Genomic DNA, 55,451 nt, shown 5'->3' with positions numbered 1-55,451 from the left:
CCCGAAGCGCTTCGCCGTCGCCGGCCTGTCGATGGGTGGCTATGTCGCGCTGGAAATCCTGCGGCGTGCGCCGGAACGGGTGGAACGTCTGGCCCTGCTCGACACCAACGCCCGTCCCGATACGCCGGAGGCGAGCGCGACGCGACGCGAGGCGGTGGCGCTCGCCCGCGCCGGCAAATACGCTCAAGTCATCCGCGCCGCCCTGCCCCGCCTGATCCACCCCGACCGCATGGCCGACGAGGGATTCGTCCGCGCGGTGCTGGCGCAGATGGAGCGGGTCGGCGTTGACGGTTATGCCCGCGAGCAGGACGCGATCATCGGTCGTCCCGACAGCCGTCCTGGCCTGCCTGCAATCTCCTGCCCGACCCTGGTCGTCTGCGGCCGGCAGGACGCCCTGACCCCGCCCGACCTCCACGAGGAGATGGCCGCGGCCATCCCAGGCGCCCGCCTGGTGTTGATCGAGGATTGCGGCCATCTGTCGTCGATGGAGCAGCCTCAGGCGGTGACCGCTCTGATGCGCGACTGGCTGCTGCGGGGCTGACCCTCGCGCTGGCGACCGGGCGTCAGCAATCTATGGCGCCGCAGAACAGGCCGGCGCGGTGGGATGGGAACAGCGAAAAGGTCATGTCGCTGATCAGATAGTGGAAATCGGGATCGTCCGGCCCCAACGGCCGGTCGAGCCAGCCGGTGGCGGAGGTCAGCGCACCGCCTGACCGGCAGAACGCCCCCTGCACGATGATGGGCCCTCCCGGCGGCCGCGTCGGGATCGGGCCATCGGTGCAAAGGGAGGAGTTCAACATCGTCTCGGCCACATTGAAGGCCAGCACCACCTTGTAGTCACGTCGTGCCGTATCGTTCGGTGTGGTGGTCAAGGTCGTGACCACCCCGGCGCGGTTCTGCATGTAGGGCAATATCTTTTCCGCAAAGCGATCCGCCGACATGCCGAACGGATCGCCGTGCACGACCACCCGCAGGTCACGGTTTCCGGCGGCATAGGCGACCTCGCTCCGCGTATAGGCCGGTGCCGGCTCGCTCGCCACCACCCGCTCGTTCGTACAGGCGGCAAGAGAGGCAGTGCCCAGCAACAAGGCGGCGAGCGGCGGAAGCATGCGCATGGTGGAACCGTGGATTGGTAACGCTGCCCTGGATATGGGGAGTGCCCGACTGCAGGGCGAGTCGTCATCTGCCGCTTCATCCCGGAACAGAATCGCGATCCCGGTCCTCATCCGCGCTGGACTCCTGTAGCTTACACGTCGATGTCGTCGGCCTTCACGAACTTGGCATTGTCCTGGATGAACTTGAAGCGCAACTCGGGCCGTTTGCCCATCAGGTCTTCCACAAGCGAGCGGGTGCGCTCGCATTCCGGCTTTTCCTCCGGATCGGCGGCATTCGGCACCACCACCCGCAACAGGGAGCGCTTGGACGGATCCATGGTGGTATCGCGCAGCTGGGCCGGCATCATCTCGCCCAAGCCCTTGAAGCGGCTGATATCGGGCTTCTTGCCCTTGAACATCCGCGACAGCAGCTCGTCCTTGTGGGCGTCGTCGCGGGCGTAGACCTGCTTGTTGCCGTGGCTCAGCCGGTAGAGCGGCGGCAGGGCGAGATACAGGTGCCCTTCCTGGATCAGGCCCGGCATCTCGCGGTAGAAGAAAGTCATCAGCAGCGAGGCGATGTGGGCGCCGTCGACGTCGGCGTCGGTCATGATGATGACCCGCTCGTAGCGCAGCTTGTCCGTCGAAAAATCCTTGCCGATGCCGCAGCCAAGCGCCTGGGTCAGGTCGTTCAGCTCCTGGTTGGCCTTCATCTTGTCGACCGACGCGCTGGCGACGTTAAGGATTTTGCCGCGCAGCGGCAGAATGGCCTGCGTCTCGCGCTGGCGCGCCTGCTTGGCCGAACCGCCGGCCGAATCGCCCTCCACCAGGAACAGCTCGGTGCCTTCGGGGGAATTGCGCGAACAGTCGGCCAGCTTGCCGGGCAGGCGCAGGCGACGGGTCGCCGACTTGCGCGTCATCTCCTTGGACTGCTTGCGCCGGGCCCGCTCCTCCGCCTTTTCGATCAGGCGTTCGAGCAGGGCATTGGCGCTGGCCGGATCGCCCGACAGCCAATGGTCGAAATGGTCCTTCACCGCAGCCTCGACGAGGCGCTGCGCCTCCGCCGTCACCAGCTTTTCCTTGGTCTGCCCCTGGAAATGCGGTTCGCGGATGAAGACGGACAGCAGGATGCAGGCCTCGCCCATCACGTCGTCGGCGGTGACCTGACCGGCGCGCTTGTTGCTGGTCAACTCGCCATAGGCCTTCAGGCCGCGGGTCAGCGCGGTGCGCAGGCCGGCCTCGTGCGTGCCACCCAGCGGAGTCGGTACGGTGTTGCAGTAGGTGTGCGAGAAGCCTTCGTCATCGTCCGGCCATGCCACCGCCCATTCGACGCGGCCCTGGCCGTTGGGAAAGTCGAGCGAACCGGCGAAGGGCGACGGCGTCAGCGTCTTGCGGTCCTTCAGCGCCGCCGTCAGGTAGTCCTGCAGGCCGCCGGGGAAATGCAGAGTCTCGGAGGCCGGAGTGGTGGCATCGACCGACAGCAGCGCCGGGTCGCAGCTCCAGCGGATTTCGACACCGCGGTAGAGATAGGCCTTGGACCGCGCCAGACGGTAGAGCCGGTGCGGCTCGAAATGGGCGGTCTCTCCGAAGATCTCCGGGTCGGCATGGAAACGGATGGTGGTTCCGCGCCGTTTGACGTTGCCCTTGCGGGCCAGCGGCCCCTGCGGCAGGCCGCGGCTGTAATCCTGGACGTAGAGCTGCTTCTCGCGCGCGATCTCGACGGTCAGCCGGTCCGACAGGGCGTTCACCACCGACAGGCCGACGCCGTGCAGGCCACCCGAGGTCTGGTAGACCTTGTTGGAGAATTTGCCGCCCGAGTGCAGCGTGGTCATGATGACCTCGAGCGCCGACTTGCCCGGATATTTCGGGTGGTCGTCGATGGGGATGCCGCGACCGTTGTCGCGCACCACCACCGAACCGTCGACGGCAAGCTCCAGGTCGATGCGGCTGGCATGGCCGGCCACCGCCTCGTCCATGGCATTGTCCAGCACCTCCGCCACCAGATGGTGCAGCGCACGGTCGTCGGTGCCGCCGATATACATGCCCGGCCGGCGGCGTACGGGTTCCAGCCCCTCCAGAACCTCGATATCCTGGGCGGAGTAGCTGTCGGCCTTGGGGGCCGCGTTCTCGAAAAGATCGCTCATGGCGGGATGATAGGAATTTCGTCAGGGGTGCGCAAGCGTATCCTGGGGCGTTTATAGTGCGTTGCCACAAGCTTTTGTGTGCGAAATTTTCGTGATGCCGGAGGAAGCATGAGCGCGGTGGACGGTTACGACTTCGACAATGGCCCGGCGCTGCGGGCCATCGCCATGCCGGCGGACACCAACCCGAACGGCGACATCTTTGGCGGCTGGCTGCTGGCACAGATGGATCTGGCCGGCGGCACGGTCGCGGTGCGGCGCAGCCATGGCCGCGTCGCCACCGTCGGCATCGAGGCGATGACCTTCCACAAGCCGGTCTTCGTCGGCGACGAGGTCAGCTGCTTCGCCCGAATCGAGAAAGTCGGACGCACCTCGCTTCGGGTCCGGATCGAGACCTGGGTCCGCCGCGAACGTTCCGGCTCCGACCCGATCAAGGTGACGGAGGGCGTGTTCACCTATGTCGCCATCGGCGAGGACCGCAAGCCGCGCGAAGTACCGCCGGAATGACGATTCGCTGACCCGGCGTCCTTTCCCTGCCCCCTTCCCCGCCGGTCTCCGGAAAGGGGGAGTGCGGTCAGGCCGCCGGAGCCTTCACGAAATGCTGGTGCCCGTGGTCGCACTGGCCGCGGGCATGTTTGTCGTCGCAGCTTTCGCCGGACGTCAAGCCGATCCAGGCATGGAGGATGGTCGGATCGAAGCCGGCTTCACGGCGGTCGCCGACCTGGATCAGCGGGCGGCGGATCAGGTCGCGGTCGGCCAGCAGGACGGCGAGCGCACCAGCCTCGTCAAGGGCGTCGGGCTTGACCGAGCCGGACTTGACCGCAGCGGCTCGGCGGTTGAACCAGGATCCGACCTCCTTGTCGCCGAAGAAAGCGCGCAGGCCGTCGGCCGTCAGGTCGGCGGTGGCAAGATCGCGCTCAACCAGCGCGTGGCCTGCGGCGGCCAGTTGCTGCTTCTGCTTGGCATTCGCCGGGCAACCGGCCATTGCGTAGAAAATCACCTCTGCCATGGTACACTCCGCTGTCGGATGGGGTGGCCTGACCGCAGGCAATCAGGACCGATTTCGTCCAGTCTAACGGCAGCGCAACATGGAAAAGGGCGCGACAGAATGCCGCGCCCACATTTTTTCTATGGGTATTTGACGCCCGACCAACGGGCGCCGGGAAAATTATTTCTGCAGGCGCTTCAACGCATCCTCGACATACTGGTTGGTGTAGGTCCTGGACAGGTCGATGCTCGCGGACGCCACCGCCGGGTCGAACGCCTTCAGCACCTTCAACGCCGCATCGGCGCCCTCCTGGGTAAAGCGGCCGTCCGGCGAATAGGTCGGCTTCGAATGCTCGAAGGCCTCGGCATAGAGCGTCTTGTTGCCCAGGAAATACTCTTCCGGCAGGACCTTTAGCACGTCGTCGGTGCTCGCCTTGTTCAGCCACAGCATGGTGCGGACGAAGACGTCGGCCAGCGCCTGGGTGGTCTTCGGATTCTCCCTGATGAAGTCCGGCTTGGCGTAGAGCACTGCCGCGGGATATGGGCCGCCATAGACGTCGAGCGTGCCCTTCTCGGTCCGGGTGTCGGCGAGGACGGTGATGTCGCCGTCGGCCTGGGCCTGGCTGATCACCGGATCCAGATTGACGATGGCATCGATCTCGCCCCGCTTAATCGCCGCGATGGCGCTGGGCCCGCCGCCGACACCGATGACCGACGCATCCTCCGGCTTCATGCCCATGGAGGTCAACACATGGTTCAGCATGAAGTTGGTGGAGGAGCCGGGAGCGGTCACGCCAACTTTCTTGCCCTTAAGATCTTTGAGTGACTTGACGGTGCCGGCCTTGTTGACAGCGGCCAGCACGATGCCGGGGTAGCGGCCGAGCTGGGTCACCGCAACGATGGGCTGGCCCTTGGCCTGCATCTGGATGGTGTGGTCGTAGGCGCCGGTGACGACATCGGCCGACCCGCCGATCAAGGCTTGCAGGCTCTTGGCGCCGCCGCCGAAATCGCTGATTTCGACGGTTAGCCCGGCATCCTTGAAATAACCAAGCCGTTCCGCCAGCGTCAGCGGGAGGTAATAGAGCAGCGGCTTGCCGCCGACCGCGATCTTGATATCGGTCTTCTCAAGCTTCTGCTGGGCTGCTGCCATGCCGGCACTTCCCAAGGTCAGGGCGACCGCGGCGGCCGCGATCAGTGATTTCAGTCTCATTGTTTTCCTCCCGATTGGATTCAGTGCTGCCCGCCATGATTGTCCTGCGGGCGCCAGTGCAGCAGCCGTTTCTCGATCATGGTGACGGCGGCGTCGATCAGGACGACGAAGATCGTCAGCACCAGCATGCCGGAGAAGACGCCGACCGTGTCGAAGACGCCTTCGGCCTGATGGATGCGGTAGCCCAGCCCGGCGGCGGACCCCAGATATTCGCCGACAACCGCGCCGACCATGGCGAAGCCGACGGCCGTGTGCAGGGACGAGAAGACCCAGGACAGGGCGGACGGCAGATAGACATGCCGGAACAGGTCGCGGGAACTGGCGCCCAGCATGCGGGCATTGGCTAGGACCACCGGGCTGACCTCCTTCACGCCTTGATAGACGTTGAAGAAGACGATGAAGAAGACCAGCGTCACCCCCAGCGCCACCTTCGACCAGATGCCCAACCCCAGCCAAAGCGCGAAGATCGGCGCCAGAACGACACGCGGCAGCGCGTTGATCGCCTTGATGTACGGGTCGAACACCAGGGAGACCAGCGGCGCGCGGGCGAACCAGAAGCCGAAGGCGATGCCGGCCACCGTACCGATGACGAAGGCCAGCGCCGTCTCCAGCAGGGTGATGCCCAGATGATACCAGATGACGCCCGACGCGAAGTCGGCCCAGGTACGGGCCAGCACCGCCCCCGGCGTGCCGAAGAAGAAGGGGCTGAGTATCTTGGTGTCGGTCAGGACATGCCAGACCAGGAGGAAGGCGATCAGGACGGCGAGCTGCAGCAGCAGGATGACCGGGCGGCCCGGCAGGCGCTTGGCATGGGATTTCATGATGTCGTCACCGCAGCTTGGTCTGGGCGTAGCCCTTCAGCACTTCGTCGCGCAACTGGCCCCAGATCTCCCGGTGCAGAGCGAGGAAGCGCGGGGTCATGCGGATTTCCGCCACGTCGCGCGGACGGTCGAGGTCGATGCGGTATTCGCCGATCAGCCGCGCGCCCGGTCCGGCGGACAGCACCAGAACCCGGTCGGACATCGCGATCGCCTCCTCCAGGTCATGGGTGATGAAGACCACCGACTTGCGGTCGGCCGCCCACAAATCGAGCAGCTCGTTCTCCATCATCTGGCGGGTCTGGATGTCGAGCGCCGAGAAGGGCTCGTCCATCAGGATGATCTTCGGGTCGACGATCAGCGTTTGGGCCAGCGCCACGCGCTTGCGCATCCCGCCGGAAAGCTGGTGCGGGAAACGGTCGCCGAACCCGTCCAGGCCGACGCGGGCCAGCCAGGGCTGCGCGCGCTCCCGCGCTTCCGATTTCGCGACTCCGCGGAATTCCAGTCCGGCCGCGACATTGTCCAGGGCCGATTTCCATGGCATCAACGCCTCGGATTGGAACATGTAACCTGCCTTGGGATTGATGCCGGTCACCGGCTGCCCGAAAGACAGTGCGCGCCCCTCGCTGGGCTTCAGCAGGCCGGCGGCAACGTTCAGCATCGTCGATTTGCCACTGCCGGTCGGGCCGACGATCGATACGAACTCCCCATCGGCGACTGTGAAACTGGCGCCCTGTACGGCGGTGTAGGAACGTCCCCGGCCGTCGGGTGAGGGAAAGGTGCAGGTCACGCCTTCCAGTCGGAGGGCGGGCGCCGCGGCGGCCTCGGCCATGTCGGTGTGGTCCTTATGGTTTGGGCTGGATCGTTTGGGCAGGCTCATTTGGTTTGATGGACATACTGTCCGAACTGAAGCGTATGGGCAACCGCTTGAGAAGGCCGCACAATCCGAAGCCGCCCATTTCGGGAACGCCCCACTTACGGTGTCAAAGAAGGGACGGAGGCCGTTATCGGTTGCCGCGGCGGCGCGCAGTCCCGCATCTATGGCATAGATCGAAAGCTAGCCCCTCTCCCATCCCTGCCCCCATCCTCCTGCCCCATCCTCCTGCCCTCGTCACGGAGCCGTCATGCCCACGTTGCCGAAACGCCCGTTGATCGCGCTCGCCGTCCTGGCCGCCCTGCTCGCCGCATGGCTCGGCTTCGCCGCCTGGTACGATCACAGCCAGCGGGCGGACGAAGAGGCGGCGACCTATAGCACGCTGATCGAACGGGCAAACCGGGGCGAGATCGACTCCATCACCTTCGCCGGGGGCGCCGGCCATGCGGTCGCCGGTGACGGCACCCGCTACCGCATCGTCATGCCGGTGACCGACGACCTGCTGAAGGAACTGCGCGCACACAAGGTCGCCATCGCCTTCGACGAGGGGCCCGACGGCCTGTTGGCCCGGACGGTGGGCGTACTCGACCGCGCCGCTCCCTTCCTGGTGGTGGCATTGCTGATCGGCGGCCTACTGCTCGGCGGCGGGCAGTTCTTCGGGATGGCGCGCGCCACCCGCGTGCGGCCGGAGGACACCGGCACCGTCTTCGCCGATGTCGCCGGCGTGGACGAGGCCAAGGAGGAACTGCGGGAGACCGTCCAATTCCTGAAGGATCCGCGCCGCTTCGCCATGGCCGGCGCCCGCGTGCCGAAGGGCATCCTGCTGGTCGGCCCGCCCGGCACCGGCAAGACCATGTTGGCCAAGGCGGCGGCCGGCGAGGCCGGCGTGCCCTTCTTCGCCGCGTCGGGGTCCGACTTCGTGGAAATGTTCGTCGGGCTGGGAGCGGCGCGCGTCCGCAGCCTGTTCAAGACTGCCCGCGCCGCCGCACCCTGCATCCTATTCATCGACGAGATCGACGCTCTGGCCGGCAAGCGCGGCGAATCGAACAGTCATTCCGAACGCGAGCAGACGCTGAACCAGCTGCTGGTCGAAATGGACGGCATCGTCGACGGCGGCGACGTGGTGGTGATCGCCGCCACCAACCGCTCGGAAATGCTTGACCCCGCGGTGCTCCGCCCCGGCCGGTTCGACCGCCACATCCATGTCAGCCTGCCCGACGTGGCCGGGCGCGAGGCGATTCTGGGTGTTCATGCCAGCCGACTGACGCTGGCGCCCGACGTCTGTCCCCGCACGGTGGCGCGCGGCACCCCCGGATTCTCCGGCGCCGAACTCGCCAACCTGTCCAACGAAGCGGCGCTGTCCGCTGCGCGCCAGGGTCGCGTCATCGTCACCATGGCCGATTTCGAAGCGGCCAAGGACCGGGTGCTGATGGGCACCGAACGCCGCAGCCTTGCCCTGTCGGCGCACGAGCGGCGGTTAATCGCCGTCCACGAGGCTGGCCACGCGCTGGTTTCCCTGCGCTGTCCGCAGGCCGATCCGATCCACAAGGCCACCATCATCCCGCGCGGCGGCGCGCTGGGCATGGTGGTGCGGCTGCCGGAGGGCGACCGCGTGTCGGTCTCGCGCGCCAAGCTGCTGGCTGATATCGCCGTCGCAATGGCCGGCCGCGCCGCTGAGGAGATCGCCTTCGGTCCCGACCAAGTCACCACCGGGGCGGAAGCCGATTTCCGCGCCGCCACCGACCTCGCCCGCCGGATGGTCACCGCCTGGGGCATGAGCGAGGAAATCGGCTTCGTCGCCCATGCCGCCTATGGCGGCGGTGCCCAGGCCGGCGGCGAGCCAGGCGTACGCTCCGAACGCACCGCCTGGCGCATCGATGAAGAGGTCCGACGCATCACCGACGAGGGGATGGACCATGCCCGCCGCCTGCTGCGCACCGACCGCGCCGCGCTGGACGCCATCGTCCAGGCGCTGCTGGAACGCGAAACCCTGAGTGGCGACGAGATCACCCGGTTGGCCGACCAGTTGGAAGAGCTGACCACCGAGGCGGCGTGACAGTCACCGCCTGCCATTGCCCTGCTTCGAAGGACGGACAGGAAACGTCACGCATTGCAGCATGGATACATACGGGGGTAGAGTAACCACACGGAATCAGGGCAAAAGGAGAAGGGCAAAATGACGGGGCCGGTATCCCGCCGCACGGCGCTGAAGACTGTGTTGCCTCTTCTTTCAGCCTTGCCTTTTCTCTCCGACCGGAAGGTTTGGGCACAGGGGGTGCCGGTAACCGTCAAGGTCGGCGCCTATGAATTTCCTCCCTATGTCGATGATTCGGGCGGCGGCGTCACACAGGATCTATTGAACCTGTTCAACGCCGCCCAGAATGAACGCCGCTTCCAACTGGTCCGGACGGCACCGCAACGGCGTTACGAGGATCTGGAACAGGGACGGTTCGATATGATCGCCTTCGAAAGTCGTGCCTGGGGCTGGCAGGATCGGGCGGTCGACGTTACGCGCCCCTTCCTGCACGACGCGGAAGTGTTCGTGGCCAGAGCGGCGCCTGGGATCGACCAGCGCTACTTCGACGACCTGTCCGGCAAGACGATTCTTGGACGACTCGGTTATCATTATGCCTTCGCCGGATTCGATGCAGACCCGAAGGTTCTGGAACAGCGTTATCGTACCCGCGTTACAGTGACGCACGAAGGCAATGTGCGCAGCGTCGCCGCCGGACGCGCCGACCTTGCCATCGTCACCCGCTCTTTCCTGACGCGCTTGCTGCAACGCGAACCCGGGCTGGCAGGCCAACTGCTGATTTCGGAGCGGACGGATCAGGTCTACGAGCATACCATCCTGACGCGCCGCGGCGGTCCGGTCGCCGCAGCGTGGCTCAATTCATTGCTCGACCGTCTCACAGAAGACGGCCAGTTGGACTCTCTGTGGCGGCGCAGCGGGATCTTGACGTGAAATGCCACGGTTCCCAACTGACTCCTATAGCGGCCGTTATCCTCCCCACCACAGTCGCCATCAGGACGGTCACGATGCCGTTGTCCGAATATGCGCGGCCAATCCGGTCCGTCACCCTGCGGTCGATGGACATGCTGCCCGCCGGGTTCACCAAACGCTCCCAGGCCGGCCGTGTGCAGCGCGACGGCATCACCCAGTTCGGCACTCGCTTACGGTCCGGCCAGACAGCCGTCGGCGCGAGCTACGGATCCGGACAGATTGCGGCGTAAAAGACCTGGACCGATTCACCAAATCTGTTACAGAGATGTCACTTAATGTGACAGTTTGTGACGCAGCGGGTTCGGCAGGGTTGGAGTTGCATCGACTTTGTTTTAAAATTTATGCATTCTGGGGTATGTTTCACCCGCTGAAGTGGTGATAGGGAGAGCACGGGATGGCCGGTCCGACGATCGTCGTGGTCGAAGATGAGAATTCCCTGCGGACCGATATGATCGAGTATCTGTCCGGCTGCGGTTTCGAAGCGATCGGTGCCCGCGACGGTGCTGAACTGGACCGGATGCTGGAGATCCACAACGCCGCCATCGTGATCCTGGACGTGAACCTGCCGGACGAGGACGGGTTCAAGATTGCCGCGCGGCTGCGCGACGGCCATGATGCCGGCATCATCATGGTGACCGCGCGCGGCTCCACCGTCGACCGTGTGGTCGGACTGGAAATCGGCGCCGACGCTTATCTGGTGAAGCCGGTCGAACTGCGCGAACTGGAAGCACAGGTCAAGTCGCTGCTGCGCCGTTTGAACGAGCGGGCTGCCGAATCGGCTGCCCAGCCAATCAATGGCGCTGCTGGTGCTGACGCTCTTGCCGACGGCGACGAGGCGCGTTGGTCCCTCGACCCTACGGAATGGAGCCTGACCAACCCGGCCGGGGTCCGGATCAGCCTGACCAGCATGGAAATGAAACTGACCAGCCTGCTGGCCGCCCAGGCACGAAAGCCGGCGACGCGCGACCAGATCTCCCAGGCACTGTACAACCGCCGCTGGAACCCGGAAGACCGTTCGATCGATACCGTCGTCGGCCGCCTGCGTCATAAGGTGGAAGGCGCCATCGGCGGTCCTGCCCCGCTGAAATCGGTGCATGGCGTCGGCTACGTCTTCTCCGCCCCGGTCCGTGTGGTGGGTACACCGCAGGCCTAGGTCGGGGGCCTAGGTCAGGTCGGCCGCATGTGTCCGCGATGGCCCGGATCCCAGATCGGCGCCATCGCTATCGATCCACTTCAGGCATGCGGCGCGGGAAGCACGACCCGGAAGGTGGAGCCCTTGCCCAATTCGCTGTCGACTGCGACCGCGCCGCCATGCAGCAGCACGATCTGCTGCACAGTATGCAGGCCGATGCCGGTGCCGGGAACGCCCGACGCACCGGATCCACGGAAGAAGCGGTCGAACAGACGCGGGATCTCCGGCTGAGGGATGCCACGGCCGTGGTCGGCCACCTCGATCACCGCCATGGCGCCATCCGTGTGGCCGCGCAGCAGGATCGGGCTGGGAGGCGCAGCGTATTTGACCGCGTTGTTGATCAGATTGGTCAGAACCAGCCCGATCAGATGGGCGTCGATCTCCACCTTGCGCGGCAATTCCTCCAACTCCATCCGGAATTTGCGATCGGGATAGGCGATGCGGAAGGGCTGAACCACGGTGTGGATCAGATCGGGCAGATCGACCTCGCAACGCTCCACTACCAATGCGTTGCCCTGCAGCCTTTCATCGGTCAGATGGGCGTCGATCAGGCCGGTCAGGCGCTGGACGCTGCCGCGGATCACCGCCAGTCGTTCCAGCATGTCAGGTTCCACCTGCTCGGCCCGGATCGCCAGCAATTGGGCCGCGCTGTCTATGATGGCAAGCGGCGTGCGGAATTCATGGCTTACCATGCCCAGGAACTGCCGTTGGCGGTCACGGGCCAGCAATTCGCATTCCAGGGCGCGCTCGACTCTCTCCTTTGCCAGAATCAGCGCCTTCTGGTTGGCGGCAAGTTCATTCGTCCGTTCCGCCACCCGCTGTTCCAGCGAGCGGTTCAGTGCCACCAGTTCTTCATAAAGGCAGACATTGTCGAAGCCGATGGCGACTCGGTTGCAGAACAGTTCCAGAAGCCGATGCTCATCCGCAGTGTAGCGCTCCGCTCGCTCCAGCTGGAAAGCGGTGACGCCATGCTCGCGCGTGCGGAAGATCAGGACGCACCTGTATTCGCCATACAGGTTGCTGTGTCCGCTCAAGGCTTCCTCGATTGCCGCCACGGCGTCGGCGGGCAGGATGTCGGCCACCGGCAGCCCGACGGTCCGGCCAAATCCACCTAGGGCGGCAACCACCGAGACCGGACGGGTGCCGTCGTCCCGCTCAATCGGCCGACAAGCCAGCACGGCAGGCGCGATGCCGGGATCGACGACACGGGCGATCTGCTCCACCAGCCGTTCGACGAAGCTCCGCATCGACCGCGTCTCGAACAGCGTAGTGGCGGCGCTGAGAATGCGTTCCAGCCCCTGGCGGTTGCGTTCGATCGTCAAGATGTCGCGCCAAGCCCGGAGCGCGCTGACCAGGGTGGTGAACAGGCGTTGGGCGGTCAGTTCGCTCTTCGCCTTGTAGTCATTGATGTCGTAACCGACGATGACGTCACGTTCGGGTGCTTGGCCCGGCTGGCCGGTACGCAGAACGATGCGCATGCGCCGGTTGCCCAGATCGTCACGGATGTGCCGAACCAGCTTGAGGCCGGCATCCTCCGTCTCCATCACCACGTCCAGCAGGGCCACGGGCAGATCCGGCCTTTCGACCAAAATCGCCTTGGCCTCCTCCGCCGACATCGCACTCACCACTTCGAACGGACGGCCGTCGAAATCGAAGTCGCGCAAAAGGACTGCGGTCATGGCATGGACCTGCGGGTCGTCATCCACCACCAGGATGGGCCAGGGGGGACCGCTCGGCCGCTGGGAGCGCACTGCCGAAACCGTGCCGTCCTCCGGCCCAAACAGCAGTTCGTCGTCCGTTCCCCCATTCTTCGTCCCGGCCGTCATCCCGGTCATGAACCGCCTCCCCCACGACCGGCCGTGTCGGCCTTTGTCCCGCCTGCGATGGAACCACCGGAAGCCGGTACTTCCAAGGCCGATTTCACCGATTGGGCAGCATTCGTTTCAATTTGTCGCATATTACGAAAGTTCGTCGCCTGCTGTAACCGACCCTTCCCAAGATGCTGTTCTTGGGAAACGCGGCAAGAACTGCAGTGAGTGAGTATTTTTGTGTATGAAATATCGTGATTTTTCTGATTTTCCCTACGCTATCCATGTCTTTCCACTTCTGCCCACGACAGCATTTTTGCCGAAATAGAAATGTTGAACATTATGGTTCGACAGCATTCTGACCGGTTGCAGCCATCTGCTTTATCGGGATAAGCAGTGAGCCGCTTCGGTTGATATGCGAAGTTATGAATTCGGTCCCAGCACCGTCTGGTTGCCAAACATCTACTCTGAGAAGCAACTACACTTAATGCGCCCTCATATATAGAGATAATATCGTTTTGATTGTTGGATGACGGCAAGCTGCAGTTACGCTATGCTTGAGCGTAACCAACCGTTCACCATAACCGAATTGCCTCGCTCCGATGACCTCTCCCGGTTTCGATCAGCACGCGCACGCCGCAGAGGATCGGACCGGCATGCGGAACGTTCCGCACCCGAACCGGTCCGCGCAGGAACCTGAGACAATCTCTGGGATAAGCAACGAACCCGATGCCACGGACAACGGCCTTCGCCAAGCGGATGGCCGGCAAGCCGGTGGGAACCGAACCAATGGCCGCCAAAGCAATGATCGAATGCCGCAAAATGCGCGGGGCACTGCCCGAGAGCGGCGACAGGCGGCGTCGCCCGCCGTTCTGGCCCTGCTGGCTGTCGCAGTCACTCTGACGGCTGCCCTGCTGGCCATCGCGGCCCACCAATACCGCCATCAAGTGATCGAGGAGGCGGAGAGCCGCAGCGTCGCCATCGCCCGCGTTCTGGAAGAGCATGCCGCCAAGACGCTGGGCATCCACGCAACGACATTGTCCCATATCGAATGGATGATCGACGATCTCGGCTGGGAGCGCGTCGACTCCTCCCCCCTGCTGCACGAGCGGTTGAAGGCCATGGCTGCCGAAGCACCGGAGGTACAGTCCTATTGGATCGCCGACGAGACCGGGCGGATGCGCGCCAGCAGCTTCGAATGGCCGATGCGCCCGCTGAACGTAGCGGACCGTGCGTATTTTCAGGCACATCGGGCGAGCAATGATCAGGTTTATTTCGGTCCGCGCCTGAGCGGCAAGCTCATGTCCAAGGTCATCTTCACCCTCAGCCGTCGGATGGAATCCACCGACCACAGGTTCCACGGGGTGGTGCAGATCTCGCTGGAGCCGAGCTATTTCACCGATTTCTACCGATCGGTCCTGCACGATCCACAAGACGTCGTCCTGCTGCTGCGGGAGGACGGCGAAGTGCTGGTGCGCGAGCCGTCGAGCGCCGCACCGGACAGCGTCAACATCGGCCGATACCCAGAGTTGATCAAGGGCACGGAAGAGAATGGAGTCGTCCGCATCGTGACCTCCTTCGACGGTGCACAACGGATTCTGGCTCGCCGCAAGGTTCCGAACCTGCCTATCTACGTAGTATACGGAACAGACATCACCTCCGTCGAGACGGCATGGCGTGACAGGGTGAAGCCCTATGCATTGTTCGCCATCCCCTCGTTGTGCCTGTTGGTCCTGCTAGGCGGCATCGCGTTGCGCCGGTCGCGTCAGGCCGCCGACGCACAGGAAGCCTTGCGATGCGTCAACGAAGCGCTTGAAAGTCGCATCGCCGAACGCACCCGCCATCTGGACCAGACACTGGCTGAAAAGGAGGTGCTGCTGCGAGACGTTCACCACCGGGTGAAGAACAACCTCCAGGTCATCCTGAGCCTATTGGAATTACAGGCCCAGCGTACGCCGGAGTTGGAGGGACCATTCAGCGAAGCGCTGAGCCGTATCAACACAATGGGACTGATCCATGAGCAGATTTATCGGTCCACGGGAGTATCGTCCGTCCGGCTCGACAATTTCATTGAGGCGCTGGCCGGCCATCTCAGCAGCTTCCACCGCCGGCCGGGGCGCGAGATCATGATTCGGCACCAAGTGGAACCGCTTAGCATCGACCTTAACCGGGTGGTTCCCTTTGCGCTGATCCTGAACGAGGTGGTGTCGAACGCCTTCAAACATGCCTTCGCCGATCGCCATGCCGGCATCATCACGATCACCGTCAATGCACAGGACAATTTTCTGAAGCTCACAGTCGAGGATGACGGCACCGGCTGTGCCGAACAGGGGGTGGCACCAGCAGGAACCGGTCGGCGATCGATGGGCATGGACCTGATTAGAGCCTTCACCCAGCAAATCCAGGGTGAGTACCGCTTTACCCAACGTGGCGGTACGCGCTTTGAGCTCGTCTTTCCACGGGATGTCGAGAACATCTAAGCAGATCGAGTCTCAAAGAAACGGCTCACCGCTTGCCTCGCTTTACCGGCCCGACAGCAACGTTGTTAGTAAGATCGTCGGGCTTCGGCAGCTTTTCGGCAATGCCAAATGCCATTTCTCGCCGACGCAACTCCGCTAAAACTTCATCGGGGGCGATGTCCAGGTCGGCAAGCAGTACGACCAGATTGTAGAGAAGGTCTGCCGCCTCCATCACCAGCGCGTCGCGGTCGCCGCGCATGGCTTCGATCGCAACTTCGATCGCCTCCTCGCCGACCTTCCGGGCCATACGGGCACGTCCCTGAGCCAGCAGCTTTGCCGTACGGGAGGCTTCGGGTGCAGCAGCAGGCTCACGCCGCAGGGTCTGCACGGCGTCATACAAGCTGCGGAGGGGATCGGGGCCAATGTACTGAATCATGGACCTGGATTCGTTTTTTCGATGATCGCTGTCAAGACATTGGTTTGATCAACCAGCTTTTCACCCATTCATCCGGACACCTTCAGGATCGCCACGACAAAAGAAGGTGGACGCATCGTCAGCATAACTGAATATCTGCCACAAAGATGTTCTGCCGAAGAAAATCTTGGGGAAGCTGTAATTTTTGCAGCATTCAGCAATGCAGAGGAAGCGTATTTGGCATTGGGTATACCAGTATATAGTCTACTCAACAGCCTGATGGAGACCGATCATGTCCACCACCACTTTCCAAACCGACACCGCCAACCATGTATCGACTGATGCCCTGCATGCCATCGCCGAATTTCCGGCCGCTTGGTTTGAAGCGACCCCGGCCTATCTGGTGCTGCGTCCAACAACCGCTTTCCTGCGCGAATGGGCCGCAGCGACTCCAGCCGGCATGGTCCTGAGCATGCTGAAGCGCTGACATCAACGCGCCTTTCACCCCTTCCCTTTTGCCAACGGGGACTCAACCATGAGCACGCTCAGTCTTCACCGCGACGGCCACAGCCTCCACGGCGACACTCCGTCCCTGCATCCAGTCCGCGACTTCATCGCCGATTGGCTCGAAGCCACCCCGGCGGCGATCCTGCTCCATCCGGTCGGTGCCTTTCTGACGGATTGGGCGAACGCCACCCCGGCCGCCATTCTGTTCCACGCACTGCACCACTAGCCCGCAAAACACCGTTATTCGGCCGGACGAGGGTTCGGGCGGAGTTCATGGTGAGGAAACGGCAAGAAAAAAGGCGACCGCGGCACGGTCCGTTCATTCGGACCGCCGCGGCCTTTTCTTTTCAGACTCATCCTTTGGCGCGTCACACTGCACCGCGCACATCCTCGACCAGCATCTCCAGCCTTGGAAGGTCGCGGACCACCAGCGCGTCCGGACGGCGTTCCAGCATACCATCGCGGGTCAGGTCGCTCAGGACGCGGGCAACGGTTTCACGCGTGGTGCTGACGCGGGCCGCGATGTCGGAATGGACGGGAATCGGCGCGATGATCGCGACGATACCCTGTCGCTTGCCACGCTTTGCAAGGCGCAACAGCTCCGCATGAACCCTATTGTTGGCGCCCAGCGTCGACAACTCCATGATGCGGTCGGTCGCACCGCGCAATTTATCGCACAGCCGCAGCAACATGGCCTGCGCCAGCTCCGGATGTCCGGTCACCAGTTCCTGGAACGGACGCGCCGGCAGGAAGGCGACCAGTGCCCCATCCGCCAGCGCCACGACGGACGCGGAGCGTGGCCGCCCATCCAACGCCGACATCTCCCCCACCGGCTCACCAGCGTCGATGTCGCTGAAGCTGATCTCGCGCCCGCCGGCAGAATGGCTCAGCACCCTGACCCGCCCTTCGACCACAAAGGCGACATCGCGGGTATCGCCCCAATGGTCGATCAACTGTTCATCGGCGCTGAAACGACGCCACCGACACTGACGCGCCACCGCGGCTCGTTGTTCGGGCGTCAGCGGTCGAAGCAACGCGATACGGTCCAGTCCGGCTGTTGGCGGATCGGTCGCGGCTTCGTGTTTGGGCAATTCAGCTTTCGACACGGGAATGATTCGGCCTCCGGCCCGGACTGCTTCTTACGCGAAAGGATAGCTCGACCCGCGCAAAGGGGGAAGGCGTGTGACCAATGGACGGTGTCAACCCTCCGTTAACACCGACAGGGCAGAAGGAACCCAAGCCTCGCCGACCAAGCATCACCGACACCCTCATTTGCCTTCCGCTGCCGGAGCGATGTCCATGCCCAAGCTGTTCCCCGTGCCTACCGCCCGCCGCATCGATGGTCATCGGCTGCTGTCGGTCGCTCTGATCCCCCTGGCCGCGGCGATCGCCATGGCGAGCACGGTCGCCGCAACCGGCATGACCGCCACCCCGCTGGGCGAGGCGAACAGCACGCTGGGCTTCCTGCTCGACTTCGCGACCTTCTGCTATCTGGCCGTCGCAATGGCCCATCTGTCCGGCGCGATCGCCGAGCGCACCTGCGGCGGCATGGCTGCAGGCCTGTCGATGGACGAGTTCGATGCACCGGAGCCGATATCCAAGGATGAATTCTGGCGCGCCTTTCCAAATCATGTCGACGGCGCAGCCATCGCCGGCGCGGTTACCCTGCTCTGTACATTGGCCGGAGCCCTGATCAGCTGATCCCGCACGCCGCAACGCACACGGCAGTTGAGAGCGGACCACGCTTGCCCCACTATGGCGCGGGCGGACGAGCAGCGGATGGGCGGGCGTGAGCGGGGATCAGACGGAATCGAAGAAGGGCCAGACACCGGAACCGGTGCGGCACCGCCGTGAAGGCATCGGATTCATGGGGCGCCTTCGGGCCTATTTCCTGGCCGGCATCCTGGTCACGGCCCCGATAGCCATCACCGCCTACATCGCCTGGTGGTTCGTCTCGCTGATCGACGGCTATATCCGCCCGTTCATTCCTAGCACCTATAATCCTGAGAATTACCTGCCCTTTTCCATTCCCGGTATCGGCGTTCTGGTGGTCATCGTCGTCGTCACCCTGATCGGCGCCTTCGCTGCGGGATATGTCGGCCGGCTGGTCTTGAGCGTCGGCGAAGGTGCGGTCGGGCGGATGCCGGTCGTCCGCTCAGTCTATGGCGTGGTGAAGCAGATCTTCGAGACGGTCCTGGCGAAGAAGTCCAACGCCTTCCGCGAGGTGGTGGTGATCCAGTACCCGCGCCCCGGAGTATGGTCGCTTGGTTTCATCACTGGCAATGCCCATCCGGAAGTCCAATTGCGCCTGGACGGTCAGGCCGACGACATGGTGAATGTGTTCATTCCCTGCGCACCGCCTACCGCCGGCTATCTGGCGATGGTGCCGCGACGCGAAGTGACGGTGCTGAACATGTCGGTGGAGGACGGGTTGAAGCTGGTGATGTCCGGCGGCATCGTCGTCCCGCCCGAACACCATACCGCTCTTGCCGAGCCTGTCGAGAACCGACCCGCTTCCGACGGCGGTCAGCCGGACCGCAAGGTCTTGGCCGCGGCGTCGCGTTCGAACAGGTAGAGCAGCGTCCGCAGTGCCTGTCCGCGCGGACTGGCGAGATCGGGATCGCGGTCGACCACCAAGCGCGCGTCATCGCGCGCCACAGCCAGCAGATCACCATGCACCGCCAGATCGGCCAGCCGGAATCCCGGCAGGCCGGACTGCCGCGTCCCAAGCACTTCGCCAGCCCCGCGCAAACGCAGATCCTCTTCGGCGATGACAAAGCCGTCTTCAGTATCGCGGAGCGTCTTCAACCTTGCCCGCGCCGCCTCGGTCAGGTTCGAATCGAACAACAGGAGACAACTCGACGGCTTTTCGCCACGTCCGACCCGACCGCGCAGTTGGTGAAGCTGAGCCAATCCAAACCGTTCGGCATGTTCGATGACCATCACCGTGGCTTCCGGGACATTCACCCCGACCTCGATCACCGTGGTGGCGACCAGGACGTCGAGGTTGCCCTCCGCGAAGGCAGCCATCACTGCATCCTTGTCCGGCCCACGCATCTTTCCATGGACCAGCCCGACCTTATCGCCGAAGCTCGCACGCAGAAAGGCATGGCGCTCAGTCGCGGCGGCAAGGTCGCTCTGCTCTGACTCATCGACCAGCGGGCAAACCCAATAGACCCGCGCACCCTCGCTCACCTTGCGTTGGATGCCTTGGACGACATCCTCCAGACGATCGAGCGCCACGGTGACGGTCTGCACCGGCTTACGGCCGGCCGGCTTCTCGGTCAGGCGCGATACGTCCATGTCACCATAGGCAGTCAGGGTCAGGGTGCGCGGGATCGGCGTCGCCGTCATCACCAGGACGTCGACCGCCCTGCCCTTGGCTGAAAGCTGCAGACGCTGGTGGACACCGAAGCGGTGTTGCTCGTCGATCACTGCCAGGGCCAGATCCTTGAAGGTGACATCCTCCTGGAACAGCGCGTGGGTGCCGACCAGCAACGGCAACTCGCCCGAAGCAAGCCGGTCGAGCACGGCCTGACGCGCCTTCCCCTTGTCACGACCGGTCAGCAGCCCGATCTCCACCCCCGCCGCCTTGCACAGCGGCGCAAGGCTTTCAGCATGTTGGCGGGCAAGGATCTCGGTCGGTGCCATCAAGGCTGCCTGGGCGCCGGCCTCCACCGCATTCAGCATGGCCAGCAGCGCGACCACGGTCTTGCCACTGCCGACATCGCCCTGCAACAGACGCAACATGCGGCGTTCCGCCGCCATGTCGGAATAGATGTCCTCCAGCGCCGCAGCCTGCGAGTCGGTCAGCGAGAATGGCAGCGCCGCCAATGCAGCCTGCCGCAGGCTCCCGTCACCCTGCGTAACCCTCCCGGCAAGCCGCCGCTGGCTTGCCCGCACCAGCATCAGCGCCAACTGGTTCGCCAGCAACTCATCATAGGCCAATCGGCAACGGATCGGCGCGGTCGGCGCAAGGGCTCCCTCGTCCTCCGGTGTGTGGGCACGCCTCAATGCATCGGCCCAGGTCGGCCATTGCCGGCGGGCCAGCCAAGCAGGATCCTGCCACTCCGCGAGTTCAGGGATGTCGCCCAGCGCGGCGCGCACCGCCTTGCGCAGCGTCTTGGCCGGCAGGCCTGCAGTCATCGGATAGACCGGTTCCACCATCTCCATCTCGTCACGGGCATCGAGCGGGACGACGGCGTCGGGATGAGTGATCTGGGCAGTGTCGTTGAACCATTCGACCTTGCCGGAAACCACCATGGTGGAACCCGACGGAATCTGCTTTGACAGCCAATCGCCACGGATATGGAAATAGACAAGTTCCAGCACGCCGGTCTCGTCGGTGCAGCGGATCTTGTAGGGATGGCGCGGGTTCATCGGCGGCGCATGCGAATCGATGCGGACGGTCAGTGTCGCAATGCGGCCGTGCGGCGCCTGCGCGATCTTGGGCGAGAAGCGGCGGTCAACCACGCCGCAGGGCAGATGCCACAGCAAGTCGACCACATGGGCGCCAGCCAGCTTCTCCACCAGCTTGCCCAATCGGGGGCCGAGGCCGGGGAGTGCCGTGACCGGCTTGAAAAGCGGAAACAGGATGGCAGGACGCACGGGCGGGACGCTATCGGGAAAGTCTTGGACGGTCCTCAGAAAGCCGGTTGGGCGCGGTGCCGTCAAGGCCGCTGCGACGAACAGGGGAAAAGAAGGAACGGCGGAACGCACCGCGGCCGGTGGCCTTCGGTGGGGGGCAACGCCGGCCTGAACTTGGCCACGGACGCGCTCCGCCGATAGGTACCGTCCGGAGGCAAACGGGAGGCCCGGACGGCCAAGTCCGATGGCAGGGGACCATCGGGGAGAGACACCAGAAGAGAAGACGCTCTGGGTGGGCGGTCGGTGTTTCAGGGGGGCTGGCCCGACCGCGTCACAAAGAGGATCATAGGCCAGCCGCCCTGTCCCGAACCTGACCCGACCATGAATTCCACGTCATGAACCGGCTGGACCAAGGAGAGAGGCTCAAGCGGTCGGCACCGTGCCGCCATCGATGACGAACTCGGTCCCGGTGATGCAGCCGCTATGATCGGAAACGAGGAAGGCAATGAGATCGGCAACCTCCACCGGCTTGGCAGGGCGGCCGAACGGAATACCGCCGAGCGACGCCATCAGCCCCTGTCGAGCGGCATCCATATCGGTGCCGGCTTCCTGAGCCAGCCGCTCGATCAACGCAGTGGCCGCCGTCGTTTCGACCCAGCCGGGCGCCACGCGCAACACGCGGACGCCTTTGGGACCGACCTCTTTCGACAAGCCCTTGCTATAGTTGGACAGGGCTGCCTTGGCGGCGGCATAGGCCAACGTGGAATCAGGCAACGGCAGTTGGCTCTGGATCGACGTGACATGGACCACCACCCCCGATCCGCACGCCACCATCAACGGCAGCAAGGCCCGATCGAGGCGCACCGCCGGCAGCAGGTTCAGGGACAGCTCCCGGGTCCATTGTTCCTCCGTCAAGGCCGCGAAGCCGCCAGAGGGGGCGTCCGAACCGCCGACCACATGGACCAGAACGTCGATGCCGCCCCAGTGGCGATGCACAGCGTCGGAAACTGTCCGGCAGCCTTCCTCGGACGTCAGATCGGCGGTGATGAACAGGTTCTCGGATACCCCGGACGGCACATGCGGAGGCAGCCGCCTAGCCGTGGTCATGACGGTGGCGCCGGCTTCGACCAAGCGCGAGACGGTTGCCTCGCCGATCCCCTTGCTACCTCCAGTGACAAGAGTCCGGCGTCCGCTCAGGTCGATGGACAGGCTCATTGCCGCCCCCCCGCAACGGCGGGACAGGACAGGCAACGGCCAAGCGCTCGCGATGACGGAATGCCATGCATCGTCGGAAATCCTTGTGCATCGATGTGAGGCGCAGCGAACCATTGCTTCCGTTCGATCCCGGCGATCAAGCATGGCGGTCGTTGCGATGGACGAAAGATGCCGGTAGGCTTCCCCGATGACAAGTACGCACAAAAAAGTAAGGTACTTACCGGAGGGTAAGGAAGTGGAACATCATTATACCCGCGATACCGCGGCTGCCGGAGTGGAACAAGCCCTGAAGGTTTTGGAGGGGCGCTGGAAGCTGATGATCCTGTTCCACCTGTTCGGTGGAACACTGCGCCGCTTTTCTGAACTGGAGCGCGCAATTCCCACCATTTCACAGAAAATGCTGATTCAGCAGCTTCGCCAGATGGAAACGGACGGCATCGTCCGCCGCATCGTTCATCATCAGGTGCCGCCCAAGGTAGAATATGGATTGACGGAGTGGGGGCAATCGCTATGCCCCGTTTTGGACGGGTTGCTGACTTGGGCCGCGCAACGCCCGGCAGTGGATGGCGTTCGGACCAACGAAGGGGCCGGTATATGGCAAATCGACTGAGCACGTCGACCATATAGAATTGCGCCTTCTGGCTGGCCCTCGGTGCTCCTGGCGATGCTTCTGGACACAAGGCTCTTCCGGAGCACATTCGTGCCTTATGAAGCGCCTAGTCACTCATCCGGAACAAGATACGTCAGCCGGCCCCGGTGCGGAGAGTGCCCGATTTCGAAATGTTTGCTGCAACTTAACAGATATTGAAAAGATCCGGCGATACCGGAGACTGCAAACGCCCCACCCAATCCGCATTTTCAAAAATATCCGAAGTGGTAAGCCTTAATCCCAAACGGCGATATCTGGTATTTAAAGTTCTTTTAACCCTATTACCTCTTTAATCGGTTCACGGGAACGCTTGGTCCCGAGAAGACGCCATATCGACGCTCAAATCCACCCGACACCAAGGGAGCCTTCCATGCCCGCACAGAAAGTCGCCGACGAAGTCCGTTTGGCCAGCCGTATCCATGCGCGCCTGTTGGACGCCTTCATCGACTTGACGGAGCGGGAACTGGCCGGACTTCCCCCTGGTTTTGCCGAAGAAAGCTTGCTGGAGGCGCTGGAGGGGCTTCGCACCGCCCGCAAGTCCTACGGCACGACCGCCGGAGTGATGGTCATCTCCAACCTGTCTCTGCCTCGGGCTTCCAATGCAGCCTGACGAAGCGGCGGTCAGGGAATGTCCACTTTGCGAGCCCGCGGCTTGCGCAACTTGACGGGCTCTGCCGCCACCACTTCCGCTGCCATAGACTCCATGGCTTCCGCTTTCGCCGCAGCCGGCTTTGCATTGGTCGTCTTGCGCGGTGCCTTCATCACCGCGACGACCGGCGCCCGGTCCGGGATCCCCGTCGCTTCGGTCCGAACCGCGAGTTCGGCCTGAAGCCAGTGATCGGTATTACGTCCATCCGGACAGCCTTCCGCCTGCCAGATCGCATAGGCACGATCACGGATGCGCTGCTCGATATCCAGGCTCATCACTCCCCCATGGATTGGTGGTCAATTTTGCTGCGGTGCAAAGATTGCCGAAAATGCGGGGAGCATGCAACCGAGCTGATCGTCTTCGGGCACCCGTCACGGTCCATCGGCGATCATTCAGATGACGTGTCGCCATGATCGGGTTGGCGGCTTTGCTGGAACTCCCGCCATTTGGCAACGTTGCGGTTGTGATCCGGCAAAGACTTTGCGAAGACATGGCCACCGGTGCCGTCGGCGACGAAATACAGGAATTCGTGGCGCTCGGGCTTCATCACCGCCTGGATCGAGGCCTTGCCCGGATTGGCAATCGGTCCCGGCGGCAGACCGTTGACTTGGTAGGTGTTATAGGGCGACTCGAACTTCCAGTCGTTGCGGGTCAGTGCCCGCCCCAGCTCGCCACTGCCTTCGGTCAGGGCGTAAATAACCGTTGGATCGGACTGGAGTTTCATACCGGTTTCAAGCCGGTTGACGAAAACGCCGGCCACCTTGGGTCGCTCCGCCGCGATGCCGGTTTCCTTCTCCACGACGGAGGCCAGCGTCAATGCCTGTTGCGGCGTTTCAAAGGGCAGATTCGGATCGCGGTTCTTCCAGGCCTCCGCTAGAGCTTGGCTCATCGCGGTCTGCATCCGCTCGACCAATGCGGTACGGCTGTCACCATAGGCGAAATGGTAGGTTTCCGGCAGGAGTGAACCTTCCTTCGGCGGCTTCAGGATGTGACCGGTCAAAATCGCCTCGCGCTCCAGGAGCGCAATCACCTGGGCCGAGCTCAACCCTTCCGGCACGGTGAAACGATGCACGACGGTACGGCCTTGGCGCATCTGCTCCAAAACGGCTTCGATGCTGATTCCTGCAGGAAACTGGTACTCTCCGGCCTTCAACTCACGGAAGGCACCGGTCAGCTTGGCCGCGGCAATGAAGACCAGCGGCGATCCTATCACGCCGGAGTCTCCAAGCGTGATGGCAATGGCTTCCAGGCCGCTGCCTCGCGGAATCACGACTGTTTCGGCCTGTTCCAGCGGTCCGGGGGACTCGTAACGCTGGATCCCCCAGATACCGATTCCTCCTGCAGCACCGACCACGAGGGCCAGTGTCCCCGTGAAAATTCGGAGACCCCAGCCCATCGCTCACCTCATTGACGGCTGAAAACGGCAAAATCGATGCGGTGATTCGTTTACACGAATTCCTTGAAGATCAGCGACGCATTGGTACCGCCGAACCCGAAGGAATTCGACAGTGCAGCGCGGACGCGGCGTTCCTGCGCTACCTTCGGCACCAGATTGACGCCCAGGCAGCTCTCCGACGGGTTTTCAAGATTCAGCGTCGGCGGAACGATACCGTGGTTGATCGCCTTGATCGAATAGATCGCCTCGACAGCACCGGCAGCCCCCAGCAAATGGCCGATGGCCGACTTGGTGGAGGACATGGCCAGATTGTCCATGGCATTGCCGAACAGCCGCTTCACCGCACCAAGCTCGATCTCGTCGCCGAGCGGGGTGGAAGTCCCGTGGGCGTTGACGTAATCGATATCGGACGGGTTCAGTCCGGCACGCTTCAGCGCCCCCTTCATGGCGCGGAAGCCGCCGTTGCCATCCTCCGCCGGAGCGGAGATGTGGTGGGCGTCGCCCGACATGCCATAGCCGATGATTTCGGCATAGATGGTGGCGCCGCGTTTCTTCGCGTGCTCCAACTCCTCCAAAACCACGACACCGGCACCCTCGCCGATGACGAAGCCGTCGCGGTCCTTGTCATAAGGACGGGACGCCTTCTCCGGTTCATCGTTGAAGCTGGTCGACAGCGCGCGCATGGCGGCGAAGCCGCCGACGCCAAGCCTGCTCACGGCGGCTTCGGTGCCGCCAGCGACCATGATGTCGGCATCGTCCCACATGATCAGACGGGCGGCGTCGCCGATGGCGTGCGCGCCGGTCGAGCAGGCGGTAACGACCGCATGGTTGGGGCCCCTAAAGCCGTGCTGGATCGAAATATGGCCGGAGGCCAGATTGATCAGGCAGGCAGGAATGAAGAAAGGCGACAGCCGGCGCGGACCCTTTTCATGCAGGGTCACCGCACCTTCGGCGATGCCCGGCAGGCCGCCGATGCCGGAACCGACCATCACGCCGGTTCGTTCACGCTCTTCATCCGTCTGGGGAACCCAACCGGAATCCTTGATTGCTTCCTGCGCCGCGGCGATGGCGAAGACGATGAAATCATCCATCTTTCGCTGGTCTTTCGGCGGCACGAAGGTGTCGGCATTGAACTCGCCGTCACCCGTACCGCGCGGAAGCTGCCCGGCGACCCTCGAGGCCAGGTCCGAAGCGTCGAACCCCGTGATGCCGCGGATTCCCGACTTGCTGGAAATCAGCCGCTCCCAGTTCAGCGCGTGGCCGACGCCAAGCGGCGTGACCATACCGAGGCCGGTGACGACGACACGTCTCATGAGGCTGTTCCTTGACCTTTCCTCGAATAAAATGTCGACGAATCACTCGTCGACGGCCAGGCCCCGCGCTGCTGATACTGCACGAGCGGTTTGCCTGGCCCTCGGGGGCTCAAAGCCCGCGGCCCGATCAGGCGGCGGCGTTGGCCTTGATGAAGTCGATGGCGTCCTTCACCGACAGGATCTTCTCCGCGGCGTCGTCCGGGATCTCGACACCGAACTCCTCCTCGAAGGCCATGACCAGCTCGACGGTGTCGAGGCTGTCGGCGCCCAGATCGTCGATGAAGGAGGCGTTCTCCACCACCTTCGACTCCTCGACACCCAGGTGGTCCACAACGATCTTCTTCACGCGCTCGGCGATGTCGCTCATCTTTTAAGACCTTCCAATCCTTGAAACCGCTCGGGATAATCCGGTCGGAGCAACACGCGAAGAACGTGCCGTCCTGCCGCGAAAAGCCCCGTCCGATAACACATTTCACCAGGCTTGACCAGCACCTGCGAAGGAGCCGGACAGAGCCCTTCTTCACATAGGGCGATGCCGTCCCGTCAGATCCTCATCAGATCATGGCCATGCCGCCGTTGATATGCAGCGTTTGACCGGTGACGTAGGCGGCCTCGTCGCTCGCGAGGTACACGACCCCGGCGGCGATCTCCTCCGGCTGGCCCATGCGGCCGGCCGGAATGGCGGGGAGCAGCTTCTGCTTCTGCTCGTCGTTCAGGGCGTCGGTCATGGCCGTGGTGATGAACCCGGGCGCGACGCAGTTGACGGTTATGTTGCGCGAGGCTAGCTCGGCTGCCATGGACTTCGACATGCCGATCAGGCCGGCCTTGGACGCGGCGTAATTGGCCTGCCCCGGATTGCCGGTGACGCCGACGACGGACGTGATGTTGACGATGCGGCCCCAGCGGCGCTTCATCATGCCGCGCATCGCAGCGCGCGACAGCCGGAAGGCTGCCGTCAGGTTCACGTCCAGCACGGACTGCCAATCCTCGTCCTTCAGACGCATCGCGATCTGGTCGCGGGTCAGTCCGGCATTGTTGACGAGGATGTCGATCTTGCCCAGTGCCGCTTCAGCGTCCTTGGCAAGCTGTTCGGTAGCGGCCGCCTCGGCGAGGTTGCCGGGCACCACGACAGCGCGCTCGCCCAGTTCTGCGGCCAATGCCTCCAGAGGGGCTACGCGGGTGCCGGACAGCGCCACGGAGGCACCCTGGGCGTGCAGCGCACGGGCGATAGACGCGCCGATGCCGCCGGACGCGCCGGTGACGAGGGCCGACTTGCCGGTCAGGTCAAACATGGATGGCCTCACGAGGCTGTAGTGTTCACAGAGTCTTGAGGAACGACTCGACATCGGCCGGCGTGCCGACCGAAACCGCCGCCAGATCCTTGTCGATGCGCTTGGTCAGTCCGGCCAGCACCTTGCCCGCCCCGACCTCGACCAGCCGTTCGACGCCCTGCTCTTTCATGAAGAGGACGCATTCGCGCCAGCGGACCATCCCGGTCACCTGCTCCACCAGCAAACGGCGGATGGCGTTGGGATCCGACACCGACGAGGCGGTGACGTTGGCGACTACCGGAACGACCGGCGCGGAAATCGTGACGTTCGCCAGAGCCTCGGCCATTGCATCGGCCGCAGGCTGCATCAGCGAGCAATGGAAGGGGGCCGAGACCGGCAGCCGCACCGAACGCTTCAAGCCGCGTTCGGCCGCCAGCAGGATGGCCCGGTCGATGGCGTCGGCGCTGCCGGAAATCACCACCTGCCCAGCCGAATTGTCATTGGCGATGCCGCACACCTCACCCTGGGCGGAGTCGGCGGCAATCGCCTGTGCCTGCTCCAGATCGGCGCCAAGCAAAGCCGCCATCGCGCCCTTGCCTACAGGCACCGCCTTCTGCATCGCCTGGCCGCGCAGCTTCAGCAAGCGCGCAGTGTCGCCGAGAGAGAAGGCGCCGGCAGCGCAGAGCGCCGAATATTCGCCCAGAGAGTGACCGGCGACGAAGGTCGCATGCTTGGACAGGTCGACCCCGCCCTCGCTTGCCAGAACCCGCATCACCGCAACGCTGACCGCCATCAGGGCGGGTTGCGCGTTCTCGGTCAGGGTCAGGTCGGCGTCTGGCCCCTCCATCATCAGGCGCGAAAGCCGCTGGTTCAGCGCGTCGTCCACCTCTTCAAATGTGTGACGAGCGACTTCGAACGCCTCGGCGAGTTCGCGGCCCATGCCGACGGCCTGGCTGCCCTGCCCCGGAAAGACGAACGCCCTGGTCATGCTTCGGTGAAACCCTGGATGAAAGCGCCCCGCCCCTGCGGCGGCACCATGGATTGGGCGACAGTCATACCCTCACTTTCGAGCAAGTCAAGCGACGCGCGATGACCACAGCCACTTCGATACGATAAAACACGGCATATTACGGCAGAACGGCTACGAAATGCCGCGATACCGGCAGCGTTGTTCGTGGGTTCGCCATACCGGATCTTGAAGCTGCTTCCTGCGCTGCAAAACGAATAACGGCTTTGATGCCGAAGCCGGCTGCCGATCAGGCCTTGCCCACCAGCGCCACCCGACTCCACGGTCGCATTTGCGCCAGCATTTCCAGCACCATCGGCCCGCACAGCCCGGCAATAAGGGAAACACAAAAGATCATGCCGTCACCGGTATGCATCCGGTGCAACACCATCCGTGCCGCGGCGGCGAACAGAGCGTGATGCAAATAGATTGCATAGGACGACGCTCCCACAGTGCGGAAAAACCGGCTCGATGGCATGGCATGCAGCAAGGTTACCGCGCCCCCCATACCGCACAGCAGCGCAACTCCGCTGTTCCATCCGAAATGCGGCAGGAATCCCCAGAGCGATGCTTGGTGCAGAGTCACTCCCAGGGCGAGCGCCATGCCGGCCATGCCAACAAGGGCGCGCCTCGGCACCAGATCCCGGAACCTCGTCACCCCCACGCCCAGCAGGAAATGCGGCAACAGGAAGCAGGCCTCATTCACCGACAGGATGTTCGATTCGGTGCGCACCGTCAGGCAAGCCGCCACAGCACCCGCCATCGCCACGGCGTATCCACCCATCCGTTCGATAAGACGGGCAGCATCGAGCAAAGCCACCAGGGAAAAGATCAGGAACAGCGCCTGCAAATACCAGAAATGGGCATAGGGGAAGACATAGATTGTCCACATCGAATCGGGGACGTGGGTGCCATTGGCGCCGGGCGCGCTTTTCTGCAAAAGGAAGAAAATTGCCGATACCACCAGAAATGGGAAACCCAGCCGCCTCAATTTCTTGACGAAGAATGTCCTCAGCCTGTCGCCCCTGGCCGGGTTCAGGGCATAGACCAGCCCCGAGACGAAGGTGAACAGCGGCATGCGGATCAGTTCGAAACTGTCGGTGGCGTAGCGGTAGATCGATCCGTCCGCCACCTGCATGCCCGCCCCCGGAACGCCGACCACATGGTAGGCGACCAACAGGATGCAGGCCAGCCCTCTCAGGTCCACGACATTGTACGGCAGTGTATACTTGTGCATTTCGACTCCCAGGCGCCGCTCTGCATGGCCGGACTCGGCGCGACCTATCCAAGCGGAAGCGGCGCCAAGCCCGGCCAGAGGAACATCGCCCCAACGGACTTGGCTTGCACTTCGGTCAAATGCGTCACGATTTATCCACAGCGATATCGTGCATTGCGCCAGCGTTACCCAGCACAGGCCACGCGCGGCGCGGCAGGGTTCCTTCGGCCGAATTTCCCGAGGCGGAATCGATGGCTCCGGATTAATGCATGGAGGCCGGATTTCCGCTTGCCATGCCGATTGGCCTGTGCATACTGCGCCGCTTCATAACTCCTTGCCGGCGGTCCGCCGTCGGCTAGGCCCGGGCGGCTGATCCAAATCCATGAGGGATGGGGCGCAGCGCCGGACCATGAACAGCCATGGGGAGTGCAATGGCACTTTACGAGTGCGTGCTGATCGCACGCCAGGACATTTCGGCAGCCCAGGCCGAGCAGCTCGCCGAGCAGTTCGCCCAGATCGCCCGCGACAACGGCGGCACGATCGCGAAGAGCGAGTACTGGGGTCTCAAGACCCTCACCTACAAGATCAAGAAGAACCGCAAGGGTCACTACACCCTCTTCAACATCGATGCGCCGGCCGCCGCCGTCGCGGAGATGGAGCGGAACATGAGCATCAGCGAAGACGTGCTGCGCTTCATGACCGTGCGTGTCGACGCTCTCGATGCGAATCCGTCGGCGATGATGCAGAGCCGCAACGAGCGTGGCGACCGCGGCGAGCGTGGCGACCGCGGTCCGCGCCGCTTCGACGACCGTGGCCCGCGTCCGCCGCGCCGTCAGGAAAACGTTGCCGCCGCCGAAGGGGAGTCCGTGTAAATGAGCGACAAGCAGACCACGGGCGCTCCCGCCCGCACCGGCGGCGCCCGCCGTCCGTTCTTCCGCCGCCGCAAGACCTGCCCGTTCTCCGGTGCGAACGCTCCGGCGATCGATTACAAGGACGTCAAGCTGCTGTCCCGCTTCATCTCCGAACGCGGGAAGATCGTCCCGAGCCGCATCACCGCGGTCTCGACGAAGAAGCAGCGTGAACTGGCTCGCGCCATCAAGCGCGCCCGTTTCCTGGCCCTTCTTCCCTACGTGGTGAAGTAAGCCCGGCTACGGCCGAAGGTTATCGGTGAAGGTCTTTAAGGGGTTCCCATGGCCTTGGGTCCGGCCGTTCCGCTGGTGGTCGCTGTCGGCGGCGGTCTGGTCAGCGCGTTCTTCTACCTGTCCGTCATGTTCGGGGGGATGGGCGCGTTGATCCTGGGCTACCTGGCCCCCCTGCCGCTGTTCCTGACGGGGCTTTGGCTGGGGGCGCCGGCGGTGATGTTGGCCGGACTGGCCGGCACCGCCGCGGTGATGCTGGGAACTTCCGGCGGCATGCTGGTTGCGCTGTCCTATCTGGTCACCGGGGCTGCCCCGGCGATCCTAGTGGTGCGGCAGTCGCTGCTGGCGCGTTCGCTGGAAGATGGAACCCTGGAATGGTATCCGCCCGGACGGGTCCTTGTGGGCCTGACCGGGATGGGAATGGCGGCGCTGCTTGCCGCGGTGATCCTGACGCTCGATCAGCCCGGTGGGCTGGAAGGGCTGATGCAGCAGACCCTGGCCCGAGTCGTCGAGCCGGCGTTCCGCGCGCAGGGCCAGCCGGCCCCGGATCCCGAGGCATTCTGGGTGGCTGCCGTCCTACCGGGACTGGTGGCGGTGTCATGGCTTGTCATGACGATCGTCAACGCGGTGCTGGCGCAAGGGGTGCTGATGCGGTTCGGCCGCAACCGGCGCCCCGCCATGCGTCTGGACCAGTTGGAGTTGCCGAACTGGCTGGTGCCGCTGTTCGCGGTAGCGGTCGTCGTCGCTTCCATCGCACCGGGAACCTTCGGGTTCCTGGCGGCCAATATCGCGCTGCTCCTGGCGGTACCCTTCGCCTTCGCCGGGCTTTCGGTGGTGCATGTGTTCGCCAGCCGGCGATCGGCACGCACGCTGATCCTGGTCGGCTTCTACATGATGCTGTTTCTCTTCGGGTGGCCGATCCTGCTTTTGGTCGGCCTGGGCATGATCGAGCAATGGATCGGGCTGCGCCGCCGGTTTTCCCCCGCGGCCCCCGGTCAGGAGGACGAGTGATGGAAGTTATTCTGTTGGAGCGGGTCGAGAAGCTCGGCCAGATGGGTCAGGTCGTCAATGTGCGCCCCGGCTTCGCTCGCAACTTCTTGCTGCCGCAGAAGAAGGCCATGCGCGCCACCAAGGCGAACCTGACCGTCTTCGAGAAGCAGAAGGCTCACCTTGAAGCGGTCAATCTCGAGCGCCGCAAGGATGCCGAGCATGTCGCCGGCAAGATGGACAATGTCTCTGTCGTGGTGATCCGTCAGGCCGCCGAGACCGGCGTGCTCTACGGCTCGGTGACCACCCGCGACGTCGCCGACGCGCTGACCGCCGCCGGCTACAAGACCGACCGCAAGCAGGTTCAGATCGACACCCCGATCAAGACCCTGGGTCTCTTCAAGCTGCGCGTCGTCCTGCATCCGGAAGTGTCGATCACGGTCACGGTCAACGTCGCCCGTTCGGCCGAAGAGGCCGAGTTGCAGGCCCAGCGCGGTGGCATGATCACCGCCGCCGACCTGCGCGATGACGACGAGGAAGAGACCTACGTCGAAGAGACCGCGACCGAGGAAGAGGAGGGCTGATCGCCCTCCCGCCGCGAGCGTCCCGTACCGGCCTGGTCGGCTTCGGGTTCGCCTCGGCACAGTCGCACCGTTCGTCCGGAAGCCGCCCACCCGAACAGGGTCGGGCGGTTTTCCGCATTTCAGGTTCGTTGTTTCAACTCCATCGGGCGCCATACATCCGCAATGCCCAAATTGGGTAGCAGTCCTGACCGATTGACGGATTGTCGCATTCACCCCTGCGCATCATGCTTGAACCGGCACCGCGGAAGGAGTTCGGCATGCTGCTGGTTCATCTGCTTGCCGCCGCCAAGGGCGACGGAACCCTGGACCTTGTCACAGCCACTGGAAGGCATCACAGCATCGGGTCCGGCCCGCCAAAGCTGACCCTCCGGCTTCATGATCGCGCGGTGGAGCGCGACCTGCTGTTGAACCCGCGCCTGAATTTCGGTGAAGCCTATATGGACGGCCGCCTTTCGGTGGATGGCGGCACAATCTACGACCTGCTGGCGATGCTGATGAGCGGGACCGAGGTGCAGGGCGCCCTGGGGCGCGCAGCCCATTCGCTTTCGCCGTTGCTGCGTCGCCTGCAGCAATACAACCCGATGCGGCGATCGCGACAGAATGTCGAGCACCATTACAACTTGTCCCGACAGTTCTATCAGCTCTTTCTCGACCGTGACATGCAGTATTCCTGTGCCTACTTTCCCGACCCATCCATGTCGCTGGAAGACGCACAGGAAGCGAAAAAGCGCCATATCGCGGCCAAGCTGCTGCTGGTGCCGGGAATGCGGGTGCTGGACATCGGTTGCGGCTGGGGGGGCATGGCGCTGTATCTGGCACGGCGTACCGGCGCACGGGTAACCGGTATCACCCTATCGTCGGAACAGCTTGCCGTCGCCCGGCAACGCGCACAGGAGGCCGGGCTGGCCGATCGGGTCAACTTCGAACTGCACGACTACCGTGAGTTCGCGGCAAACCACCGCGGAGTCTTCGACCGCATCGTGTCGGTCGGCATGTTCGAGCATGTCGGCGTGCCGCATTACCGCAATTACTTCGATGCGGTGCACGATATGTTGAACGATGACGGGGTGGCTCTGATCCACGCCATCGGCCGGCTCGACGGACCGGGAGCAACCAACCCCTGGATCCGCAAATACATCTTCCCCGGCGGCTACTCCCCCGCCCTGTCCGAGGTGTTGGCTGTCGTCGAGCGTTCTGCCCTGTTCACCACGGATGTGGAGGTGCTTCGCCTTCATTACGCGGAAACATTGCGTCACTGGCGCAACCGCTTCGATGCCCACCGCGAGGAGGCGAAAAAGCTATTTGACGAGCGGTTCTGCCGGATGTGGGAATTTTATCTGGCTGGTGCCGAGCTGGCCTTCCGCCTGCAGGGGCACATGGTATTCCAGATCCAGCTTGCGCGAACGTTGGGGGCGGTGCCGTTGACACGTGACTATATGGTGAATGCCGAACATGAGCTTGGATCGGCATCCACTGGTTCGGCCGGTCTACGCCCTGCGCGGACGCCGGAGTCGGCCGCCTGAACCCTGGTCTGGCCCGAAGCAAGGCCTTTGGCTGTCACGAGGGCGGCAAAAAGGCTCAATCCAGCCAACCGGTAATACCAATTGACCATCATGGCCGGGCGCTGGGCTGAGTTGCAAGCGGAATCGTGCGACATCGACGCCCGGACCACCGCCACGCCTTCCTTTCGGTCATGGGGCGATGCTATATAACCGCGATTGATTTCCGCCCGGGGTACCGGGGAGCCACCCATGAGGCATGCTCCCCGGCAACAAGCGCCCGCTGGACGACGCGCCCGGCTCCCAAGGAATGACAACGCCCTTACCCGTTCGGGGAGATCTCGCACCCATGACCAAGATCAAGGTAGCCAATCCGGTCGTCGAACTCGACGGCGACGAGATGACGCGCATCATCTGGCAGTTCATCAAAGACAAGCTGATCCTGCCCTACCTCGACATCGACCTGAAGTACTACGACCTCGGCATCGAGAACCGCGACAAGACCGACGACAAGGTCACCGTCGAGTCGGCGAACGCCATCAAGCAGTATGGCGTCGGCGTGAAGTGCGCGACCATCACCCCGGACGAGGCGCGGGTGAAGGAATTCAACCTCAAGAAGATGTGGAAATCGCCGAACGGCACGATCCGCAACATCCTGGGCGGCACCGTGTTCCGCGAGCCGATCGTCTGCGAAAACGTTCCGCGCTACGTTCCGGGTTGGACCAAGCCGATCATCATCGGCCGTCATGCCTTCGGCGACCAGTACAAGGCTACCGATTTCGTCGTCCCCGGCCCGGGCAAGATGACGATCAAGTGGGAAGCCGCCGACGGCAGCCAGCAGATCGAGCATGAGGTGTTCGACTATCCCAGCGCCGGCGTGGCGATGGGCATGTACAACCTCGACGATTCTATCGAGGGCTTCGCCCACTCCAGCCTGATGTACGGCCTGGAGCGCGGCTACTCGGTCTATCTGTCGACGAAGAACACGATCCTGAAAGCCTATGACGGGCGCTTCAAGGACATCTTCCAGAAGATCTTCGACGAGAGCTACGCCGAGCAGTTCAAGGCGAAGGGGCTGGTCTACGAGCACCGCCTGATCGACGACATGGTCGCTTCCGCCCTGAAGTGGGAAGGCGGCTTCGTCTGGGCCTGCAAGAACTACGACGGCGACGTGGAGTCGGACGTGGTGGCGCAGGGCTTCGGCTCGCTGGGCCTGATGACCTCCGTCCTGGTCACGCCGGACGGCAAGACCGTCGAGGCGGAGGCCGCGCACGGCACGGTGACCCGCCATTATCGCGAGCACCAGAAGGGTAAGGAAACCTCGACCAACCCGATCGCTTCGATCTATGCCTGGACCCAGGGCCTGGCTTATCGTGGCAAGTTCGACGACACGCCGGATGTGGTCAAGTTCGCGCAGACGCTGGAGCGTGTCTGCGTCGAGACCGTCGAGGCGGGCTATATGACCAAGGATCTCGCGATCCTGATCGGCCCGCAGCAGCCGTGGCTGACCACGAAGCAGTTCCTGGACAAGCTGTCGGACAATCTGGAAAAGAAGATGGCCGTCTGGGCGTAAGGCCAGTACCGTTCTCCAGAGGGTGCGACGCCGCGTCAGGGTCAAACCGGACCGCGGCTCGGCTAGGGTTCGAGCGGGGAGTTTCGACTCCCCGCTTTTTTATTGCCCATTTCCGAAAAGGAACGCCCCCGATGGCCAATGACCTCTTCCGTATCGCCGTGGTCGGCGCCGGTGAGACCGGAACGCCCCTGCTGCGCAAGCTGTTGGCAGCCCCGTTCGTGGAGCTTGCGGGCGTGGCCGACCTCGATCCCGATGCCCCGGGCATGCGTCTGGCCCAGCACCGCGGCATCATGACAACCACCAGCTTCCTTGACCTTGCTGCGCTCGGCGAGACTGTGGACGTGCTGATCGATGTCACCGGCGTGCCGGCCGTGCGCGAAGGCTTGCGCAAGGCGATGCAAGAGACCGGCAATCATCACACGGTCATCGTCCATGAAATCGTCGTGCAATTGATGCTGTCCCTGCTGAACGGCGAACTGGTCCGGCTGAAGCACGACGCGCAGGATTACTGAGGGGCTGCAACGGGATTTGCGCCGATGCCAAAATGGCCCATGATGGGTTGGGCATATCCATGCCGCGCCCGTCCATGCCCAGGAGCAGCCATCGATGGAACTCGGCATTCTCGTCATCGCGGCTTTCGTGCTGGTCGTCATCCTGGCGATCACCAGCGTCCGCATTGTACCCCAAGGTTTCAACTTCATCGTCGAGCGGCTCGGCCGGTATCAGGAGACGCTGCAGCCGGGCTTCAACGTCATCTTCCCGGTGATCAGTTCGGTCCGGGCGAAGGTGGACATGCGCGAGACCGTAGTCGACGTGCCGTCGCAAAGCGTCATCACCAAGGACAACGCCGCGGTGACCGCCGACGGCGTGCTGTATTTCCAGGTGCTCGACCCGATGAAGGCGACCTATGAGGTCAACGATCTGCAGCGGGCGATCCAGACTCTGGCGATGACCACCACCCGGACGGTGATGGGCTCCATGGACCTGGACGAGTTGCTGAGCCAGCGTGAGGCGATCAACGCCAGCCTGCTGCGCGCGGTCGACGAGGCAACGGCGTCCTGGGGCGTCCGGGTGACCAGGATCGAATTGCGGGACATCACCCCGCCCGACGACATCGTCCAGGCGATGGGCCGCCAGTTGAAGGCGGAGCGTCTGCGCCGTGCCCAGATTCTGGAAGCCGATGCCGAGAAGGAAAGCCAGATCCGCATCGCCCAGGGCAAGCTGGAGGCCGCCAAGCTGGAGGCCGAAGCGCGCGAGCGTCTGGCCGAGGCGGAGGCCAAGGCGACCCGGTTGGTGTCGGAAGCGGTGGCCCAGGGATCAAGCCAGACGCTGGGCTATTTCCTTGGCCAGAAATACATGGAGGCATTGAAGGCGTTCGCCGCGTCGCCCAACCAGAAGACGATGATCCTGCCGGTGGAGTTGGCGGGCGTCGCCGGTGCGCTGGCCGGGCTGGGCGACCTGCTGCGCGAGGCATCGCCGCCACGGGCTCCGGTCACGCCGCGCAATCCGTGGTCGGTCCCGCCGACCGCTCCCCCGGCCGACGGAGACTGAGCGAATGTCACCGTTGCTTTGGGGAGCGCTGGGTGCCGTTCTGATCGCGGCGGAGCTGGTGCTGCCCGGAATCTTCCTGATCTGGTTCGGCGGGGCCGCCCTGCTGACCGGGCTCGTCACCGCATTGTGGCATGACTGGGGGCTGGTCAACGAGGCCGGTTTCTTCACCATCGCCGCCGGCGTCGCGGTTGGCATCGCCATCGTTCGCGTCCGCCGCGGCAATGCGGTCTCGGACGATGGGGCGGCCCGGATCAACGACCGCGCCGGGCAGTTGGTCGGGCGTTCGGTGAGCTTGACCGAGCCGTTCGTCAACGGGCACGGCCGGCTGTTCGTCGGGGATACGCTGTGGGCGGTCGAGGGCCCCGACCGCCCGGCCGGGACTGCCATGGTGGTCTCAGGGCACAGCGGCATGGTGCTGCGGCTGCGCGATGCGGTCGAGTTGCGGGAGGACATCCCCGGCACAACGGCCTAGGCCCCCTCGCGGGGACCAACAAAAAAGCCCGCCTCTCCCCCGAGAGCGGGCTTTTTTGAATGTCTATTCCGCCGGTCAGGCCGCGCCGACGTTGCGGTCCTCGTCGCGCTTCTTGCTGCCCGATGCCGGCTGATAGGCGAGCGCGGCATGTTCGGCGCAATAGGGCATGCCGGGCAGCGCCGGCTTGCCGCAGAAATGGAAATCCTGATGCTTGGGATCGCCGACCGGCCATTTGCACATCCGCTCGGTCAGGGCGAGGATGGTGGCGCCGCGGGTCGGCTTCTTCTTGATGGGCGACGGCCGGCCCGACAGACCCAGCCGGTGGGCCTTGCCGATGACGGCGTTGCGGGTGATGTCTCCCAGCGTGTCGGCGATCTCACTCGCGCTCAACCCCTGGGACCAGAGATCCTTGAGCTGTTGAATCCGTTCGTCCGTCCAACTCATCCCCGAGTACTCCCGATCCGGTGTCCGGTTCTGTTGTGGCAAATGGGACACGGTCTAGTGCCGTTTTCCATAAGCCGCAACATTTTGTGCCAGCCGGTGAGGAAGCTACCAGATGACGGCCGCGGACGATAGGGGTGCGCGGCAACATTCCTGTTGATAAGTCCGGGGCTCGACTCATGAATTCAGTGCGCCGTACACCTCCTCGGCCACGCCGGACAGGGTATCCCGATCGAGCTCGCCGGTGACGGCAAGCGCCAAGCCATTGTCCTGCCAATACAAAGCGCGGACACCGCCATCCTGGGCAAAGCGGAAGGCAGAACCGGAGGTATTGGGAGACGGGCGGATATACAACGTGATGCGACGCCCAGCCGCATCCTCGTACATGTACAAGGCCACAGGTCCGACGGAATCGGCCAGAAGACGGCCGCCGATCAGCTGATACCCCGCTCGCGTGACTTTCGGGCAACGCATGGTCTTGCCCAGCCGCTTGGACAGCCAGTTGACCAGATGCGCTTCCTCGTCCACGCCGATCTCGACCGGATGCCGGACCTCGACGGAGAAGACGCGGTGGGCGGCGACGGCATCGGCGATGAAGGCGGCGGTCGGCGGCTCGGCCCGCCCGGCCATGCGGTCGCGCAGCAGCCAGCCGCCGGCACCGCCGGACACGAAGATCAGCAGCGAGGCGGCGACCGCCAACCCCCACAGCGCCCCCCGCCCCCATCGCGGCGCCGCCGGCCCGGCGGCAGGCTCGCGCATCGCGAAGGGCGGGGTCAGCCGGTCCGGCAGCGGCTGGTCGATCAGCGGACCGAAGCTCTGGCCCAGCAGGGCGCGCTGCCCCCGGTAGCGCTCGAACCGCTGGGCGTCGTCGGGATGGTCGGCAAGGTGGCGCTCGACATCGGCAAGGCGCTCATCCGGCAATTCGCCGTCGAGCCAGGCGTGCAGCTCGGCTTCGCTCACGGGATTGCGGGTGCCGCTCATCATCTGATCCTCCTGACCGCCTGCTCGGCTCCACCATCCAGCAGGACCCTCAACTTTTCGCGCGCCCGGGCCAGCCGCGACATCACCGTCCCGATCGGCAGTTCCAGAACCTCCGCCACCTCGCGGTAGGACAGCCCCTCCATTCCCGTCAACAGCAGGATGGTGCGGTGTTCGTCGGTCAGCCGGGCGAAGGCGCGGACGAAGTCGCGCACCGCCCCGCGGTCGGCCGGCGGCGCGCTGAGCGCCAGATCGTCGGACAGGTCGTCGACCGGGATCTCGGCCCCGCGCCGCCGCCGCCCGCGCTGGCCGGAGATGTGCAGGTTGTGCAGGATCGTCATCAGCCAGCCGCCGAGCTTCGACGGGTCGCGCAGGGCATGCCGGTTGGCCAGCGCCTTTTCGACGCAATCCTGGACGAGATCGTCGGCATCCGCCCGGTTGCCCACCAGGGCGGTGGCATAGCGCCGCAGCCGCGGCACATGGGCGGCGATGGCGCGGTCGTCGATGTCTGGCGGGTTCATGGAAGGTCCGGGCGCGGCGTCGTCTGCGGTCATGACGCCCTGCCCCGCGGTTTTATTCCCATCCCTTCCGTCCGTCCCGGCCCCCGCCCCGGCCATCCCTCATTGCCCCGGCGAGGAGAAGCCGGCCTTGCCGTCGAAATTGCTGAGATTCTCGGTCTGGGTGAAGTCGATGCCGGCCTCGGCCAGCCGGCCCAGCAGCTCGACGATGGCCGCATGCTGGACCGGGCCGCCCTGCGCCAGGAAGCGGCAGCGCCAATGGTCGGTGCAGAAGACGTCGGCGTTGCCGTCCGGCCAGACCCGCTGCGAGCGGTTGGAGATGCTGGCGAGCGTCAGCGCCTCGGTCGACAGCGGCAGCACCAGCTCGGCCAGATCGTCGGGCAGCCCGCCCGACCAGTGCAGGAAGACGTCGACCCCGACCAGCTCCTTGTGCGCACGGACGCGCGGCGCCAGCCGGTTCAGCCCGTCATAGGCCGGCCGCATGGTCGAATAGCCGACCGGCGGCATGGTGACGGGGGTCTGGCCCAGCCGCTCCACCACCGCCTCGGCGAAGGCGCCGGTGCCGGCCCGGACCCGGCCCAGCCCGCGGGCATAGATGTCGGCGGTGTGGATGCCGTCCTCGATGGTCTTCAGCCACGCATTGTGGATGCGTGCGGCGATGTCGCCCTGGCCGATATGGACCAGCATCATCACCGCCGCCATCAGCAGGCCGGACGGGTTGGCGATCCCCTGCCCGGCGATCATCGGCGCGGAGCCATGGATCGCCTCGAACATGGCACAGGTCTCGCCGATGTTGGCCGAGCCGGCCAGCCCGACCGAGCCGGTCAGCTGGGCGGCGATGTCCGACACGATGTCGCCGTAGAGGTTCAGGGTGACGATGACGTCGAAGCGCTCCGGCTGGTCGGCGAGGCGAGCGGCGCCGATGTCGACGATCATATGGTCGGCCTTGATCTCCGGATAATCGGCGGCAAGCTCGTAGAAGATCTTCAGGAACAGCCCGTCCGTCATCTTCATGACGTTGTCCTTGACGAAGGCCGTCACCTTCTGCCGGTGGTTGGAGCGGGCGAAGTCGAAGGCATAGCGCACGATCCGCTCCGACCCCGGCCGCGAGATCAGCTTGACCGACTGTATGACGTCGTCGGTCTGCCGGTGCTCGATCCCGGCATAAAGATCCTCCTCGTTCTCGCGGATGATGACGACGTCCATCCGCGGGTGCCGGGTCCGCACATAGGGATGATAGGACACGCAGGGGCGCACATTGGCGAACAGGCCGAGCGTGGTGCGGGCGACCACGTTCAGCGACTTGTTGCCATAGCCCTGGGGCATGGTGATCGGCCCCTTGAGAAAGACCCGCGTGCGGCGGATCGACCCCCAGCCGGCGGCGTCCAGCCCGCCCGGATGGCCGCGCTTGTAGACCGCCTCGCCGGCCGGCACCTCTTCCACCTTCAGCCGCGCCCCGGCGGCAGTCATCACATGAAGCACCGCGTCCATGATCTCGGGGCCGATGCCGTCGCCGGGGGCGACCGTGACGGGGGTGATATCGCGCATGCACTCACTCCAAGGGGACGCGCGACCGTAGACGCAAACCGGGGGCTTTTTCAATGGTTGGAGGCAGCGACGGATCGTAGCGACGGACCCCGGCGGAAGGGCGGCGAAAGGGGCGGCGGCGGCGACGGGTGGAACGTTTGAAACGCCGTGAACCGTTTTCCCAGCCCTGTTCCACTGTTCACTCCGGCCACCGGGCCAGCCATCCGGCGGGGCATCGGCCCGGTCATCGGCCGCGGCGCGCGAAGGCACCCTGCCCGCCCCGCCTCTCCATCGCCGAACCGAGATTGGGGAAGGGATCGTCGCGATTGAGGGTCCAGGGATAGACCCCCGCCGGCCCGTCGGCCTCCGGCCGGGCGAGGATGGCGGCGACCGCCTTGGGGGCGGGCGGCGTGCGTTCGCGCAACGCACCCGGAACGGCATCGTCGTCGAAAGCGGGAGCGGGTGACGACGCGGGCACACGGCCCTCCGCCGGGCTTGGGACGTCGGCGGCATCGGCGGACGGTTGGGGCCGGGGTTGGGGCTCGGATCCGGCCTGGCCGTGATGGGACGCCGGCCGGACGGGCGAATCCTCCTGCATCCGGGGCCGGCCGATGTCGGTGAACAGGCCGAGCCGCTCGGCCAGCCAGCGCACCGTCGCCGGATCGCCCGCCGATACCAGCCGTTCGATCTGCTCCGTCACCATGGCGCGCAGCGAGCCGAGCCGAAGATCGGCTTCCCGGTTCAGCGCCTGCCTTTCCCACCAGACACGATGGCGGAAGGGCTGCGAACCGTAATGGGCACGCCACAGCGTGGTGCGGCTGCATCCCATGGCACGGGCCACCTGCTGGAAGGACGCACCGCGCGCCAGCATCCCGGCGGCCATGACCCATTGCTCCTCGTGGAAACGCGAGCCGGGCACCAAAGCGCCGTCCGGCGGCACCGGCGGCTCCTCCGCCCAGCGTGGGAAATCATCGGCAATCGGACCGGCGGCGGCGAAACCTTCGGCGGGATGCAGGCAATCGGGGGGCATGGGGCGGCTCCATGGGTCGGGTGGGCATCACCGCCAGTTTCCGACAAGATCATGGATGGAGATAGGATAAAAATCATATTTTCTGGATGATTGGTCCTATCATCGGATTTTGGTCATCCATCTTCACGCCCAAGCGCCGATTTTTCCCCCACCCCAACCCTCCCCCGCTCTCAGCGGACCCATGGTCCGCTATGCGCCGGGTCGGCGATCAGGCCGGCTGCGGCTCCGCGGGTTCGGGCGCGATGCAGTCCTCCAGGGCGATCCGCACACAGTTGCGCCCCTCCTGCTTGGCACGGTACAGCGCCTCGTCGGCCATCGCGACGATGCCGTCGAAATCGTCGGCATGGGCCGGGAAGGCGGCCAGCCCGCAGGAGATCGTCACCTGGGGAAGGGTGGTTCCCTCATGCCGCATGACCAACTGCTCGACGCCGGCCCTCAGCATGTCCAGCCGCTCACACGCGTCCTGCGGTTCGGTATCGGTCAGGATCATCAGGAACTCCTCGCCGCCATAGCGGAACAGCCAGTCCGACTCCCGGATGTTCTCCTGGAGATAGTGGCTGACCTTGACGAGGGCGGTGTCGCCGGCCGGATGCCCCTGGGTGTCGTTGAAGCGCTTGAAATGATCGATGTCGATCATCGCCACCGCCAGCGGGCGCGAGAAGCGCCTGGCCTTGGCGACCTCCTTCTGCGACACCACCTCGAGATAGCGCCGGTTGAAGGCGTTGGTCATCGCATCGCGGATCGTCTGTTCCTTGAGGCTTTCCTTGAGCCGGATGTTGGCGAGGGTGAGGCCGAGCTGGCGGGCGACCATGTCCGCCATCCGGCGGATGCGGCGCTCGTCGACGCCGCCGGACTCCCCGGCGGTGCTCCACAGGCTCAGAAGGCCGACCGTCTCGCCATGGGCCACCAGCGGCACGCAAAGAGTGGACGCACCGCCTCCCAGCACGCCGAAATGTTCGCACAGCGGCGCTGCGGCGTCGGATTCGTGGATATGAACCTGGCCGCGCCGCAATCCCCAGCACTGCTGCGGGGCGAAATGTTGAGCGGCGTCATCGCTTCCCCACTGACATAGAAGATCCAGGCGGTTCCTGGATGCCGCCGTCAGAAAGACGGCGCCATCCCGGTCTGGAAACAATTTACGCGTGAAAGGAGGAAATGCGGACGCAATCTCAGCGACCGTGTTGCAGCTGTGCAGGAAGCTGCTGGCCTCGTTGAGCAAGGCGATCTCGTTCCGGTCCCTGGTCAGATCCTCGGTCTGTCGATGCAACTCGTCGGCCAATAGCTTGAGTTCATGCGACGCCAGGGTCTTCTGCTTGATTTCCCTGGTTGCAAGATAGTAAAGAAGGGCAAGCAGCAGTGCGACGGCAACGATGAATCCCGACAATGCGGCGAACGCCGCATGGCGAGCCACATCGACATTCTCCTGACGTTCCCGCAGAAGTTGACTTTCTATCCGTTCGATTTCGTTTATCGCGGCATTGAAGCTTTCCATCGCCCCGCCGTCGCGGTCCATTCGGACCAATTCCTTGGCGCTTGCCCGATCGCCGGAAATCTGCAGCCGAATGGCTTCCGACATTTCCTGGAATTTCTGATCGAGAACAGTCGACAATTTTATCAGATTGTCCAACTGTTCATCGTTGTCGGATACGAAATTGCGCAAAGCGTCGATTTCTTCCATCGCCTCCTTGGCCGAACTGTAATAAATCTGCAAATAAAATGTATCTTCCGTCAAGATATAGCCGCGTTTCGCAGATTGGGATTTGGCCAATTCCGCTTCCATATCGGAGAGAGATTGCCTCACCTCAACGGAGTGACGCACCCACTCCACAGCGTCGACAAGACTCCTGAGGCCGGAGTAAAGCAGGACGCTGTTTCCCGCGAGGATGCAAAGGGAAACGAAGATCATCATGCGTCGCAAGATTTTAGCGTTGATGAGCATTTTTCTTGCACACTGTGACTATTCAACCGGTTTCCCAGATGGACGGCCCACCCGCCCTTCGCGTGGCAACAGATAGGGTTTCCCAAGACATTCGGCTAGCAGGGTGCGGAAAAACCATTTTGCTGCTGCGGTCGGGTTCTTTCCGGCAATCTCGCGTCAAGACCTTGCAAGATACCACCAGTATCTTGCTTCGGCCTTTCCTAATCTTGCCGAAAATCCCCCTCCCTCGCGACGCAAAAGCCTTTTTCCGCACCCTGCTAGGTGATTTCGCTCGATTTGGTGTAAGAGATTCGATAATTCCTGCCCGGTTGCGCAGTTCTGCAACACCGTAGGCGCCATCTGGACTGTTTCGTCCAATCATACCGCCGTGATTGTCGGCGAGCCGTTCGCCCAATAATGAAAAGGCGTCGTCGCGACGACGTTTGCAGTGCAAATTCTTCTTCCTGCCGCGCCCGGCCGCGATCGCAGCGGCGCGAATTGACGCCGGGGGCCGCGGACGGCGGACATGCAGCCCATCGCGATGGACAACGACAGCCCGCCGGGGGTGGGAACCGGACGGACGCGGGTGCCTCTCCGCCGCTCCGGTCGACCTGCTCCAGGGTGCCGGCGAACCTTATGGGGCAAACGGATTCCGTCGCCTCGGGATGCCATCGGCAACGTTCCGTCAATCGGAGATTAAAATCATGGATATGTTATTTTCTACGATAATATGATCCATACATTTGAAGTTAAAATAATTCAACAATCACATTCAATGGCGTTCTATAAATTATTATTATACTTTTGTATGCGACACTTCGTTTATGACTACTTATGATTATCAGATTCGATTCTTTTCGTAACAATATTATTGTTGAAGAAATGTTCCGAAAATCGGATTGTCAATTTGCGCAGAGCAAGGGGTATCTTTTATTACTCTGCGCATTCACACAAACGTCAATCATAGAAATAGGGAACATGGAAATGCGCTCTTCTTTCAAAACCGGCCTGATCGGCGCCGCTCTGACCCTCGCCGCCTTCGCGGCCGGCGCCGCCCACGCCGACACCGTGTCCATCACCACCCATGCCAACGTCAGCGCACCGGCGCAGATGCTGTCGTCCGCCATGAGCTGGGCGCAGAACCCGACCACCCCGAACCTGACGGTCAGTGTGGCCGGCAAGACCTGCACGCTGGTCAGCTCGCTGCAGGCCATCGGCCCGGTCGGCTGCAACTATGCCCTGACCGTCGGCCCCGACGCCACGATCACCGGCGCCCTGACCGCCGGCAACCAGGGCTGCACCCCGACCCCGCAGGTCGCCAGCAGCTGCAAGTAGTCCGGCAGGCGCATCGGCGGCATGGGTCGGGCCGCTTGAAACCGGGATCGGCTTGAAGCGTGCCGCCCATCGCCAAATGCCGGGGTTTCGCGTGTTCCATGGTGAATGCGCGAAACCCCGGCCCTCGACGACTCTTGCGGCGCGGTCGGGTTCAGCCGCACCGCCTTTTCCGTCGCCGGATCGCCAGACCGGCGCGGCCTCATGCGCTGAAAATGTGCGTATACCCATCATTCGCCGCACCCATTGACGACTCCGGGTGTATCCTTTGCCGGATCGCGACCCGATCCCCTGCTCGGCCCGGCCGGCACAGTGCCGCCGCCCTGCCCTGCCGCCGGGGAGCCCGCCGGGCCGGCCACAGGAAGAGGGAGGAGTCCCGCCATGGCGAACCGCTGGTACATGCCCGACCACCGGACCCCGCTGGCCGATATGCTGGTGGTGCCGAAGGATGTCCGCATCCGGACCATCGATGCCCGCAGCCTGGGCGAGGCGCTGGCGCTGGGCTGGCGCGACTTCCTGGCGGCGCCGACGCAGCTGCTGTTCCTGGGCGTCATCTATCCGCTGGTCGGGCTGGTGGCGGCGCGCGTCGCCTATGGCGGCGACCTGCTGCCGCTGTTCTACCCGCTGGTCGCCGGCCTCGCCTTCGTCGGGCCGCTCGCCACCGTCGGCATCCATGAGCTGAGCCGGCGGCGGGAACGCGGACAGCCGGTCTCCTGGATCAACGCGCTCGACGTCTTCCGGTCGCGGGCGATCTGGTCGATCGCGGCGCTTGGGCTGCTGATGCTGACGCTCTATGTGCTGTGGCTGGGGGCGGCGCAGATCGTCTACGACCTGACGCTGGGCCGCCTGCGGCCGGACAGCGCCGGGGCCTTCGTCGATCTGCTGTTCACCACGCCGGAGGGCTGGCAGATGATCGTGCTGGGGAATGCCGTGGGGCTGGCCTTCGCCCTGGCGACGCTGGCGCTGAGCGTGGTGTCCTTCCCGATGATGCTGGACCGCGAGGTGGACTGGATCGTCGCGATGCAGACCTCCGTCCGCGCGGTGATGGCCAACCCCGGCCCGATGATGCTGTGGGGCGTCATCGTGGCGGTGGCGCTGGCGCTCGGCTGCCTGCCGGCCTTCGTCGGGCTGGCGGTCGTCATGCCGGTGCTGGGGCATGCAACGTGGCACCTCTACCGGCGGGTGGTGGGGTGAGGATGCGGCATGTCAGTATGGCTTCAAGACCACGAGAAGAACGATCACGACGATCGCGGCGATGATCGCCGGCGGCAGATAGCCCGACATCGGCGCAGGCCGATCGGTCCGGCCAAGGTTCCGCAGCAGGCCTGACAGCATTCCGTGCAGGCCGGACAGGGCGACGACGAACACCAGCTTCATCATCAGCCAGGGCGAGCCGAACCAGCCGCCCTGCATCGCCACCGCCACGCCGAAAAGCCAGGCCAGCGCCATCGCCGGCGAGGTCGCCCGGCGGTCCCAGCGGCGCACGGCGTCGAGGATATCGGCACGCCCCGGCGCGTCGGACAGGGGCTTCGATGCGGAAAGGGTGGTCACGGCGACCGCCGCGACGAACATCCCGCCGATCCAGACCATCACCGAAATGATGTGGAGCGCCTTCAGCCACAGGTAGGTCATGACCCCGCCTCAGATGGTCGGGGCGAGCGCTGCCCGCCGGGTCAGGGTGCGGGCGCTGAGCAAGGCGCCGAACGGCACGATGGCGGCGACGAGAAGCTTGATCGTCTCGCCCCGCGACCAGCCGCCGGCCGACACCATCCGGATCAGCATCCAGACATAGGTCAGGAAGGCGAGGCCGTGGATCGGCCCCATCGCCTTCACGGCATCGGGGAAGCCGGCGAGATGCTTCAGCGGCACGGCCACGAAAAGCAGGAGAAGCAATGTGCCGCCCTCGACAAGACAGGCCGTCCGCATCCGCAGCATCTGCCTGCGGTCTTCCAGGTCGGTCTTCGGCGACATCACCCAACATCCTTCAGGATTTTTTCCACGCCGGCAAGCCGGCCTTCGATCTGCGTGACGCTGCCCTTGACCGAAGCCAGGGTCGCGGCCAGTTCCTCCTGCGTCTTGAGCATCCTCTCGACGAGGTCGCGGTATGCGGTGTCGTCGGCGATCTGTACCCGAACCCGGCGGGCCGAGGAAAAATGCCTCATCGCGGAAATCAGAAGAACCGTCACGAGGACAAGAATGGTGACGAGAAGGAAATGTGATGGTCTGTCAGTCATCGGAGGCTCCTTCAGGAGTCGGAATTTCTGGCGGTTGCGGTCAGGGAAGGCACCGCCTCGGCAATCGCCGCAGGCGTCAGCACGATTGCGAACGGCGCGACCTCGAAGAAATTGAGGGCCTTTCCATCGGGAGAGACCTCGAGCTGGCTGGTGACGAGGCCCGCGTCCTCGAGCTTGCGCAAATGGAGGTGCAGAAGCGGACGGCTGATGCCGATCTCACGCGCCAACTGACTGACATAGGTCCGCCCCATGACGCTCAGTGTCGCCACGATCCGCAGGCGATGCGGATTTGCCAGCGCGGATATCATCCCGAGCAATTGATCGCCGCTGCCGGTCATGTCCGCTCCGTCACCAACCCGTAAGTTTTTACTTACAGGTCGGCCGCCTACCCGTCAACAGAAACTGATAGGTGCCAGAAATCCCTTTCGCGACCGATGTGACAGGCTGTTTCAGACATGAGGTGACAGCCATGTGCGTGCGACCGGGATAACGGCGCAGTGATCGCATGATGGAAATCGGCATCGCCGCACATCACGGAATGGGCGGCAGCTCACATCACCGCAACAACTCCCGCATCGCTCCGTCCAACCCCTCCAGCGTCAGCGGGAACATCCGGCCGTTCATCAGGCCCCGGAGCAGGCGGGTGCTTTCCGAATAGTCCCAATATTGCGGCGCGGTCGGGTTCAGCCACACCGCCTTGGCATAGACCGACAGCAGACGCTGCATCCACACCTGCCCGGCCTCCTCGTTCCAATGCTCGACGCTGCCGCCGGGATAGACGATTTCGTAGGGGCTCATGGCGGCGTCGCCGACGAAGACCAGCTTGTAGTCGGCGGGATAGGTGTGCAGCACGTCCCAGGTCGACAGGCGCTCGGTGTGGCGCCGGGCGTTGTCGCGCCAGACGCCCTCATAGACGCAGTTGTGGAAGTAGAAATGCTCCAGATGCTTGAATTCGCTGCGCGCGGCTGAGAACAGCTCCTCCACCAGCCGGATGTGGTCGTCCATCGAGCCGCCGATGTCGAGGAACAGCAGCACCTTCACCGTGTTGTGGCGCTCCGGCACCATCTTCAGGTCGAGCCAGCCGGCGTTGCCGGCGGTGGCGCGGATGGTGCCGGGCAGATCCAGCTCGCTGGCCGCGCCGCTGCGGGCGAACTTGCGCAGGCGGCGCAGCGCCACCTTGATGTTGCGGGTGCCGATCTCCACCCGGTCGTCCAGGTTGCGGAACTCGCGGCGGTCCCACACCTTGACGGCGCGGCGGTGGCGGCTCTCGCTCTGGCCGATGCGCACGCCCTCCGGGTTGTAGCCGTAGGCGCCGAAGGGCGAGGTGCCGGCCGTGCCGATCCATTTGGAGCCGCCCTGGTGCCGGCCCTTCTGCTCGGCCAGCCGCTGGGCCAGCGTCTCCATCAGCGTGTCCCAGCCGCCGAGCGCCTGGACCTGCGCCCTCTCCTCCTCGGTCAGGAAACGCTCGGCCAGCCGGCGCAGCCACTCCTCCGGCAGGTCGGTGACGGGAACCTCGTCACCGGCGGCTTTTTCATCCGGGGCGGCATCGTCGGCCAGGCCCTTGAAGGTCGCCCCGAACACCCGGTCGAAGCGGTCGAGATTGCGCTCGTCCTTAACCAGACATGCACGACTGAGGTAATAGAAGTCCTCGACGCGGAAGGACGCGGTGCCCTGCTTCATGGCCTCCATGAGCGTCAGGTACTCCGTCAGCGAGACGGGGACGCCGGCCTTGCGCAGATCGAAGAAGAAACTCGTGAACATCGGCGCGGTCCTTCGCACGGGCTTGCCCTGCCGAGACTACCGCCCCGGCCGAGAGAACGCCAAGAGCCTGCTGACATGAGAGCGCCTGCATGAGCCTGCCCAATGCCCCCCTTCTCGACTTCGCCCGCGCGCTCGACTTCGCCGCGCGCCGGCACATCGACCAGCGCCGCAAGGGCGTGCGCGCCGAACCCTACGTCAACCACCTGTCGGAGGTGGCGCTGCTGGTGGCCGAGGCGACCCACGGCACCGACCCGGTGGTGGTGATCGCAGCATTGCTGCACGACACGCTGGAGGACACCGACGCCAGCTATGAGGAGATCGAGCAGGCGTTCGGGGCGGAGGTGGTGCAGGTCGTCGCCGAGACCACCGACGACAAACGCATGTCGAAGGCCGAGCGCAAGCAGCACCAGATCGACGCCGCCCCCCACGCCTCGACCCGGGCGAAGCTGGTGAAGCTGGCCGACAAGGTGTCGAACCTGCGCTCGATGGCGCACAGCCCGCCGGCCGACTGGTCGCTGTCGCGCAAGGTCGAGTATTTCGAATGGGCCCATGCGGTGGTCGCCGGATTGCGCGGCACCGACACCAGGCTGGAGGCGCTGTTCGACCGCGCCTATCATGACGGGCTGGCCGAGCTGCGCGGGCCTAACGGCTGAACGGGCGGGGAGATCGGGCGGGGAACGGGGGCGAAATCGGGCGGCGATTGACATCGCGCAATGTGACTCCATCACGGAAGTCTTATGGAGAAGGGATATAGCAGTATCCAGCGGGCCGCCGACGGCCGAGGAAACACGCCATGTCCCTTCCGCAAGAAAACACCCTCTCCCGCCAGCCGACCCCGGCGGCGAAACCGGCCGGCCAGCCGCATGGCGCGCCGCATGAGGAACCGGGACGCCATTGGTTCATCGACCGGCCCAAGGTCTATGCCGCCGATGTCCGCGGCACCTTCCGCCGGATCAAATGGGCGGCGCTGATCGCGCTGCTGGCGATCTATTACGTCACGCCCTGGATCCGCTGGGAACGGGGGCCGGGCATCCCGGACCAGGCGGTTCTGGTCGACATGGTCGGGCGCCGGGCCTATTTCCTGTGGATCGAGATCTGGCCGCAGGAGGTCTATTACCTGACCGGCCTGTTGATCCTGGGCACCTTCGGCATCTTCTTCGCCACCACGCTGGCCGGGCGCATCTGGTGCGGCTATGCCTGTCCGCAAACCGTGTGGACCGACCTGTTCATGTGGGTGGAGCGCAAGATCGAAGGCCCGCGCACCACGCGCATCCGCCTGGACAAGGCGCCGATGACAGGGGCGAAGATCGCGCGCAAGACCGCCAAGCATGCGGCGTGGCTCGGCATCTCGCTGCTGACCGGCGGCGCCTGGGTGTTCTACTTCAACGACGCGCCGACGCTGCTGGGCGAGCTGCTGCACGGCGAGATCACCAGCGGCGTCGCCACCTTCATCGCGCTGTTCACCTTCACCACATATTTCTTCGCCGGCTGGGCGCGCGAGCAGATCTGCATCTATGTCTGCCCGTGGCGCAGCTTCCAGTCGGCGATGGTCGACGAGGACACCTTCCTCGTCACCTATGAGGACTGGCGCGGCGAAGGCCGGGCGCCGCTGCGCAAGTCGCAGAGCTGGGAGGACCGGCAGGCGGCGGGGCTGGGCGACTGCATCGACTGCAAGCAGTGCGTCCATGTCTGCCCGACCGGCACCGACATCCGCGAAGGCCAGCAGATCTCCTGCATCGGCTGCGGCCTGTGCGTCGATGCCTGCAACGACGTGATGACGCAGATCGGCCGGCCGCTCGACCTCGTGCGCTTCGACACCCAGTCGAACCAGATCGCCAAGATCGACGGCAAGCCGGAACGGGTGAAGCTGGTTCGCCCGCGCACCGTCATCTATTCGATGATCATGCTGGTGGTCGCCTGCGCCATGGCGATCGCGCTGATCCTGCGGCCGACGCTGGACGTCAGCGTGCTGCGCGACCGGGCGCCGCTGTTCGTCGCCCTTTCCGACGGGTCGGTGCAGAACGCCTATACCATCAAGATCCTGAACAAGACCCACATCGCCCGCGACTATGCCGTCACGGTCGACGGCCTGCCCGGCGCCCATCTGTCGGTGGTCGGGGACGAGAAGGCCGGCGGCGGCGCCAACCTGACGCTGCGGGCAGCGGCCGATTCGGTGGCGACCTACCGCGTCTTCGTCAAGATGCCGGCGGCGGCGGTGAAGTCCGGCTCGACCGACGTGGCGGTGGTCGCCAAGGACCAGGGCAGCGGCGAGGTCGGCCGTCATGTCAGCGTGTTCATGGCACCCTGAGGCCCTGCCCGGCAGGCGGAACCGAGGCCGCCCGCCTGCCGGGCAGGGCGCGGTTCCGCCTTGGGCCTCAGGCCCGGGAGTCCCGATTTTATTCAGGATTCAGCGGAGATCAGATCGAGATACTTGAAATCATTCGAATAGGTAAGGCTGAAATCGCCTGATTTGCCATAACACAGGTTCAACTGTATGTTTTTATCGCCATCACCAATTCCGCTGATGATGAAGTTGGATTCAGACCCCCATCCAGGATATCGATAGTTTGACCCATAAAAGAAATGATCTCTGTTCAAATTTACATAGTATTTCTTACCGATGTAGTCCAATTTCATCTGAAAAGAACTGAAATCGTCCCAGTTTTTTTCGTCATAAAACCCGGAAAAAGTGGCAGTATCAGAAATTTTTACCTTTTTCCTAATATCGCTAAAGCTGCTGTCTATCAATTTTGTTCCATTTATTTCTAGATTTATTATTTCAATCTTTCTTCCGCAAACATTAGTAACGTTGATCACTCCCATTTCGCCATTCCTTTCAAGTTAAAATTCAAATGAAATTCAGATAATTTTCACTTTGCGATCTTCATATCTGAATTTTATTTTAAGTCCATGTATTTTAAATCATCACAATACGTCAATGGATATGAGTATTTCGGAGCGTAGTTAAGATTCAATTGTATTTTCTTTTCATCAACACTTAGTCCACTAAATATATAACCAACCTTTGATTCCAATCCCGGATAATGATGTGCTCCTCCACCAAAATAATGATCTCTGTTTAGATCAATTTTGTAAATTCTGTTCTTAACAGAAACTTCAATTATCAAGCGCTTGAATTTATCGCTTTCACTTTCACTATAATCAAAAATATTGGTATGAATTAATCCTATTCCCATATCACTATTAATAACTTCCGTATCGTTTATCTTTAGTTTTTTTACGATGAACTGAATTGAAGTCAGATTCGTAAGCCTGACATCCCCCATGATCAACTCCTATAACTGAAAATTACGGGCCAGACATTTGAAAAACATTTACAGGCGATACATTTTCCCTCAATAGCCATTGGTTCATATACCTATACGATCAACCGGAATTATACTCAATGCCTCTCTATGCAAATTTTTCATCCTATGGAGTCGGAATGAATCAATTTTTATTATAAGCGTGAAATTCAATTTCAACGCCTTCACTTGCTTCAATCGGCATAAAGGAAAAAGCGGCACAAGCCGGGGACTTCGACGGCTGCCGCGCCCCGGCGTCGCCGACGCCAACCGGCCCGCCCGGCGTCACCTGCCATGGCAGGCCTTCAATATCCGCGCAGCGGGAAGAAGACGGGGCGCCCTCCCCCATCGGGAGGGCGCCCCCATCACGCCCCCGTCGTCTTGGCCTGGGTCCGCTTCACGGCAGCCGGCGGCGGGGCGTCGCCGCTGGGATCGTCGAGCGCGCTCAGCAGCCGCTCCCGAATTTTCGCCAGCTTGCCCTCATGCGTCACCTTCAGGCCGAAGACGTCCTTCACATAGAAGACGTCGATCGCCTTCTCGCCGAAGGTCGAGACCTTGGCCGAGCTGATCTGCAGGGTCAGGCTCGACAGCGCCCGGGTCAGATCGTAGAGCAGCCCCGGACGGTCGCGCCCGTTGACCTCGATCACCGTATGGGTGGTGGAGGCGTTGTTGTCGATCAGCACGCGCGGCGGCACATGGAAGACGCGGGTGCGGCTGGCCTGGGCGGTGCGGCGGGTCGACAGCTCGTTCAGCGGCTTCAACTGGCCCGACAGCACCTTCTCGATCATCACCGACAGCCGGGCCAGCTTGTCGCCGCTCTCGAAGGCACCGCCGCCGGCCGCGTCCTGCACCGAGAAGACGTCGAGCGCCATGCCGTTGGTCATGGTGAAGATGCGGGCGTCGACGATATCGGCGCCGCTGGCCGCCAGCGCCCCGGCAAGGCGGGAGAACAGGCCGCTGTGGTCGGTGGCGTAGATCGTCACCTCGGTCACCGACCGGCCGCGGTCGACACGGGTGTCGACGGTCAGCGGCTGCTGCTGGCGCTCCGCCTCACGGACGATGCGGGCCTGATGACCCAGCGTCTCGGCATCGAAGGCAAGCCAGTAGCCGGGATAGCCCAGCCCCTTGTGATGCTCGAAGGCGGCGTCGTCGAAGTCGGTCAGCTCGGCCCGCAATGCGGCCTGGGCGGCCTGGATGCGCCGGCCGCGCCCCTCCACCGACATGCCGCCCGACATCACCTCTTCGGAACGGGTGTACAGTTCGCGCAGCAGCGTGGCCTTCCAATTGTTCCAGCGCTGCGGCCCGACCGCGCGGATGTCGGCCACCGTCAGCACCAGCAGCAGGCGCAGGCGCTCCGGCGACTGGACCAGCGCCACGAAGTCGCGGACGGTCTTGTCGTCCTCCAGGTCGCGCTTGAAGGCGGTGTGCGACATGGCGAGGTGCCAGCGCACCAGCCAGGCCACCGTCTCGGTCTCCTCCGCGGTCAGGCCCAGGCGCGGGCACAGCTTCTCGGCGACGCGGGCACCCAGCACCGAATGGTCGCCGCCGCGGCCCTTGGCGATGTCGTGCAGCAGCAGCGCGACATAGAGCGCCCGCTTCGACACCACCTTGTGGATCACTTCGGTCGACAGCGGCAGCTCGTCGGCATGGTCGCCCGACGCGATCTTGTGCAGGATGCCGAGCGCGAACAGCGTGTGCTCGTCCACCGTGTAGACATGGTACATGTCGTACTGCATCTGCGCCACCACCCGGCCGAAGTCGGGGATGAAGCGGGCCAGCACCCCGGCCTCGTTCATCCGGCGCAGCGTGATCTCCGGATCCTTCGGCCCGGTCAGGATGTCGAGGAACAGCCGGTTGGCTTCCGTATCGTTGCGCAGCTTCGGCCCGATGGCGGTCAGCGACCGGGTGATGGACCGCAGCGCCGCCGGATGGATGTCGATGTCGTTGATCTGGGCGGTGTGGAACAGGCGGATCATGTCGATCGGCTGTTCCTTGAACTGCTTGTCGTTGCGGGCGTTCAGCCGCTCGCCGTCGACGATGAAGCCGTCGACGTCCTTGCGCCGGGCGACCGAGGCCAGCCGCAGCAGGTTGAACTTGGGCGGCCGCTTGGATTCGGCCTCCAGCGCCGCGCAGAAGATGCGCGTCAGGTCGCCGACATCCTTGGCGACCAGGAAGTAATGCTTCATGAAGCGCTCGACGCCCTTGGTGCCGGCATGGTCGGTGTAGCCCATGGCGGCGCCGATGCTGGTCTGGACGTCGAAGGTCAGCCGGTCTTCCAGCCGGCCGGTCAGGTAATGCAGGTGGCAGCGCGCGGTCCACAGGAAGTTCTGCGCCTTGGCGAAGCGCTGCGCCTCCTCCGGCATCAGCACCTTCTTGCCGACCAGCTCGGCGACGCCCTCCACCCGGTAGAGATACTTGGCGATCCAGAACAGGGTCTGGAGATCGCGCAGGCCCCCCTTGCCGTCCTTCAGGTTGGGTTCCAGCACATAGCGGCTGTCGCCCATCTTCAGGTGGCGGGCGTCGCGCTCGGCCAGCTTGGCCTCGACGAATTCGGGGCCGGTTCCGGCCACGACCTCCTTGTCGTAGCGCTTGCGCAGCTCGGCGAACAGCTTGCCGGGGCCCCAGAGATAGCGCGATTCCAGGATGCCGGTGCGGATGGTGACGTCGGCCTTGGACTGGCGGATGCAGTCGTCGACGCTGCGCACGGCATGGCCGACCTTCAGCCCCAGATCCCACAGGATGTAGAGCATGTATTCGACCACCTGCTCTACCCGCGGCGTGCGCTTGTAGGGCA

Annotated in this window: 58 protein-coding genes (2 of these 58 running past the window's edge); 26 read left to right on the top strand and 32 right to left on the bottom strand. The window is 63.9% G+C overall.

Annotation, left to right across the window (positions count from 1 at the left end; all coding sequences use genetic code 11):
- Positions 1–541 carry the 3' portion of an alpha/beta fold hydrolase gene (locus AL072_RS11555; RefSeq protein WP_045580203.1) on the top strand. Its footprint begins 164 nt before the window's first position, so only the last 541 of its 705 coding nucleotides appear in the window; the start codon falls outside the window, past its left edge; its stop codon occupies positions 539–541.
- 22 nt (positions 542–563) lie between these two features.
- Here the strand turns inward: AL072_RS11555 and AL072_RS11550 are convergent, their stop codons facing one another.
- Positions 564–1,109 carry a hypothetical protein gene (locus AL072_RS11550; RefSeq protein ID WP_245636665.1) on the bottom strand — a complete coding sequence of 182 codons (546 nt, stop codon included), beginning with the start codon at positions 1,107–1,109 and terminating at the stop codon, positions 564–566.
- Positions 1,110–1,246: 137 nt separating this feature from the next.
- A complete protein-coding gene (parE, locus tag AL072_RS11545) occupies positions 1,247–3,235 on the bottom strand; it encodes a DNA topoisomerase IV subunit B (RefSeq protein WP_045580205.1) in 1,989 nt (662 codons plus the stop codon).
- Positions 3,236–3,343: 108 nt separating this feature from the next.
- On the opposite strand from parE, the gene AL072_RS11540 reads away from it, so the two are divergent.
- Entirely contained in the window at positions 3,344–3,739 is a 396-nt protein-coding gene (locus AL072_RS11540) for an acyl-CoA thioesterase (RefSeq protein ID WP_042692918.1), read from the top strand.
- A gap of 67 nt (positions 3,740–3,806) precedes the next feature.
- On the opposite strand, the gene AL072_RS11535 is transcribed toward AL072_RS11540, so the two are convergent.
- The 4 genes from AL072_RS11535 to AL072_RS11520 all read right to left on the bottom strand — a co-directional run bounded on the left by AL072_RS11535 (position 3,807) and on the right by AL072_RS11520 (position 7,079).
- Complete coding sequence (locus tag AL072_RS11535) at positions 3,807–4,241, bottom strand: ArsC/Spx/MgsR family protein (protein ID WP_045580206.1); 435 nt, start codon at positions 4,239–4,241, stop codon at positions 3,807–3,809.
- A 159-nt stretch (positions 4,242–4,400) separates the two neighbouring features.
- Positions 4,401–5,429 carry an ABC transporter substrate-binding protein gene (locus tag AL072_RS11530; protein ID WP_045580207.1) on the bottom strand — a complete coding sequence of 343 codons (1,029 nt, stop codon included), beginning with the start codon at positions 5,427–5,429 and terminating at the stop codon, positions 4,401–4,403.
- Between the two features lie 20 nt (positions 5,430–5,449).
- On the bottom strand, positions 5,450–6,250 hold the full coding sequence (locus tag AL072_RS11525; RefSeq protein WP_045580208.1) for an ABC transporter permease: 801 nt from the start codon (positions 6,248–6,250) through the stop codon (positions 5,450–5,452).
- 7 nt (positions 6,251–6,257) lie between these two features.
- Positions 6,258–7,079, bottom strand: a complete 822-nt coding sequence (locus AL072_RS11520) for an ABC transporter ATP-binding protein (RefSeq protein ID WP_045580209.1) — start codon at positions 7,077–7,079, stop codon at positions 6,258–6,260.
- A gap of 292 nt (positions 7,080–7,371) precedes the next feature.
- Here AL072_RS11520 and ftsH point away from each other — a divergent pair, with 292 nt between their 5' ends.
- The 4 genes from ftsH to AL072_RS11500 all read left to right on the top strand — a co-directional run bounded on the left by ftsH (position 7,372) and on the right by AL072_RS11500 (position 11,278).
- Positions 7,372–9,177: an ATP-dependent zinc metalloprotease FtsH gene (gene ftsH / locus AL072_RS11515; protein ID WP_045580210.1), complete on the top strand. Its 1,806-nt coding sequence runs from the start codon at positions 7,372–7,374 to the stop codon at positions 9,175–9,177.
- 120 nt (positions 9,178–9,297) lie between these two features.
- Positions 9,298–10,086: a substrate-binding periplasmic protein gene (locus AL072_RS11510; protein WP_052709856.1), complete on the top strand. Its 789-nt coding sequence runs from the start codon at positions 9,298–9,300 to the stop codon at positions 10,084–10,086.
- A 74-nt stretch (positions 10,087–10,160) separates the two neighbouring features.
- The gene (locus AL072_RS11505) at positions 10,161–10,355 is read left to right on the top strand and encodes a hypothetical protein (RefSeq protein WP_144428201.1); all 195 of its coding nucleotides are present in this window, start codon (positions 10,161–10,163) and stop codon (positions 10,353–10,355) included.
- Positions 10,356–10,519: 164 nt separating this feature from the next.
- On the top strand, positions 10,520–11,278 hold the full coding sequence (locus tag AL072_RS11500) for a response regulator transcription factor (protein WP_045580213.1): 759 nt from the start codon (positions 10,520–10,522) through the stop codon (positions 11,276–11,278).
- A gap of 80 nt (positions 11,279–11,358) precedes the next feature.
- Here the strand turns inward: AL072_RS11500 and AL072_RS11495 are convergent, their stop codons facing one another.
- Entirely contained in the window at positions 11,359–13,152 is a 1,794-nt protein-coding gene (locus AL072_RS11495) for a hybrid sensor histidine kinase/response regulator (protein ID WP_045580214.1), read from the bottom strand.
- A gap of 575 nt (positions 13,153–13,727) precedes the next feature.
- Between AL072_RS11495 and AL072_RS11490 the strand changes: the two genes are divergently transcribed.
- Complete coding sequence (locus AL072_RS11490) at positions 13,728–15,605, top strand: sensor histidine kinase (RefSeq protein WP_245636664.1); 1,878 nt, start codon at positions 13,728–13,730, stop codon at positions 15,603–15,605.
- A 25-nt stretch (positions 15,606–15,630) separates the two neighbouring features.
- On the opposite strand, the gene hisE is transcribed toward AL072_RS11490, so the two are convergent.
- A complete protein-coding gene (gene hisE / locus AL072_RS11485) occupies positions 15,631–16,020 on the bottom strand; it encodes a phosphoribosyl-ATP diphosphatase (RefSeq protein ID WP_052709857.1) in 390 nt (129 codons plus the stop codon).
- Between the two features lie 271 nt (positions 16,021–16,291).
- Between hisE and AL072_RS11480 the strand changes: the two genes are divergently transcribed.
- Complete coding sequence (locus AL072_RS11480; RefSeq protein ID WP_045580216.1) at positions 16,292–16,486, top strand: hypothetical protein; 195 nt, start codon at positions 16,292–16,294, stop codon at positions 16,484–16,486.
- A gap of 48 nt (positions 16,487–16,534) precedes the next feature.
- The gene (locus AL072_RS11475; protein ID WP_045580217.1) at positions 16,535–16,732 is read left to right on the top strand and encodes a hypothetical protein; all 198 of its coding nucleotides are present in this window, start codon (positions 16,535–16,537) and stop codon (positions 16,730–16,732) included.
- A 142-nt stretch (positions 16,733–16,874) separates the two neighbouring features.
- On the opposite strand, the gene AL072_RS11470 is transcribed toward AL072_RS11475, so the two are convergent.
- A complete protein-coding gene (locus AL072_RS11470) occupies positions 16,875–17,612 on the bottom strand; it encodes a Crp/Fnr family transcriptional regulator (protein WP_045580218.1) in 738 nt (245 codons plus the stop codon).
- Between the two features lie 193 nt (positions 17,613–17,805).
- Between AL072_RS11470 and AL072_RS11465 the strand changes: the two genes are divergently transcribed.
- Together AL072_RS11465 and AL072_RS11460 are read left to right on the top strand one after the other, a co-directional pair.
- Positions 17,806–18,207 (top strand): hypothetical protein, encoded by a 402-nt coding sequence (locus AL072_RS11465; RefSeq protein ID WP_045580219.1) that lies wholly within the window; start codon positions 17,806–17,808, stop codon positions 18,205–18,207.
- A gap of 88 nt (positions 18,208–18,295) precedes the next feature.
- A complete protein-coding gene (locus AL072_RS11460; RefSeq protein WP_045580220.1) occupies positions 18,296–19,081 on the top strand; it encodes a DUF502 domain-containing protein in 786 nt (261 codons plus the stop codon).
- On the opposite strand, the gene recG is transcribed toward AL072_RS11460, so the two are convergent.
- The gene (gene recG, locus AL072_RS11455) at positions 19,033–21,114 is read right to left on the bottom strand and encodes an ATP-dependent DNA helicase RecG (RefSeq protein ID WP_045580221.1); all 2,082 of its coding nucleotides are present in this window, start codon (positions 21,112–21,114) and stop codon (positions 19,033–19,035) included. The two genes, AL072_RS11460 and recG, sit on opposite strands and share 49 nt — an antisense overlap.
- A gap of 402 nt (positions 21,115–21,516) precedes the next feature.
- Positions 21,517–22,308, bottom strand: coding sequence for an SDR family oxidoreductase (locus AL072_RS11450; protein ID WP_045580222.1), 792 nt, complete (start codon positions 22,306–22,308; stop codon positions 21,517–21,519).
- 235 nt (positions 22,309–22,543) lie between these two features.
- Between AL072_RS11450 and AL072_RS11445 the strand changes: the two genes are divergently transcribed.
- Together AL072_RS11445 and AL072_RS11440 are read left to right on the top strand one after the other, a co-directional pair.
- Positions 22,544–22,918: a winged helix-turn-helix transcriptional regulator gene (locus AL072_RS11445; protein ID WP_245636663.1), complete on the top strand. Its 375-nt coding sequence runs from the start codon at positions 22,544–22,546 to the stop codon at positions 22,916–22,918.
- Positions 22,919–23,327: 409 nt separating this feature from the next.
- Positions 23,328–23,567, top strand: a complete 240-nt coding sequence (locus tag AL072_RS11440; protein WP_045580224.1) for a hypothetical protein — start codon at positions 23,328–23,330, stop codon at positions 23,565–23,567.
- An 11-nt stretch (positions 23,568–23,578) separates the two neighbouring features.
- Here the strand turns inward: AL072_RS11440 and AL072_RS11435 are convergent, their stop codons facing one another.
- From AL072_RS11435 to AL072_RS11405, 7 genes are all read right to left on the bottom strand, one after another.
- Positions 23,579–23,881 (bottom strand): DUF2934 domain-containing protein, encoded by a 303-nt coding sequence (locus AL072_RS11435; RefSeq protein ID WP_045580225.1) that lies wholly within the window; start codon positions 23,879–23,881, stop codon positions 23,579–23,581.
- A 113-nt stretch (positions 23,882–23,994) separates the two neighbouring features.
- Positions 23,995–25,002 carry an endolytic transglycosylase MltG gene (gene mltG, locus AL072_RS11430; protein ID WP_045580226.1) on the bottom strand — a complete coding sequence of 336 codons (1,008 nt, stop codon included), beginning with the start codon at positions 25,000–25,002 and terminating at the stop codon, positions 23,995–23,997.
- A 50-nt stretch (positions 25,003–25,052) separates the two neighbouring features.
- Complete coding sequence (fabF, locus tag AL072_RS11425; protein WP_045580227.1) at positions 25,053–26,315, bottom strand: beta-ketoacyl-ACP synthase II; 1,263 nt, start codon at positions 26,313–26,315, stop codon at positions 25,053–25,055.
- Between the two features lie 127 nt (positions 26,316–26,442).
- A complete protein-coding gene (locus tag AL072_RS11420) occupies positions 26,443–26,682 on the bottom strand; it encodes an acyl carrier protein (RefSeq protein ID WP_014247969.1) in 240 nt (79 codons plus the stop codon).
- 187 nt (positions 26,683–26,869) lie between these two features.
- Complete coding sequence (gene fabG, locus AL072_RS11415) at positions 26,870–27,607, bottom strand: 3-oxoacyl-[acyl-carrier-protein] reductase (protein WP_045580228.1); 738 nt, start codon at positions 27,605–27,607, stop codon at positions 26,870–26,872.
- Positions 27,608–27,632: 25 nt separating this feature from the next.
- Positions 27,633–28,574, bottom strand: coding sequence for an ACP S-malonyltransferase (gene fabD / locus AL072_RS11410; RefSeq protein WP_045580229.1), 942 nt, complete (start codon positions 28,572–28,574; stop codon positions 27,633–27,635).
- 268 nt (positions 28,575–28,842) lie between these two features.
- Positions 28,843–29,829 carry an acyltransferase family protein gene (locus tag AL072_RS11405; protein ID WP_045580230.1) on the bottom strand — a complete coding sequence of 329 codons (987 nt, stop codon included), beginning with the start codon at positions 29,827–29,829 and terminating at the stop codon, positions 28,843–28,845.
- Between the two features lie 410 nt (positions 29,830–30,239).
- On the opposite strand from AL072_RS11405, the gene rpsF reads away from it, so the two are divergent.
- The 9 genes from rpsF (at position 30,240) to AL072_RS11360 (ending at position 37,613) form a co-directional block, all read left to right on the top strand.
- Positions 30,240–30,680, top strand: coding sequence for a 30S ribosomal protein S6 (gene rpsF, locus AL072_RS11400; protein ID WP_045580231.1), 441 nt, complete (start codon positions 30,240–30,242; stop codon positions 30,678–30,680).
- Positions 30,681–30,950 carry a 30S ribosomal protein S18 gene (gene rpsR / locus AL072_RS11395; RefSeq protein ID WP_012974291.1) on the top strand — a complete coding sequence of 90 codons (270 nt, stop codon included), beginning with the start codon at positions 30,681–30,683 and terminating at the stop codon, positions 30,948–30,950.
- A gap of 48 nt (positions 30,951–30,998) precedes the next feature.
- Positions 30,999–31,958: a YybS family protein gene (locus tag AL072_RS11390; RefSeq protein ID WP_045580232.1), complete on the top strand. Its 960-nt coding sequence runs from the start codon at positions 30,999–31,001 to the stop codon at positions 31,956–31,958.
- The gene (gene rplI, locus AL072_RS11385; RefSeq protein ID WP_045580233.1) at positions 31,958–32,518 is read left to right on the top strand and encodes a 50S ribosomal protein L9; all 561 of its coding nucleotides are present in this window, start codon (positions 31,958–31,960) and stop codon (positions 32,516–32,518) included. The genes AL072_RS11390 and rplI overlap by 1 nt, the downstream gene beginning before the upstream one ends.
- Positions 32,519–32,775: 257 nt before the next feature.
- A complete protein-coding gene (locus AL072_RS11380) occupies positions 32,776–34,041 on the top strand; it encodes an SAM-dependent methyltransferase (RefSeq protein WP_045580234.1) in 1,266 nt (421 codons plus the stop codon).
- Positions 34,042–34,366: 325 nt separating this feature from the next.
- A complete protein-coding gene (locus AL072_RS11375; protein WP_045580235.1) occupies positions 34,367–35,590 on the top strand; it encodes an NADP-dependent isocitrate dehydrogenase in 1,224 nt (407 codons plus the stop codon).
- A gap of 131 nt (positions 35,591–35,721) precedes the next feature.
- On the top strand, positions 35,722–36,102 hold the full coding sequence (locus tag AL072_RS11370) for an oxidoreductase (protein WP_045580236.1): 381 nt from the start codon (positions 35,722–35,724) through the stop codon (positions 36,100–36,102).
- A 94-nt stretch (positions 36,103–36,196) separates the two neighbouring features.
- Entirely contained in the window at positions 36,197–37,141 is a 945-nt protein-coding gene (locus AL072_RS11365; RefSeq protein ID WP_045580237.1) for an SPFH domain-containing protein, read from the top strand.
- A 4-nt stretch (positions 37,142–37,145) separates the two neighbouring features.
- Positions 37,146–37,613: an NfeD family protein gene (locus AL072_RS11360; protein WP_045580238.1), complete on the top strand. Its 468-nt coding sequence runs from the start codon at positions 37,146–37,148 to the stop codon at positions 37,611–37,613.
- A 75-nt stretch (positions 37,614–37,688) separates the two neighbouring features.
- On the opposite strand, the gene AL072_RS11355 is transcribed toward AL072_RS11360, so the two are convergent.
- The 6 genes from AL072_RS11355 to AL072_RS11330 form a co-directional block, all read right to left on the bottom strand.
- On the bottom strand, positions 37,689–38,057 hold the full coding sequence (locus tag AL072_RS11355) for a GcrA family cell cycle regulator (RefSeq protein ID WP_045580239.1): 369 nt from the start codon (positions 38,055–38,057) through the stop codon (positions 37,689–37,691).
- Between the two features lie 174 nt (positions 38,058–38,231).
- Entirely contained in the window at positions 38,232–39,038 is an 807-nt protein-coding gene (locus AL072_RS11350; RefSeq protein WP_052709858.1) for an anti-sigma factor family protein, read from the bottom strand.
- Entirely contained in the window at positions 39,035–39,586 is a 552-nt protein-coding gene (locus tag AL072_RS11345) for an RNA polymerase sigma factor (protein ID WP_045580241.1), read from the bottom strand. Before AL072_RS11345 ends, AL072_RS11350 begins: the two co-directional genes overlap by 4 nt.
- Positions 39,587–39,652: 66 nt before the next feature.
- Positions 39,653–41,098, bottom strand: coding sequence for an NADP-dependent isocitrate dehydrogenase (locus AL072_RS11340; RefSeq protein WP_045580242.1), 1,446 nt, complete (start codon positions 41,096–41,098; stop codon positions 39,653–39,655).
- A 223-nt stretch (positions 41,099–41,321) separates the two neighbouring features.
- Positions 41,322–42,107 carry a hypothetical protein gene (locus AL072_RS11335; protein WP_045580243.1) on the bottom strand — a complete coding sequence of 262 codons (786 nt, stop codon included), beginning with the start codon at positions 42,105–42,107 and terminating at the stop codon, positions 41,322–41,324.
- Between the two features lie 208 nt (positions 42,108–42,315).
- Positions 42,316–44,046, bottom strand: coding sequence for a sensor domain-containing diguanylate cyclase (locus AL072_RS11330; protein ID WP_082108776.1), 1,731 nt, complete (start codon positions 44,044–44,046; stop codon positions 42,316–42,318).
- Positions 44,047–45,009: 963 nt separating this feature from the next.
- Here AL072_RS11330 and AL072_RS11325 point away from each other — a divergent pair.
- A complete protein-coding gene (locus AL072_RS11325; protein WP_045580245.1) occupies positions 45,010–45,360 on the top strand; it encodes a hypothetical protein in 351 nt (116 codons plus the stop codon).
- A 378-nt stretch (positions 45,361–45,738) separates the two neighbouring features.
- Positions 45,739–46,551, top strand: a complete 813-nt coding sequence (locus tag AL072_RS11320; protein WP_245636662.1) for a DUF2189 domain-containing protein — start codon at positions 45,739–45,741, stop codon at positions 46,549–46,551.
- A 12-nt stretch (positions 46,552–46,563) separates the two neighbouring features.
- On the opposite strand, the gene AL072_RS11315 is transcribed toward AL072_RS11320, so the two are convergent.
- The 5 genes from AL072_RS11315 to AL072_RS11295 form a co-directional block, all read right to left on the bottom strand.
- Positions 46,564–46,989, bottom strand: coding sequence for a CopD family protein (locus tag AL072_RS11315; RefSeq protein WP_045580246.1), 426 nt, complete (start codon positions 46,987–46,989; stop codon positions 46,564–46,566).
- A 9-nt stretch (positions 46,990–46,998) separates the two neighbouring features.
- Complete coding sequence (locus tag AL072_RS11310; protein ID WP_045580247.1) at positions 46,999–47,328, bottom strand: DUF3817 domain-containing protein; 330 nt, start codon at positions 47,326–47,328, stop codon at positions 46,999–47,001.
- A complete protein-coding gene (locus AL072_RS11305) occupies positions 47,328–47,591 on the bottom strand; it encodes a hypothetical protein (RefSeq protein ID WP_045580248.1) in 264 nt (87 codons plus the stop codon). Before AL072_RS11305 ends, AL072_RS11310 begins: the two co-directional genes overlap by 1 nt.
- Positions 47,592–47,602: 11 nt before the next feature.
- A complete protein-coding gene (locus AL072_RS11300; protein ID WP_045580249.1) occupies positions 47,603–47,929 on the bottom strand; it encodes an ArsR/SmtB family transcription factor in 327 nt (108 codons plus the stop codon).
- A 217-nt stretch (positions 47,930–48,146) separates the two neighbouring features.
- Entirely contained in the window at positions 48,147–49,352 is a 1,206-nt protein-coding gene (locus tag AL072_RS11295) for a vWA domain-containing protein (RefSeq protein WP_045580250.1), read from the bottom strand.
- A gap of 89 nt (positions 49,353–49,441) precedes the next feature.
- On the opposite strand from AL072_RS11295, the gene AL072_RS11290 reads away from it, so the two are divergent.
- Together AL072_RS11290 and ccoG are read left to right on the top strand one after the other, a co-directional pair.
- A complete protein-coding gene (locus AL072_RS11290) occupies positions 49,442–50,005 on the top strand; it encodes an HD domain-containing protein (RefSeq protein ID WP_045580251.1) in 564 nt (187 codons plus the stop codon).
- 140 nt (positions 50,006–50,145) lie between these two features.
- Complete coding sequence (ccoG, locus tag AL072_RS11285; RefSeq protein ID WP_045580252.1) at positions 50,146–51,660, top strand: cytochrome c oxidase accessory protein CcoG; 1,515 nt, start codon at positions 50,146–50,148, stop codon at positions 51,658–51,660.
- A gap of 92 nt (positions 51,661–51,752) precedes the next feature.
- Here ccoG and AL072_RS34305 read toward each other — a convergent pair whose 3' ends face one another.
- From AL072_RS34305 to AL072_RS11280, 3 genes are all read right to left on the bottom strand, one after another.
- Positions 51,753–52,175 carry a hypothetical protein gene (locus AL072_RS34305; protein ID WP_144428200.1) on the bottom strand — a complete coding sequence of 141 codons (423 nt, stop codon included), beginning with the start codon at positions 52,173–52,175 and terminating at the stop codon, positions 51,753–51,755.
- A gap of 74 nt (positions 52,176–52,249) precedes the next feature.
- Positions 52,250–52,639 (bottom strand): hypothetical protein, encoded by a 390-nt coding sequence (locus AL072_RS34300; RefSeq protein WP_144428199.1) that lies wholly within the window; start codon positions 52,637–52,639, stop codon positions 52,250–52,252.
- Between the two features lie 383 nt (positions 52,640–53,022).
- On the bottom strand, positions 53,023–55,451 hold the 3' portion of the coding sequence (locus AL072_RS11280; RefSeq protein ID WP_045580253.1) for a [protein-PII] uridylyltransferase. It continues 442 nt past the right edge of the window; 2,429 of the gene's 2,871 nt are visible here — the last part of the coding sequence; its start codon lies off the right edge, out of view; it ends in the stop codon at positions 53,023–53,025.

The sequence above is a fragment of the Azospirillum thiophilum genome (genome assembly GCF_001305595.1).
In the GTDB taxonomy this organism is placed as follows: domain Bacteria; phylum Pseudomonadota; class Alphaproteobacteria; order Azospirillales; family Azospirillaceae; genus Azospirillum; species Azospirillum thiophilum.
The sequence above is the reverse complement of the archived record's forward strand: the minus strand, read 5'-3'. Positions and strand labels throughout refer to the sequence as shown.

What these genes read in the sequence shown, in the direction of transcription:
- AL072_RS11465 (WP_045580219.1), top strand. Translation starts at nt 17,806, where the DNA reads ATGCCCAAGCTGTTCCCCGTGCCTACCGCCCGCCGCATCGATGGTCAT.
- AL072_RS11480 (WP_045580216.1), top strand. Translation starts at nt 16,292, where the DNA reads ATGTCCACCACCACTTTCCAAACCGACACCGCCAACCATGTATCGACT.
- AL072_RS11330 (WP_082108776.1), bottom strand. Translation starts at nt 44,046, where the DNA reads ATGCTCATCAACGCTAAAATCTTGCGACGCATGATGATCTTCGTTTCC.
- fabG (WP_045580228.1), bottom strand. Translation starts at nt 27,607, where the DNA reads ATGTTTGACCTGACCGGCAAGTCGGCCCTCGTCACCGGCGCGTCCGGC.
- AL072_RS11550 (WP_245636665.1), bottom strand. Translation starts at nt 1,109, where the DNA reads ATGCTTCCGCCGCTCGCCGCCTTGTTGCTGGGCACTGCCTCTCTTGCC.
- AL072_RS34305 (WP_144428200.1), bottom strand. Translation starts at nt 52,175, where the DNA reads ATGGGAGTGATCAACGTTACTAATGTTTGCGGAAGAAAGATTGAAATA.
- AL072_RS11450 (WP_045580222.1), bottom strand. Translation starts at nt 22,308, where the DNA reads ATGAGCCTGTCCATCGACCTGAGCGGACGCCGGACTCTTGTCACTGGA.
- AL072_RS11495 (WP_045580214.1), bottom strand. Translation starts at nt 13,152, where the DNA reads ATGACCGGGATGACGGCCGGGACGAAGAATGGGGGAACGGACGACGAA.
- AL072_RS11290 (WP_045580251.1), top strand. Translation starts at nt 49,442, where the DNA reads ATGAGCCTGCCCAATGCCCCCCTTCTCGACTTCGCCCGCGCGCTCGAC.
- fabF (WP_045580227.1), bottom strand. Translation starts at nt 26,315, where the DNA reads ATGAGACGTGTCGTCGTCACCGGCCTCGGTATGGTCACGCCGCTTGGC.
- hisE (WP_052709857.1), bottom strand. Translation starts at nt 16,020, where the DNA reads ATGATTCAGTACATTGGCCCCGATCCCCTCCGCAGCTTGTATGACGCC.
- AL072_RS11340 (WP_045580242.1), bottom strand. Translation starts at nt 41,098, where the DNA reads ATGCGCGATATCACCCCCGTCACGGTCGCCCCCGGCGACGGCATCGGC.
- AL072_RS11310 (WP_045580247.1), bottom strand. Translation starts at nt 47,328, where the DNA reads ATGTCGCCGAAGACCGACCTGGAAGACCGCAGGCAGATGCTGCGGATG.
- AL072_RS11360 (WP_045580238.1), top strand. Translation starts at nt 37,146, where the DNA reads ATGTCACCGTTGCTTTGGGGAGCGCTGGGTGCCGTTCTGATCGCGGCG.
- AL072_RS11500 (WP_045580213.1), top strand. Translation starts at nt 10,520, where the DNA reads ATGGCCGGTCCGACGATCGTCGTGGTCGAAGATGAGAATTCCCTGCGG.
- AL072_RS11535 (WP_045580206.1), bottom strand. Translation starts at nt 4,241, where the DNA reads ATGGCAGAGGTGATTTTCTACGCAATGGCCGGTTGCCCGGCGAATGCC.
- AL072_RS11350 (WP_052709858.1), bottom strand. Translation starts at nt 39,038, where the DNA reads ATGATGAGCGGCACCCGCAATCCCGTGAGCGAAGCCGAGCTGCACGCC.
- AL072_RS11505 (WP_144428201.1), top strand. Translation starts at nt 10,161, where the DNA reads ATGCCGTTGTCCGAATATGCGCGGCCAATCCGGTCCGTCACCCTGCGG.
- AL072_RS11320 (WP_245636662.1), top strand. Translation starts at nt 45,739, where the DNA reads ATGGCGAACCGCTGGTACATGCCCGACCACCGGACCCCGCTGGCCGAT.
- AL072_RS11420 (WP_014247969.1), bottom strand. Translation starts at nt 26,682, where the DNA reads ATGAGCGACATCGCCGAGCGCGTGAAGAAGATCGTTGTGGACCACCTG.
- AL072_RS11380 (WP_045580234.1), top strand. Translation starts at nt 32,776, where the DNA reads ATGCTGCTGGTTCATCTGCTTGCCGCCGCCAAGGGCGACGGAACCCTG.
- AL072_RS11295 (WP_045580250.1), bottom strand. Translation starts at nt 49,352, where the DNA reads ATGTTCACGAGTTTCTTCTTCGATCTGCGCAAGGCCGGCGTCCCCGTC.
- AL072_RS11510 (WP_052709856.1), top strand. Translation starts at nt 9,298, where the DNA reads ATGACGGGGCCGGTATCCCGCCGCACGGCGCTGAAGACTGTGTTGCCT.
- AL072_RS11335 (WP_045580243.1), bottom strand. Translation starts at nt 42,107, where the DNA reads ATGCCCCCCGATTGCCTGCATCCCGCCGAAGGTTTCGCCGCCGCCGGT.
- AL072_RS11525 (WP_045580208.1), bottom strand. Translation starts at nt 6,250, where the DNA reads ATGAAATCCCATGCCAAGCGCCTGCCGGGCCGCCCGGTCATCCTGCTG.
- ccoG (WP_045580252.1), top strand. Translation starts at nt 50,146, where the DNA reads ATGTCCCTTCCGCAAGAAAACACCCTCTCCCGCCAGCCGACCCCGGCG.
- mltG (WP_045580226.1), bottom strand. Translation starts at nt 25,002, where the DNA reads ATGGGCTGGGGTCTCCGAATTTTCACGGGGACACTGGCCCTCGTGGTC.
- AL072_RS11475 (WP_045580217.1), top strand. Translation starts at nt 16,535, where the DNA reads ATGAGCACGCTCAGTCTTCACCGCGACGGCCACAGCCTCCACGGCGAC.
- fabD (WP_045580229.1), bottom strand. Translation starts at nt 28,574, where the DNA reads ATGACCAGGGCGTTCGTCTTTCCGGGGCAGGGCAGCCAGGCCGTCGGC.
- AL072_RS11520 (WP_045580209.1), bottom strand. Translation starts at nt 7,079, where the DNA reads ATGGCCGAGGCCGCCGCGGCGCCCGCCCTCCGACTGGAAGGCGTGACC.
- AL072_RS11440 (WP_045580224.1), top strand. Translation starts at nt 23,328, where the DNA reads ATGCCCGCACAGAAAGTCGCCGACGAAGTCCGTTTGGCCAGCCGTATC.
- AL072_RS11325 (WP_045580245.1), top strand. Translation starts at nt 45,010, where the DNA reads ATGCGCTCTTCTTTCAAAACCGGCCTGATCGGCGCCGCTCTGACCCTC.
- parE (WP_045580205.1), bottom strand. Translation starts at nt 3,235, where the DNA reads ATGAGCGATCTTTTCGAGAACGCGGCCCCCAAGGCCGACAGCTACTCC.
- AL072_RS11530 (WP_045580207.1), bottom strand. Translation starts at nt 5,429, where the DNA reads ATGAGACTGAAATCACTGATCGCGGCCGCCGCGGTCGCCCTGACCTTG.
- AL072_RS11435 (WP_045580225.1), bottom strand. Translation starts at nt 23,881, where the DNA reads ATGAGCCTGGATATCGAGCAGCGCATCCGTGATCGTGCCTATGCGATC.
- rpsF (WP_045580231.1), top strand. Translation starts at nt 30,240, where the DNA reads ATGGCACTTTACGAGTGCGTGCTGATCGCACGCCAGGACATTTCGGCA.
- rpsR (WP_012974291.1), top strand. Translation starts at nt 30,681, where the DNA reads ATGAGCGACAAGCAGACCACGGGCGCTCCCGCCCGCACCGGCGGCGCC.
- AL072_RS11365 (WP_045580237.1), top strand. Translation starts at nt 36,197, where the DNA reads ATGGAACTCGGCATTCTCGTCATCGCGGCTTTCGTGCTGGTCGTCATC.
- AL072_RS11315 (WP_045580246.1), bottom strand. Translation starts at nt 46,989, where the DNA reads ATGACCTACCTGTGGCTGAAGGCGCTCCACATCATTTCGGTGATGGTC.
- AL072_RS11405 (WP_045580230.1), bottom strand. Translation starts at nt 29,829, where the DNA reads ATGCACAAGTATACACTGCCGTACAATGTCGTGGACCTGAGAGGGCTG.
- AL072_RS11345 (WP_045580241.1), bottom strand. Translation starts at nt 39,586, where the DNA reads ATGACCGCAGACGACGCCGCGCCCGGACCTTCCATGAACCCGCCAGAC.
- AL072_RS11370 (WP_045580236.1), top strand. Translation starts at nt 35,722, where the DNA reads ATGGCCAATGACCTCTTCCGTATCGCCGTGGTCGGCGCCGGTGAGACC.
- rplI (WP_045580233.1), top strand. Translation starts at nt 31,958, where the DNA reads ATGGAAGTTATTCTGTTGGAGCGGGTCGAGAAGCTCGGCCAGATGGGT.
- AL072_RS11390 (WP_045580232.1), top strand. Translation starts at nt 30,999, where the DNA reads ATGGCCTTGGGTCCGGCCGTTCCGCTGGTGGTCGCTGTCGGCGGCGGT.
- AL072_RS11355 (WP_045580239.1), bottom strand. Translation starts at nt 38,057, where the DNA reads ATGAGTTGGACGGACGAACGGATTCAACAGCTCAAGGATCTCTGGTCC.
- ftsH (WP_045580210.1), top strand. Translation starts at nt 7,372, where the DNA reads ATGCCCACGTTGCCGAAACGCCCGTTGATCGCGCTCGCCGTCCTGGCC.
- AL072_RS11305 (WP_045580248.1), bottom strand. Translation starts at nt 47,591, where the DNA reads ATGACTGACAGACCATCACATTTCCTTCTCGTCACCATTCTTGTCCTC.
- AL072_RS11490 (WP_245636664.1), top strand. Translation starts at nt 13,728, where the DNA reads ATGACCTCTCCCGGTTTCGATCAGCACGCGCACGCCGCAGAGGATCGG.
- AL072_RS34300 (WP_144428199.1), bottom strand. Translation starts at nt 52,639, where the DNA reads ATGGGGGATGTCAGGCTTACGAATCTGACTTCAATTCAGTTCATCGTA.
- AL072_RS11300 (WP_045580249.1), bottom strand. Translation starts at nt 47,929, where the DNA reads ATGACCGGCAGCGGCGATCAATTGCTCGGGATGATATCCGCGCTGGCA.
- AL072_RS11540 (WP_042692918.1), top strand. Translation starts at nt 3,344, where the DNA reads ATGAGCGCGGTGGACGGTTACGACTTCGACAATGGCCCGGCGCTGCGG.
- AL072_RS11375 (WP_045580235.1), top strand. Translation starts at nt 34,367, where the DNA reads ATGACCAAGATCAAGGTAGCCAATCCGGTCGTCGAACTCGACGGCGAC.